General features: G+C 26.4%; 50 protein-coding genes, 3 riboswitches and 1 other annotated feature (2 of these 54 cut by a window edge). Of the genes, 36 read left to right on the top strand and 14 right to left on the bottom strand.

Annotated elements, in window-relative coordinates:
* From ACTG46_RS10575 to ACTG46_RS10565, 3 genes are all read left to right on the top strand, one after another.
* Positions 1-550, top strand: partial view of an SdpI family protein gene (locus tag ACTG46_RS10575; protein ID WP_407811702.1) — the 3' portion only. The gene continues 92 nt to the left of window position 1, outside the view; 550 of the gene's 642 nt are visible here — the last part of the coding sequence; its start codon lies off the left edge, out of view; it ends in the stop codon at positions 548-550.
* Positions 551-810: 260 nt separating this feature from the next.
* Entirely contained in the window at positions 811-1,143 is a 333-nt protein-coding gene (locus ACTG46_RS10570; protein WP_479922752.1) for a carboxymuconolactone decarboxylase family protein, read from the top strand.
* A gap of 535 nt (positions 1,144-1,678) precedes the next feature.
* Positions 1,679-1,843: a hypothetical protein gene (locus ACTG46_RS10565; protein WP_054270419.1), complete on the top strand. Its 165-nt coding sequence runs from the start codon at positions 1,679-1,681 to the stop codon at positions 1,841-1,843.
* A gap of 409 nt (positions 1,844-2,252) precedes the next feature.
* Here the strand turns inward: ACTG46_RS10565 and ACTG46_RS10560 are convergent, their stop codons facing one another.
* From ACTG46_RS10560 to ACTG46_RS10550, 3 genes are all read right to left on the bottom strand, one after another.
* The gene (locus ACTG46_RS10560) at positions 2,253-3,098 is read right to left on the bottom strand and encodes an NTF2-like N-terminal transpeptidase domain-containing protein (protein WP_479922751.1); all 846 of its coding nucleotides are present in this window, start codon (positions 3,096-3,098) and stop codon (positions 2,253-2,255) included.
* Between the two features lie 101 nt (positions 3,099-3,199).
* Positions 3,200-3,961: an ABC transporter ATP-binding protein gene (locus tag ACTG46_RS10555; protein WP_219673973.1), complete on the bottom strand. Its 762-nt coding sequence runs from the start codon at positions 3,959-3,961 to the stop codon at positions 3,200-3,202.
* A 10-nt stretch (positions 3,962-3,971) separates the two neighbouring features.
* Positions 3,972-6,302 carry an ABC transporter permease gene (locus ACTG46_RS10550; protein ID WP_479922750.1) on the bottom strand — a complete coding sequence of 777 codons (2,331 nt, stop codon included), beginning with the start codon at positions 6,300-6,302 and terminating at the stop codon, positions 3,972-3,974.
* 512 nt (positions 6,303-6,814) lie between these two features.
* A riboswitch (cyclic di-GMP riboswitch) is annotated at positions 6,815-6,908 on the top strand.
* Between the two features lie 84 nt (positions 6,909-6,992).
* On the opposite strand from ACTG46_RS10550, the gene ACTG46_RS10545 reads away from it, so the two are divergent.
* From ACTG46_RS10545 to ACTG46_RS10515, 7 genes are all read left to right on the top strand, one after another.
* Positions 6,993-7,481 (top strand): SH3 domain-containing protein, encoded by a 489-nt coding sequence (locus ACTG46_RS10545; protein ID WP_054270415.1) that lies wholly within the window; start codon positions 6,993-6,995, stop codon positions 7,479-7,481.
* Positions 7,482-7,832: 351 nt separating this feature from the next.
* Positions 7,833-8,231 carry a hypothetical protein gene (locus tag ACTG46_RS10540; RefSeq protein ID WP_223195916.1) on the top strand — a complete coding sequence of 133 codons (399 nt, stop codon included), beginning with the start codon at positions 7,833-7,835 and terminating at the stop codon, positions 8,229-8,231.
* A 248-nt stretch (positions 8,232-8,479) separates the two neighbouring features.
* Complete coding sequence (locus ACTG46_RS10535) at positions 8,480-9,082, top strand: TetR/AcrR family transcriptional regulator (protein ID WP_054270413.1); 603 nt, start codon at positions 8,480-8,482, stop codon at positions 9,080-9,082.
* Between the two features lie 112 nt (positions 9,083-9,194).
* Positions 9,195-9,458, top strand: a binding site (T-box leader).
* A gap of 149 nt (positions 9,459-9,607) precedes the next feature.
* Complete coding sequence (locus tag ACTG46_RS10530) at positions 9,608-10,159, top strand: tryptophan transporter (protein ID WP_054270412.1); 552 nt, start codon at positions 9,608-9,610, stop codon at positions 10,157-10,159.
* A gap of 848 nt (positions 10,160-11,007) precedes the next feature.
* Positions 11,008-12,447, top strand: a complete 1,440-nt coding sequence (locus ACTG46_RS10525) for a cell wall-binding repeat-containing protein (RefSeq protein WP_054270411.1) — start codon at positions 11,008-11,010, stop codon at positions 12,445-12,447.
* Between the two features lie 216 nt (positions 12,448-12,663).
* Positions 12,664-14,100: a tRNA (N6-isopentenyl adenosine(37)-C2)-methylthiotransferase MiaB gene (miaB, locus tag ACTG46_RS10520; protein ID WP_479922749.1), complete on the top strand. Its 1,437-nt coding sequence runs from the start codon at positions 12,664-12,666 to the stop codon at positions 14,098-14,100.
* 335 nt (positions 14,101-14,435) lie between these two features.
* On the top strand, positions 14,436-16,064 hold the full coding sequence (locus ACTG46_RS10515) for an IS1182 family transposase (protein WP_167641160.1): 1,629 nt from the start codon (positions 14,436-14,438) through the stop codon (positions 16,062-16,064).
* 189 nt (positions 16,065-16,253) lie between these two features.
* Here ACTG46_RS10515 and ACTG46_RS10510 read toward each other — a convergent pair whose 3' ends face one another.
* From ACTG46_RS10510 to ACTG46_RS10500, 3 genes are all read right to left on the bottom strand, one after another.
* Positions 16,254-16,592, bottom strand: coding sequence for a DUF3784 domain-containing protein (locus tag ACTG46_RS10510; protein WP_479922748.1), 339 nt, complete (start codon positions 16,590-16,592; stop codon positions 16,254-16,256).
* Positions 16,593-16,875: 283 nt separating this feature from the next.
* On the bottom strand, positions 16,876-17,487 hold the full coding sequence (locus ACTG46_RS10505) for an NUDIX hydrolase (RefSeq protein WP_021384775.1): 612 nt from the start codon (positions 17,485-17,487) through the stop codon (positions 16,876-16,878).
* A gap of 229 nt (positions 17,488-17,716) precedes the next feature.
* Positions 17,717-18,637 carry a PhzF family isomerase gene (locus ACTG46_RS10500; RefSeq protein WP_479922747.1) on the bottom strand — a complete coding sequence of 307 codons (921 nt, stop codon included), beginning with the start codon at positions 18,635-18,637 and terminating at the stop codon, positions 17,717-17,719.
* A 255-nt stretch (positions 18,638-18,892) separates the two neighbouring features.
* Between ACTG46_RS10500 and ACTG46_RS10495 the strand changes: the two genes are divergently transcribed.
* Positions 18,893-19,249 carry a winged helix-turn-helix transcriptional regulator gene (locus ACTG46_RS10495; RefSeq protein WP_003428797.1) on the top strand — a complete coding sequence of 119 codons (357 nt, stop codon included), beginning with the start codon at positions 18,893-18,895 and terminating at the stop codon, positions 19,247-19,249.
* 114 nt (positions 19,250-19,363) lie between these two features.
* Here the strand turns inward: ACTG46_RS10495 and ACTG46_RS10490 are convergent, their stop codons facing one another.
* A complete protein-coding gene (locus ACTG46_RS10490; protein ID WP_054270407.1) occupies positions 19,364-19,540 on the bottom strand; it encodes a hypothetical protein in 177 nt (58 codons plus the stop codon).
* A gap of 52 nt (positions 19,541-19,592) precedes the next feature.
* A riboswitch (cyclic di-GMP riboswitch) is annotated at positions 19,593-19,682 on the bottom strand.
* A 449-nt stretch (positions 19,683-20,131) separates the two neighbouring features.
* Positions 20,132-20,231: riboswitch (TPP riboswitch) on the top strand.
* Between the two features lie 128 nt (positions 20,232-20,359).
* Between ACTG46_RS10490 and ACTG46_RS10485 the strand changes: the two genes are divergently transcribed.
* From ACTG46_RS10485 to ACTG46_RS10405, 17 genes are all read left to right on the top strand, one after another.
* Positions 20,360-20,650 carry an MTH1187 family thiamine-binding protein gene (locus ACTG46_RS10485; RefSeq protein WP_003424145.1) on the top strand — a complete coding sequence of 97 codons (291 nt, stop codon included), beginning with the start codon at positions 20,360-20,362 and terminating at the stop codon, positions 20,648-20,650.
* The gene (locus tag ACTG46_RS10480; RefSeq protein ID WP_054270406.1) at positions 20,625-21,395 is read left to right on the top strand and encodes an ABC transporter permease; all 771 of its coding nucleotides are present in this window, start codon (positions 20,625-20,627) and stop codon (positions 21,393-21,395) included. The genes ACTG46_RS10485 and ACTG46_RS10480 overlap by 26 nt, the downstream gene beginning before the upstream one ends.
* A 21-nt stretch (positions 21,396-21,416) precedes the next feature.
* Positions 21,417-22,430 carry an ABC transporter substrate-binding protein gene (locus tag ACTG46_RS10475; RefSeq protein WP_479922746.1) on the top strand — a complete coding sequence of 338 codons (1,014 nt, stop codon included), beginning with the start codon at positions 21,417-21,419 and terminating at the stop codon, positions 22,428-22,430.
* Positions 22,399-23,133 (top strand): ABC transporter ATP-binding protein, encoded by a 735-nt coding sequence (locus tag ACTG46_RS10470; RefSeq protein ID WP_200908109.1) that lies wholly within the window; start codon positions 22,399-22,401, stop codon positions 23,131-23,133. The genes ACTG46_RS10475 and ACTG46_RS10470 overlap by 32 nt, the downstream gene beginning before the upstream one ends.
* Before the next feature lie 165 nt (positions 23,134-23,298).
* The gene (gene mutS, locus ACTG46_RS10465) at positions 23,299-26,142 is read left to right on the top strand and encodes a DNA mismatch repair protein MutS (RefSeq protein ID WP_167640342.1); all 2,844 of its coding nucleotides are present in this window, start codon (positions 23,299-23,301) and stop codon (positions 26,140-26,142) included.
* A 10-nt stretch (positions 26,143-26,152) separates the two neighbouring features.
* On the top strand, positions 26,153-28,117 hold the full coding sequence (gene mutL, locus ACTG46_RS10460; RefSeq protein WP_479922745.1) for a DNA mismatch repair endonuclease MutL: 1,965 nt from the start codon (positions 26,153-26,155) through the stop codon (positions 28,115-28,117).
* A gap of 37 nt (positions 28,118-28,154) precedes the next feature.
* The gene (gene miaA, locus ACTG46_RS10455; protein WP_479922744.1) at positions 28,155-29,090 is read left to right on the top strand and encodes a tRNA (adenosine(37)-N6)-dimethylallyltransferase MiaA; all 936 of its coding nucleotides are present in this window, start codon (positions 28,155-28,157) and stop codon (positions 29,088-29,090) included.
* 113 nt (positions 29,091-29,203) lie between these two features.
* Positions 29,204-29,464, top strand: coding sequence for an RNA chaperone Hfq (gene hfq / locus ACTG46_RS10450; RefSeq protein ID WP_003428780.1), 261 nt, complete (start codon positions 29,204-29,206; stop codon positions 29,462-29,464).
* A 126-nt stretch (positions 29,465-29,590) separates the two neighbouring features.
* Positions 29,591-30,871, top strand: a complete 1,281-nt coding sequence (locus ACTG46_RS10445; RefSeq protein WP_479922743.1) for a methionine gamma-lyase family protein — start codon at positions 29,591-29,593, stop codon at positions 30,869-30,871.
* Between the two features lie 68 nt (positions 30,872-30,939).
* A complete protein-coding gene (locus ACTG46_RS10440; RefSeq protein ID WP_054276771.1) occupies positions 30,940-32,286 on the top strand; it encodes a M20 family metallopeptidase in 1,347 nt (448 codons plus the stop codon).
* 134 nt (positions 32,287-32,420) lie between these two features.
* Entirely contained in the window at positions 32,421-33,503 is a 1,083-nt protein-coding gene (locus ACTG46_RS10435) for an SIR2 family protein (RefSeq protein WP_074178196.1), read from the top strand.
* A gap of 85 nt (positions 33,504-33,588) precedes the next feature.
* A complete protein-coding gene (locus tag ACTG46_RS10430) occupies positions 33,589-34,221 on the top strand; it encodes a cyclase family protein (RefSeq protein WP_054270398.1) in 633 nt (210 codons plus the stop codon).
* Between the two features lie 52 nt (positions 34,222-34,273).
* The gene (locus tag ACTG46_RS10425) at positions 34,274-34,813 is read left to right on the top strand and encodes a prolyl-tRNA synthetase associated domain-containing protein (RefSeq protein WP_479922742.1); all 540 of its coding nucleotides are present in this window, start codon (positions 34,274-34,276) and stop codon (positions 34,811-34,813) included.
* 49 nt (positions 34,814-34,862) lie between these two features.
* The gene (locus ACTG46_RS10420) at positions 34,863-35,549 is read left to right on the top strand and encodes a DUF554 domain-containing protein (RefSeq protein ID WP_479922741.1); all 687 of its coding nucleotides are present in this window, start codon (positions 34,863-34,865) and stop codon (positions 35,547-35,549) included.
* A 181-nt stretch (positions 35,550-35,730) separates the two neighbouring features.
* On the top strand, positions 35,731-36,606 hold the full coding sequence (locus ACTG46_RS10415; RefSeq protein WP_479922740.1) for a kinase: 876 nt from the start codon (positions 35,731-35,733) through the stop codon (positions 36,604-36,606).
* Between the two features lie 310 nt (positions 36,607-36,916).
* Positions 36,917-38,215 (top strand): acyl-CoA thioesterase/bile acid-CoA:amino acid N-acyltransferase family protein, encoded by a 1,299-nt coding sequence (locus ACTG46_RS10410; protein ID WP_479922739.1) that lies wholly within the window; start codon positions 36,917-36,919, stop codon positions 38,213-38,215.
* Between the two features lie 166 nt (positions 38,216-38,381).
* A complete protein-coding gene (locus ACTG46_RS10405) occupies positions 38,382-39,773 on the top strand; it encodes a benzoate/H(+) symporter BenE family transporter (protein WP_054270393.1) in 1,392 nt (463 codons plus the stop codon).
* A gap of 56 nt (positions 39,774-39,829) precedes the next feature.
* Here the strand turns inward: ACTG46_RS10405 and ACTG46_RS10400 are convergent, their stop codons facing one another.
* The 5 genes from ACTG46_RS10400 to ACTG46_RS10380 form a co-directional block, all read right to left on the bottom strand.
* Positions 39,830-42,247 carry an FtsX-like permease family protein gene (locus ACTG46_RS10400; RefSeq protein ID WP_479922738.1) on the bottom strand — a complete coding sequence of 806 codons (2,418 nt, stop codon included), beginning with the start codon at positions 42,245-42,247 and terminating at the stop codon, positions 39,830-39,832.
* Between the two features lie 12 nt (positions 42,248-42,259).
* Positions 42,260-42,925: an ABC transporter ATP-binding protein gene (locus ACTG46_RS10395; RefSeq protein ID WP_479922737.1), complete on the bottom strand. Its 666-nt coding sequence runs from the start codon at positions 42,923-42,925 to the stop codon at positions 42,260-42,262.
* Between the two features lie 81 nt (positions 42,926-43,006).
* Positions 43,007-44,038 carry a sensor histidine kinase gene (locus ACTG46_RS10390; protein WP_479922736.1) on the bottom strand — a complete coding sequence of 344 codons (1,032 nt, stop codon included), beginning with the start codon at positions 44,036-44,038 and terminating at the stop codon, positions 43,007-43,009.
* On the bottom strand, positions 44,028-44,714 hold the full coding sequence (locus tag ACTG46_RS10385; RefSeq protein WP_407811735.1) for a response regulator transcription factor: 687 nt from the start codon (positions 44,712-44,714) through the stop codon (positions 44,028-44,030). Before ACTG46_RS10385 ends, ACTG46_RS10390 begins: the two co-directional genes overlap by 11 nt.
* A 158-nt stretch (positions 44,715-44,872) precedes the next feature.
* Positions 44,873-45,937, bottom strand: a complete 1,065-nt coding sequence (locus tag ACTG46_RS10380) for a 4Fe-4S dicluster domain-containing protein (RefSeq protein ID WP_054270388.1) — start codon at positions 45,935-45,937, stop codon at positions 44,873-44,875.
* 292 nt (positions 45,938-46,229) lie between these two features.
* On the opposite strand from ACTG46_RS10380, the gene ACTG46_RS10375 reads away from it, so the two are divergent.
* The 5 genes from ACTG46_RS10375 (at position 46,230) to ACTG46_RS10355 (ending at position 51,898) form a co-directional block, all read left to right on the top strand.
* The gene (locus tag ACTG46_RS10375; RefSeq protein WP_479922735.1) at positions 46,230-46,877 is read left to right on the top strand and encodes a TetR/AcrR family transcriptional regulator; all 648 of its coding nucleotides are present in this window, start codon (positions 46,230-46,232) and stop codon (positions 46,875-46,877) included.
* Between the two features lie 123 nt (positions 46,878-47,000).
* On the top strand, positions 47,001-47,672 hold the full coding sequence (locus ACTG46_RS10370; RefSeq protein WP_407813984.1) for a response regulator transcription factor: 672 nt from the start codon (positions 47,001-47,003) through the stop codon (positions 47,670-47,672).
* A 1-nt stretch (position 47,673) separates the two neighbouring features.
* Positions 47,674-48,582, top strand: coding sequence for a sensor histidine kinase (locus tag ACTG46_RS10365; protein ID WP_479922734.1), 909 nt, complete (start codon positions 47,674-47,676; stop codon positions 48,580-48,582).
* Between the two features lie 77 nt (positions 48,583-48,659).
* A complete protein-coding gene (locus ACTG46_RS10360; RefSeq protein WP_054270384.1) occupies positions 48,660-49,346 on the top strand; it encodes an ABC transporter ATP-binding protein in 687 nt (228 codons plus the stop codon).
* Positions 49,343-51,898, top strand: a complete 2,556-nt coding sequence (locus ACTG46_RS10355) for an ABC transporter permease (protein ID WP_479922733.1) — start codon at positions 49,343-49,345, stop codon at positions 51,896-51,898. Before ACTG46_RS10360 ends, ACTG46_RS10355 begins: the two co-directional genes overlap by 4 nt.
* 173 nt (positions 51,899-52,071) lie before the next feature.
* Here ACTG46_RS10355 and ACTG46_RS10350 read toward each other — a convergent pair whose 3' ends face one another.
* Positions 52,072-53,271 (bottom strand): coenzyme F420-0:L-glutamate ligase, encoded by a 1,200-nt coding sequence (locus tag ACTG46_RS10350; RefSeq protein ID WP_054270382.1) that lies wholly within the window; start codon positions 53,269-53,271, stop codon positions 52,072-52,074.
* A 118-nt stretch (positions 53,272-53,389) separates the two neighbouring features.
* On the opposite strand from ACTG46_RS10350, the gene ACTG46_RS10345 reads away from it, so the two are divergent.
* Both ACTG46_RS10345 and ACTG46_RS10340 read left to right on the top strand, forming a co-directional pair.
* Entirely contained in the window at positions 53,390-54,277 is an 888-nt protein-coding gene (locus tag ACTG46_RS10345) for a LysR family transcriptional regulator (RefSeq protein WP_054270381.1), read from the top strand.
* Positions 54,278-54,466: 189 nt separating this feature from the next.
* The gene (locus ACTG46_RS10340) at positions 54,467-55,021 is read left to right on the top strand and encodes a GNAT family N-acetyltransferase (protein WP_407813979.1); all 555 of its coding nucleotides are present in this window, start codon (positions 54,467-54,469) and stop codon (positions 55,019-55,021) included.
* A gap of 121 nt (positions 55,022-55,142) precedes the next feature.
* Here ACTG46_RS10340 and ACTG46_RS10335 read toward each other — a convergent pair whose 3' ends face one another.
* Complete coding sequence (locus ACTG46_RS10335; protein ID WP_054270379.1) at positions 55,143-56,003, bottom strand: YitT family protein; 861 nt, start codon at positions 56,001-56,003, stop codon at positions 55,143-55,145.
* A 390-nt stretch (positions 56,004-56,393) separates the two neighbouring features.
* Here ACTG46_RS10335 and ACTG46_RS10330 point away from each other — a divergent pair, with 390 nt between their 5' ends.
* On the top strand, positions 56,394-57,671 hold the 5' portion of the coding sequence (locus ACTG46_RS10330) for a sensor histidine kinase (protein ID WP_479922732.1). 129 nt of this gene lie beyond the right edge of the window; 1,278 of the gene's 1,407 nt are visible here — the first part of the coding sequence; it begins with the start codon at positions 56,394-56,396; its stop codon lies beyond the right edge, outside the window.

Below are 57,671 nucleotides of genomic sequence, written 5' to 3'. Positions count from 1 at the left end.
AAATGAAGTTGCAATTCATTTTGATACTTATGGAAATCCAGATAATTATGCTCCAAAATTTATAGCAGCTTTTGGGGTACCATTACTAATGCTATGTGTTCATTTGTATACATGGTTTAGACTTGAAAATGAACCTAAAAAGGCTAATTTTTCAAATGTCATGCAAAATTTATCAAAATGGGGAGTCGCTATACTTGCAGTCATCTTACAAATAATGATGGTTTTGTATTCAACAGGAATTAGTTTGGAGTTTAATTTTTATACAGGGTTGATTTTGGGGATAGTAGTTATTTTATTTGGAAATTATCTGCCTAAATGTAAGAAAAATTATTCTATGGGAATAATTTCACCATGGACTCTTAATGATGAAGACAATTGGAATAAGACACATCGTTTAGCTGGATGGATTTGGATTATTGGTGGGATATTGTTAATTATTAATGCTTTTATTAACATACCTTTTTATAATATGTTTGTAATTTTTGTAATTGTAATACTACCATTTATATATTCTTATTTGATATACAGAGTTTCAATGAAAAATAACTAATACAATCAATAATCATCATAATATTTAAATGAATGCAATACTTTTCAGAGCTAAAATATATAATTTAAAATGTACTAAGATGTTTGTTTTAGCTCTGAAAAAATATTATTTAATGAAATTAATATGGTATATTGAAAATTTTAAGAACTTATATTAATTAATCTATTGAATATGATTTAAAAATTTGCATTTAATGTTGAAAGTATAAGTATAGTGTGTTACTATTATAAAAAATTATTTATAAATATAGGAGGTAGAACATGAATACTAAAGAAATGAAGGAATATAGAAAGTTTTACAATAAAAAATTAAGTGATACAGATGAATTTTTCAGAGTATTTGGAAGTCTTGATGATAAGGCTTATTCAGAAGGAGCTATAAGCAAAAAAAATAAAGAATTAATGGGATTAGCTATTTCTATTTTGAGTAGATGTGATGAATGTATTTGTTATCATATTGAGGGTTGTATTAATTCTGGTGCGAGTAATGATGAAATTATAGAAGCAATAAAAATAGGTGTAATTGGTGGTGGGTCTATTACATATCCAAACGCAAGATTCGCAATAAAGGTTCTAGAAGAGTTTAATGTATAATTTTAGTATCAATAATTTATTTATATTAGTAGCATTTAGTTGTTTAAAATTGTGCTAAATTTTATTCTTATAATTATATATTTTTATTGATTTTTTATAATTGTATACAAAAAGTTAAAAATGATTTTAAAATTTAGAGTATTTTTTTATTACAGATTATATTGAGAATTGTATAGTGTTGCTATTAAATATACTATACTTTTTATTGTTTTAAATAAATTGAATATTGGGATAATTATATTTACATATTTATGTTTCATATAGTAATATATTTTTTATAAGTCATATAAGTTTTAATAAAAAGTTTTTGAAAGTACAATAAATAAAATTTTGTTCATTGTATTTTATTATCAAATTTACTACAAATTAAATTGTCTATTTTTATTTATAGAGTAGAATAAACTGTTTTTGTTAGGAATTTTGAAAATAGAATCAGACTGAAAAAATAAAGGAACTAATTTGTCTAACGTTTATTGGTGAAAAATAAATATATAGAAGTTATAATAAGTATATAAAAGTGTATGAGAGGTGTTATATGTTTGGTAAACAAAAAGAAAGTGTTAGATTTCTAGATTTTAATGATGTAGCAGAAAAATTTGGAGAGAAAAAGGCTGTTGCAATTTTTGATGCTATAGCTGGAAAAAAATCTAAAGAACATATTATCAAAGATATAGAAAAATTAGTAAAAAATGAAGTTTAGACATTTATAAGGTATATTGAGCTTGAGGGTAGCTCTTTATACCTTCTTTTTTATTATTTGAGGTATTCTAATGTTTAATTTATTATAGAGATAATGTATTTAAATGCTTTTATATACATAACATAGAGCATTTAATAAACAGTGTTTAGATTTAGATGTGTGAATTTAGTTAATATCTTATTAAATAATATAATTGAAAATTTATTAAGATTTTTAGTTTGAATTTCTATAACTAAGTTTTAGCAATTTCATTTTCTATTTAAATAAAAAACTTATTGTTATAGATTAATATTTATATAGCAATAAGTCTTTGTAGTTTAAAATTGTAATTAATTTTAAAGAAATTATGCTTTAACCGTAAACAATATATAGAAATACTTTATATAGCATATAACTAAAAATTAAATACTTATTGTAGTTTATTTTTTAGTGTATCGAGATTGAGTTTAGGATCTTTATTATCTTTATTAAAGTATAACGCTTTATTTAAATATTGTTGAGCTTCATCAAATTTTTTATGAAACATGAGTATAACACCTTTTAAGTTATATACATTGCTTGCATTTTTTTTATAGTCAGCGTCCTTTTTATCTAGATACTTTAAAGATTTATTAATTGAATTCAAAGCATTGTATGTTGCATCTGGATAATCAGGATATCCATCGAAACGCATATAATTACAAGCTTGTGCATAATAAAGGTCTGAATCAGTAGGATTAATAGTAATAGCTTTTTTTAGTATGACTTCGACTTCTTTAAAGATTTTCAGCCCATGATCATCAAGTTTAAGTTGAGCAAAATCCATACTATTAATTCCAAATTCTTTTTTAAAATCTTCATATAACAAGAGTTTATACTTATTATTTTCAACTACAAAATATCTATTTACCTTTAAAGATTCATCTTTTTTATAAAGAAGATTTTTTATATTAAAAGTTTCTTCTAATTTAACAACATTTTTATACTCTTTTCCACCATAGTTATATGTTTTTATAGTTTTTTCTTTACCTATTTTATAGTTAATTATTCTTTTTGTTTCAATTAAAATATCTTGAAATTCTTCAAGATTTTCTATACTAATTTTTTTCTTGCTATCTTTACTTAATAAACTATATGCTGTTTCATAGTCACCAGAGTTCACTCTATCAATATATTGTTTTGCTACTTCACTAGCACTTTCTTTTGGGGAACATCCTACTACTGATATTACAATTGATAATGTTAAGAGTAAAGTTATGCCTTTAGTAATATTCATAATGCAATCACCTATAATTAAATTTTATTAATTATATTTTAGCATCAAACATTGAATAAGTCATTAGCTTTAAAGTACATAAAGTGAATAGTTTAGTAAAATTAAAAACCTAACTCTGATAGCCAACTCATCAGTTTATTTTCTCGGTATTTTGAATCATTATTATTAAATTTACCTAATTTAATTTCCCCAACAATCATACCATCAGACATAAATAGTACTCGTTCTGTTTTTATTGCTACTTTTACATCATGAGTTACAAGCATAATAGCTGTACCTAATTGATTAATATCTATAAGAATATCCATTATTTCATTTGTTAACTTGGAGTTAAGTGCACCTGTGGGCTCATCTCCAAATAAAATTTTCGGATTATTAATTAAAGCACGACATATAGAAGCTCTTTGAAGTTGACCTCCAGAGACTTGAGTAATATCTTTATCTTTTATTTCTAGAATGTTCATTTTTTCCATAAGTTTTGTTGCTTGTTCATTGATTATTTGACGATTTTTTTCTTTACTTAAGTAAGCAGAAATAATTATGTTATCAAATATATTTAAATTTTTAAGTAAATTACTTTGTTGAAATATAAATCCCATATTTTTTAATCGAAGTTTTGATAATGCTTCTTCTGACAGATTAGAAATCATTTCACCCGAAAATTTGACTGTACCAGAAGTTAATTTATCCATTCCACTTATGTTATGTAGTAGTGTTGATTTACCAGAGCCAGAAGAACCCATAATAGATATAAATTCACCATGTTGAATTGACAAATCTATTCCTTTCAAAACTTGTTGTACATTTCCTTTACCAATAGTATACTCTTTAATAATTTTTTTAGCTTCTATAATATTATTCATAACATACCCCTTATTCTATAATAGACATAATTTTTATTTTATTAATTGCTCTACTAATTACTATAATTGTAGTTAATACTGTGAGAATTAAAACTGATGGATAAAGCACATATACAATTAATGGATTTATTACAAACTGGAGATTTGAGATACCAGAAAGTAGTAATCCAGATATTTTTTGTCCAAGTGTATTTGCCATAATGACTCCTAAAACAGTTCCAATCATAAGTATCAATAAAGCTCTAGTAATGTATTGAATGCGTATATCTTTAGTAGAAAATCCTAAGCTAAACATAATTGCTGTTTGTGGCGTATCCTTAGCAATGAGCATTTTAAAGAACATCGCAGTAATTAGTGAAGAAATTGCAATAGATATAACAACAGCTAATTTTATAACAAGTCTTAATTGGCTGATAACAGAACCTAATGTTTGACTTGTATAATTATTCATAGCAGTAATCTTAGCAGGGTAATAATTTATGCTGTACTGCTTTAATTTATCTGCTACATTGACACCAGGCTTTAAATTCAAATTTACAATATGCCATAGTATATTATCTTCACTAGATGGTAGCATAGCTTTTGCAGTCTTACCACCATAGGTAATGTCTTGATATATTCCACTAACAGTTAAAATCAACTCTTTATCTTTTAAGAAAATTGATAAATTATCTCCAATGCTTTTTTCTAGTTCATTTGCATTTATGACAGACAATGCAATTTCATTTTCTTTCATTGGTGCAGAACCTTTTACATATGTCAGTGGGAAAGTTTTAAAGTTTCCATTTTCTATTTTAATATTTTCTATCTTGCCATCTTTATTTCTTATTTTATATGAACTTGTTGTAAAGGATTCATACTTTTTAACATCATTGTCAACATTAATTTTTTCTAGTATAGAATTAAAAAGATGCTTAGTTTGTTTTGTTTGAGGCAAATCAATACGAATATCACTCTTGCCAGCACCCATATAAGTGATAAATTCAGGTGATTTAATAGTATTTAAAAAATTAGTTGGTACAGTCATAATAAAAATACAAATCGTATATACAAAACAAAGCAATCCATAGACTGTAATTTTTTTAAACACTTCGTTTAATCCTAAAAGTATGTTAGTATTTGTTATTTTATTTTTGTGTATTTGAAAACTGAATCCATATTTTACAGAGTTAGTAGAACGGTTACCTCTTAATGCATTAATTACTGATATTTTTTTGAATTTTTTAAGTATAACTTTACAAAAGAATACAACACTTAAAAATACAAGAACTGAACCTATAAATGGAACGAGAATACTAAAAATGGTTTTGTCTATGGCTCCCATATAAATGTAAATATTTTTTGTAAAAAGAGGGCCTATAAATAATGAGAGTATGTAACCAAGAAAACTTGCAAAAGATGCAATTAACAAGTATTTTATTAAATATAAGTTTTGGATGTTACCATTTTTAATACCAATGGCCTTCATAACACCAATTTCTCGATAATCTTCTTCAATCGTTGTAATTAAAGTAAATCGTAAACATAAAATAGAAATTGTAATAAGAAGAATACTAATTAAGATGATAATAGTAATTACAATCCCATCAGACAAAGAATTTAGTAATTTGTAAATAGAATAAGTCACTGATGTACCTGTTTGAGGGAGCTTAGTTGATTGATATAACGTTTCAAACTCACTAATTTTATTTATATCATCTAATATAAATTCAATTAAATATTCGCTTTCTCCTATATTAGATTTTAACGTGTTCCAATCATTGTCACTGATTAAAAAACGCTTTGAAGTAACAAGTGAAGGGTTCATTTGTGAGTCACGTATAAAATCTTTTATTGTAAATTCCATAAAGAAATTACCATTAATAATTTTTATAGTATCTCCAATTTTCAAATTGGATTGTTTCATATAATATACAGGGACACCTATTTCTCCATCTTTTATTTGCATTATTTGATTGTCCATATCTAATAAAAAATCAAATTTATCGTTTTGTTTTGTAAAACTATTTTCTAGTACACTATTAGCTTGATTTTCTACTTTATTTCCTAGAAAAATATTAGCTCCATTTATATTTAGAAGTTCAGAAGTTTGCTGTTTTTTTATATATGGAGTTTTAGATGAGAACTTATCAATTTCTTTTTGTTGTAATTTCCCAGAATACATTTGGACATAATGTGGTGTATGAGATTTTTGAAACAAGGAAGTCATTGAATTAGTTAGCTCTATAATGATATTTATTGAACTAGATACTAGCATTGATGCAAGTAAAATAAAAATAAATAGAGTAATTGTTACTACTTTATTTCGTGTTAAATCTTTTAATAATATTCTTTTTAGCATAAATAATCCTCATTTCTTAAAAATTTTGTATTAAATATTTTAGAATTTTTTTAGTAGCTATATAAACATAAATATCAAACTGACCGTCGGTCTATAATGATAATATTATAATATCATTAGTTTGTCAAGTCATTTAAAAAGTAAAATATATACATCTTATGATAAAGTGCGTAGAGAGGATTTAGCATAGATAGAGTAGTAAAAATTTTAAAAAGAGAATAATTAATACAAATTATTTTTAGGTTTTTATTAATCATTAATTTTTTATATTAATTAAGGATGTAAAAAATTATCGATTATTTTTATATATTAATATTTATTGAAAAAGATTTGTTAAAAGTAGTGATATCATATATAAATTACTATTTTTTAGATGAATTATGAAGAAGAATAATTAAATTAATAAATATAAAGATATTTTTTGGTTATTATTAATTAAAAATTTAATTTATATTTAATTAATATAAAATTTGATGTAATATTATTTTTAAATTGTTTAAATTATGTTATTATTCAGATATAGGCAATATTAGATAAATCTAATGACGCAAAGCTATAGGGACTAAAATCTTTATATAATAAAGGTCATGTCAGCCAGTTGCCAAAAAGATAATAATTCTTTTTGTTGAAAGTATTTTTTAAAGTTATATATTTTTAATAACTTAATATTTGGCAAGAGGAGGGCTTAAGATGATATCTGAATTAATGTTGAAAAGTTTTGGCGAATCTAGCATCAATTTTAAGACTAAAATTAAATTAAATTTAAGAGAAAGACCAGACATAAATAGTATGAAGTTGAAAAGTATACCAGAAGGTAAAATTGTTAAGTTAAAATGTGTCGATGGAATATGGGCAGAGGTTGAAAGTAATTATGACAAAGGTTGGTTACTTTATAAATATTTAGAAAAATTAAGTAATGCTAAAAGCAATAGTAATGGTATAGTAAAAAATAGAAAAAAGAATTATGTAGGAAATATAAGAACGAATGGCTTAAGTCTAGAACTTAGAAATGATAGAACATTAGACTCTAGAATTATAACTACAATTCCTGATGGTTTTAAAGTTGAAGTATGTTATAGTGTTGGCAAATGGGCAAGGGTTAATATTGATAGAAATGGAAAAAAATATTCTGGATATGTATATAGTCAATATATAGAAGAATGTTTAAGTTTATCATAATTGGATACTAGTAAGCTTTAAATATACTAATAAATTTCAGAAAAAGAATCCTATTCATAGGATTCTTTTTCTTTTGTAAAAAAACTTATTATAATATTAAATATAATAAATTAACTAGGTCATTTTAATTGTAAATCGAAGATTTAATTGAAAATAGATTTAACTTATGATTTGTATTTTAGGTGCCATAAATTGATATTGATTTAGAAAATTTTAATAAAAAAGAAAGTTGATAGGATAAAAATAATATTAAAGATAAGAAAAGATATAAGAAATTTGAAAAATTTTGTAATTTTTAGTTTTATATATATTATAATAAACTAGATATAAGATTTTTATGAGGGGGAAAATATGAAAAAAAAGAAAACATTGATTGGAATAGCTATATCTTTTTTGCTTATAATTAGCACTATAAATCCATTGCAAGTTGAGGCTGAAGCTATTATTGATTCTAGTGTATACATTTCTTCAGCACAAGAAAATTATAAATCTAATAATACTAGATTTAAAACTATTAAATCTAAAAGTAAGCATAAACGTAGTAAATCTAGAAAAAGTAGAGTTAATTTGAAGAAAAGAACTATAAGAACTAAAAATTATGGACATAGAAATTTAGATAAACATAAAAGTCAAAGCATAGGAAGATATAATATTCTTTCAAAATTGATACTTTCAGTAATAGTTGTATTTATTGTTATAGCTTTAATTGGGATAATATTTATTAGAAGAAAGAAGAAGAAATTTTATTAAATACAAGAATAAAAATTACATAGTTGTATTATATGATTTTATTGTATTATATACAATATTGCTTTTCATCTTATTTTAAGTTTTTTTATGAATAACTATTTTATAGTTTAGTTGGAATTATATTGTTATGATTTTGTTCTTCATTAGATAGTAATTTAAAGAATAGCGTTTTGCTAATTATTGATGTTTATTTTATAGCATGATATAATTTAAGCAGAATGATATTCTGTTTAAAAGGAGATACAAAAATGGCACGAAAACGAATATTAAATGGTGGTAAACGAGATGAACTTATTGGGAATGCACTTAATTTGTTTTTAGAATATGGGTATGAAAATACTTCTATAAGAATGATTTTAGATAGTGTTGGTGGTGAAGTTGGTATGTTTTATCACTATTTTAAATCAAAAGATGAAATATTCAATGAAGTTATAAAATTATTTCTAGCTCAGTATGAAAAAAGTTTTTCTGATGTTTTGTATGATGATTGTATACCAAATAATCTTAAAATTGATGTGGTATTTGAGTTATTACAAAAAACTCTTTTAAAGTATAAGACATTTAAATTAGGTAAATTTCATTGGAGTATGCAAATTGCACTCAATCAATTAACTTTAAAAAGTTTAGTTCCTCATATAGCAAAATATATAAACTATATGCGTGATAAAGGTGAGATTGGGAGTTGTGCAATTGAAACGGATTTAGAGCTTGCAAATGCTGTTCTTTATTCATCATTTGCAATATTACATCAAGACTCACTAACTGAATTAACAGAGAAAGAATTAGAGCAAAAAAAACAGATTATCAAAGGAATTATTCACAGGATTTTGGATATAAAAAGAAATACATAATCTTATTTTACTATTTTTTAGGAAAAATATATTTTGAAATTTATAAAAACATATTGACATTTTTTAGAAAAAATAATATTATTATTTCAACGACAAAATTTAATAAAGTAAATTAAATCCTATGAAAAGGAAGAGTAGTTAAATTTAGGTTCATTATAGAGAGCTGAGGATGGTGGAATCTTAGCAAGAAAAAATTTAATGAATGGCCCTTAGAGGAGTAAATTGAAATCATAGTTTTGAGAGTAGACTTTATCGTCAGTCGCACGTTATAGCGAATAAGGTATGTAAGTACCTGATAATGAGATATATAAAAATTAAATTTTGTATTAGTTTTTATATAATTTAGGTGGCAACGCGGATAATCTCCGTCCTATTAGTTTAGGACGGAGTTTTTTATTTTACTGAAAAATTTAAATATAGAAGGTGGTGAAAAAGATGTTATGAATTTCCAGCGTTAAAGATGATGATATAATAAATTGGCAAAAAAATAAATTGAAAATTAAAAAAATAGGAGGAAATACAAAAATGAAAACAAATACAAAAAAATTAACTTTAAATGCAATACTTTTAGCGATGGGATTATTGATACATCAAATTACACCAGCTATAGGACTACCAATGAAACCAGATATACCACTAGCAATGTTATTTGTAATATTAGTTTTAAATAGAGATGATTATAAAACTTGTTTAATAGCAGGTATAGTAACAGGAATATTTACAGCTCTTACATCAAGTTTTCCAGGAGGTCAAATTCCTAATGTAATAGATAAAACTCTTACAGCAAATGTAGTATTTTTATTAATGAACATTAGTTATAAAATGCCTTTTATAAAAAGATTAGCTAAAAAGGCGCAAGATACTATAGTAGTTACAATCATAATGCCAATAGGAACACTTGTAAGTGGAACAATTTTCTTATTAGCAGCTCAAGCTATAGTTGGTCTTCCAGGTGCTTCATTTACAGCTTTATTTTTAGCAGTAGTATTACCAGCTGTTTTAATAAATTTAGTTGCAGGACTATTTTTATTCAAGATTGTTAGCCTATCAATAAGAAGAGTTAGTTATCAAGCTTAAATATGAAATAATACTTTACTTTATAAACTATTATAATAATCAAGCAATATAAGAATAGAGTAGTTATATCTACTCTATTCTTATATTATTTAAAGATTTAGCATTATATTTTTTTGTTTTTAATAAAATATTTATATAATAGTAATATATCTTCAACCTAACAGATAAATTATCATACCTATGTTAATCTTCTTATATGTATCTCATTTGTAGTTATTAAATATAAAATTTATTTTAATTTGTTTTTTCAAGATAAATTTGTATATTAATCTTCTCTGATTTATCAGCTATTTAAATATACTAAAATTTCTACTTAATTTAATCTGTATATATTTCCATTTATAAATTTCTAAAAAATATAATAAAAGCATATTTTTTGTGAAAAACTTATTTAAATTTGATTAGGAAAAAAATATATAGTTCGTAATATAAAATGAAATTTAGTTAAAACTTATAAAACTATACCTGTAAAATATGTTTTTAATATAAAATAGAAAATTCTAAATTTAAATAATACTTTAGCCAAATAAAATATGTGTAACTATAATAGAAATAGAATATTTTGAGAAATATATCTATATACTTAAAAAAGAAAAATAAATCTATTAAAATAACATAATAAAAAAAATATTAAGAATAAAAATAAAATTATAAGTATTTATATAAATCTAGTTGATTTTTAATATAAATGTAAATACAATTATATTTATATGAATAATTGCATTGGTGATTATTAGTAATACAATCTAATGTAGTTTACGATTTTACATAAGTTTGTTAAGTACATAACCTAATTAAGAGAATGTATTCATATATTAAAAATTTATTATGAGGGGGATAATTTTATTATGAAATTCTGTAAAAGAATGTTAACATTGACTTTGAGTATTTCTTTTGCATTTGCAAATATTCAACTAGTAAATGCAATATCATCTGTAGAGAAGATACAAGGAAATAATAAGTATGAAATTGCAGGTAATGTAGCAGATGAAAATGCATATAAGACTGCTATACTAATTAATACTAATAATTCTATAGCAGATGGTCTAAGTGCAAGTGGATTAGCAGGAGCTTTAAATGCACCTATATTATTAACTGAAAAAAATACTATACCAACTGAGACATCTGCAAGATTAAAAAATGTATCAAAAGTTTATATAATTGGAGGAACATATTCTATAAGTACAGCTGTAGAAAATTCATTAAAAGCTAAAAATATAAAAGTTGTAAGAATTCAGGGAAGTGACAGAATAAAAACAAGTTATAATGTTGCAAAAGAAATAAACTCAATAAAAAAAGTTGACACTGTAATGTTAACAAATGCATATAAAGGAGAAGCTGATGCTATAAGTATTGCATCTGTAGCTGCAAGAGATAGTACACCAATAATTCTTACTAATGGGCGAAGTATACCTTTTTCAACGAGTGGCTTAAAATCTTATGTAATAGGTGGAACATCTTCAATGAGTACTACTTTAGTAAACAAGACTAAATCTACTAGATTGGGAGGAAGTACTCGTTTTGAAACTAATAAAGCAATAATAGATAAATTTTACAAAGATGCTAAAGATTTTTATATAGCTGGAGCATATGAATTAACAAATGCTCTTGTAGGTTCATCTTTATCAAAAAATAGTCCAATGGTATTAGTTGATAATGGCAGTAATAAAAGCGTCTTAAAGAATGCTAAAAAGATAACTTCTATAGGGTATATAAATTCAACTATAATTCAACAATGTCTAAATGTAACAAATGGACTTGGAGATATTAATACTGGAATTATAAAAGATGATGCTAAGCCAACTACAAAGACTATAAAAGCTGGTATGTATAAGGTTGGAAAAGATATATCAGCAGGGGAATACTTAATAACTTCAAATTCAGGAAGTTATGCTTCTTATTATGAAGTTACAAGTGATAGTACAGGAAATGCTGATAGTATACTTTCAAATGATATTTTTAGTGGAACTAGATACATAACTTTAGAGAATGGGCAGTATATTAAAATTGAGGATTCAACAATGATATTAGCCAAGTATGCTAAAGTTCAAAAGGCCAAGAATGGTAAGTTTGGAAATGGTATGTACAAAATTGGACTAGAAATTCCTGCTGGAGAATATACTATAGTTTCAAATTCTTCTGATGCATATTATGAAGTTAGAGATGATAGCTTGGGTGATGTGGATGGAATAGTTACTAATGATGTTTTCTCAGGAAACAGATATATAACAGTTGAGGAAGGACAATATTTAATACTAAATAATTGTTATTTGATTGAGAATAAATAGGTTTAATTATAATTCAGTAGGAAATAGGTCATTTTAATATAAGAAAGATGTTTTAAATTAAAATTTAAAACATCTTTTTTTATTTTTTAGCAATATACTATATCTAAATTATTATCAAAACACACATATAAAAATAATAATATCTTTAAAAGATTTTTCTTATTTGATATAATTAAGGTTATGTGTAATATAAGAAATTAACTAGGAGGAATAGAAGTGAGCAAAAGAAAACAAGTAACAATACCTATAGAGAAAATACAAGAACAAGATAAATATATAGAACAAATACACAGACAAAATGAAGAATACTTCAACAGAACTGGAAAGAGAAAACTCGTGTTTACTCAAACCTTTGGATGCCAAATGAATGAACATGATTCAGAAAAATTATGTTCAATGCTAGAAGAAATGGGATACAAAATGTCAATGATGGTTGAAGAAAGTGATTTAATAATATATAACACATGTGCAGTTAGAGAAAATGCAGAACTAAAAGTATATGGCAACTTAGGACAATTAAAGCATTTAAAAGGAAAAAATCCAAATATGAAAATAGCTGTATGTGGGTGTATGATGCAACAACCACATGTTGTAGAAGAACTAAGAAAAAAATACAAACATGTAGACCTTATATTTGGAACACATAATCTATATAAATTTCCACAATTACTTACAGAGTCAATGGATTCTGACAAAATGTTGGTAGATGTTTGGGATGTAGATGGAGAGGTAATAGAAGGGCTTAGAAGTAATAGAAAATTTGAATTAAAAGCATTTGTAAATATAATGTATGGATGCAATAATTTCTGCACATACTGTATAGTTCCATATACAAGAGGCAGAGAAAGAAGTAGAACACCTGAAGATATAACTGATGAGATAAAAGAACTTGTAGCAAATGGAACAAAAGAAATAACTTTACTTGGACAAAATGTTGACTCTTATGGTAAGACACTTGAAAATCCAGTTACATTTGCAGAACTTCTAAGAAAAGTAAATGATATAGAAGGAATTGAAAGGGTTAGATTTATGACATCTCATCCCAAAGATATATCTGATGAAGTAATATATGCAATTAGAGACTGTGATAAGGTATGTGAATTTTTACACTTACCAATACAATGTGGAAGTAGTAGTCTTTTGAAAAAAATGAATAGACATTATACAAAAGAATATTATTTAGAAATAATAAAAAAGGCTAAAAAAGAAGTACCAGACATTGCTTTTTCAACAGATTTAATGATAGGTTTTCCAGGAGAAACAGAAGAAGATTTATTAGATACTTTAGATGTAATTGAAAAAGTAAAATATGATTCAGCTTTTACGTTTATTTATTCCAAAAGACAGGGAACACCTGCTGCCAAAATGGAAAATCAAATACCAGAAGAAATAAAACATGAGAGATTTAATAGAGTGTTAGAAGCTGTAAATAGGATTTCAGCAGATATAAATAATGGATATAAAAATAGAATAGTTGAAGTTTTAGTTGAAGGAAGAAGTAAAAATAATGAAAATAAACTTGCTGGTAGAACTAGACAAAATAAACTTGTAAATTTCGAAGGCGGAAATGATGATTTAATTGGGAAATTAGTTATGGTTAGAATTACTGAACCTAGAACTTTTTCATTAAATGGAGTACTAATAAATGATTAATATTGTACAATATAATAAAATTATGTAAACTTATCGAAATAGATGTACTATAAAACAAAATATATCAAATTTTAAAAACATACATTACATATGTTATGTTAATTTCAGTTTTTATTATAAATAAATTTGATATAAAATGTAAATTGATAGTACATCTATTTTTATTTTATCAAGTTTTACCTAACTATATATTAATCTTTCCTTATTATATACTAATATATTATAGAATAAACATAAAAGGGGCTGTCGCACTATAAAATAGTGCTACGCCCTTTTTTGTATAAAAAAATAAATCCCAAGTTCAAAAGAGCTTGGGATTCCTGTATAATAATTGTATGCTAAAACAAAATACTATACAAACTGATTATACTACTTATGGTGATAATTATCAATTTAAGTTACCACTAAATATTGATTACATGATTCCAAAAGATGATTCTGTAAGGTTATTAAGTCAAATTATTGAGGAGATGAATTTAGAAAAATTATATAAGACTTATTCTCGAGTTAGAGTAAATAAAGTAACCCCTAGACAACTTTTGAAAATTATAATATATGCAAACATGAACTGTATTTATTCTTCAAGAGAAATAGAGAAAGCATGCAAAAGAGATATTAACTTTATGTATCTTCTAGGCGGAGCCTCACCTCCAGACCATTCAACAATTGCAAGATTCCGTAGTATTCATTTTTCACCAATAAGCAAAACTTTGATTGCACAGTTTACAAACTTTCTTGGAGATAGTAAGGAGATTTCAATGGACACTCTATTTATTGATGGCACAAAAATAGAGTCATCTGCAAATAGATATACTTTTGTTTGGAAAAAAGCTATAAATAAAAATATAGCTAAAATGATGAGTAATATATCTGACTTCATATTAAAATGTGAAACTGATTTTGGTATTAAAGTAATTTATAAAGATAAAATAAAAATCTACCATTTGAAGAAACTTTTAAAGAAACTAAAAAAAATATCAAAAGAATTAAATATAACATTTGTTCATGGAAAAGGAAAGAAAAAATCTATGGTTCAAAAATCTATAGAGCAATTAAATAATTATATTGATAGATTGAAAAAGTATACTAAAGACCTTCATATAATGGGTGAACGGAATAGTTATTCTAAAACAGATAATGACGCAACTTTCATGAGAATGAAAGAAGACCATATGAAAAATGGACAATTGAAACCAGCATATAATATACAATTTGGTGTAGATTCAGAATATATAGTTTGGGTAAGTTCAGGACATCAACCTACTGATACGACAACATTAATACCGTTTTTAAAATCGATTGAGGACTATGCAAAATTCAAATATCCTAAAATAGTTGCTGATTCTGGGTATGAAAGTGAGGAAAACTATACATTTTTAGAGTGTAATAATCAATTATCTTTCATAAAACCTGCAAATTATGAAATTAGTAAAACTAGAAAATATAAAAATAATATTGGACATATTGATAACATGGATTATGATGAAAAAAATGATTATTATATTTGTAAAAACAATAAAAAACTACTTGCTAATAAAATAATAAATAGAAAGTCAAAAACAGGTTATAAAAGCGAAATAACTTGTTACACTTGTGAAGAATGTCATGATTGTCAATATAAAAGTAGTTGCATTAAGAGAAGTAATAGTAAGATTTCTCTTGAAAATAGGACTAAAAACTTACAAGTATCTAAGTTGTTTCATGAAAAAAGGAAAGAAAACTTAAATAGAATTATGAGCCCGGAGGGGTGTGAACTTAGAGTGAATAGAAGTATACAAGCAGAAGGAGCTTTCGCTCAAGTAAAACAAAATATGAAATTTAGAAGATTTTTAAGCCGAGGTAAAGAAAATGTTCTATCAGAGTGTATTATTGTAGCGATAGCTCATAACATTTCTAGGCTACACAATAAAATAGTAAAAAATAAATGTGGAATATATCTTCATACTTTAAAAAAAGCATTCTAAATTTATTATTTATAATCAAATATTATCTGAAAAAATGGTATTTTTATACCTTATATTTGTCATGCATAATTTTACTTAGAAAATAAACTATATATAAAATAATTAAAAATATACCTATTAAGATAAGTAAAAAGAGCTCTCACAGAACAAATTTAATTTGCCCATGCGACAGCCCCAGCTTACTAAATATTATTTTTTACATTTCTTATTAGAATAATAGATATTGAAAAACACACTAGTGAGTATAACGATTATAAATATCACAGCAAATGGAAGCATTTCTTTTTCACCCATTTGTCCACTCTCTACTCTATAACCAAGAAATGCCATAATAAACAACATTATAGATACAATAAAAATAACAATGCTAGAACTTCTACATAATTTTTTTTTATCATATCTAGCTTTCTCTTTATCACTCATAGTATTATACCCTGCTAATAGCATACTTGCTTTTCCATTAAATAACAATATACTTAAAATGAAAAGGGCAATTGCGGATATAACAATAAATCCTACTGCAAACATTATAAGCACCTCCATATACTTTGATTTACAGTTTACTAACCTGTTATATTTTACCATAAAGATACATTAAAATCATTTATTTCATATCTTAACCTTATTAGATATATTATTATGCTATAATTTATCTATAGTATGATAATAACACTTAGTATTTACCTTGAAATTGTATTGGTAATTATGTAATAATAACTGAATAATAATTAAATAAAAAAATTATAAAACATAATTTCTTATATTTTTTAGAATTATTACATTTAAAATTTTGAATGTTCACTTACAAGTATTATTCTGATAAGAAGTTTAAAAAGTTTTCTAGTATTTTTGCTGTCATACCCCATATTACATAATCTTTATATTTATAGAATAGAATAGGGTAACTTCCACTTTCAAACTTGTAATCTTTTTGGTTTGGAATTGATCCATAGGGTAGATTTTCATCAGGAAAAACTTTTACAGTATTATTATAAGTATTTGGAGGATTTTCTAAAAGATATTTTATAGGCACCAAAAAAGTATGGTCAACTTCATCTTTATTTATATTTAAATTGTTAATGTTTTTTATATATCCTAAATAAGGATGTATTATAAATTTTACAGGTGTTATAAGTAGGTCTAGACTAGATATGATTTCTATATTGTCACTAAAAGTGCCTAGTTCTTCACAAGTTTCTCTGATAGCAGCATTATATGGAGTTTCATTGGATTCTATTTTGCCACCAGGAAAAGAAATCTCATTAGGTTGATGCTTTAAATTCTTTGAGCGAACTTCAAATAATATATGATGTATGTTATTTATTTCTACTATTGGAATTAAAACAGATGCTCTTTTCATATTTTTATATCCATTTATATATGGTTTGTAATCTTTGAACTTATTTTTAATATCGTTTATCATTTTTTCCTCCTAAAATAATATTATTAAAAATTATATAATTGAGTTTTGACAATAATATATAATTATGATTTATCTAATTTAAGATATAGTAACTATCTATATTATTATATAATATAATGATAAATATATATTAACAAATAATAAAAAAATTAATTTGTATATAAATTAGTTTGTTATTAAATTAGTATTAATTAGAATTAAAAAGTTCAAAATTTTACTTAGATGTATTCTATAATTCAATTTCTATGTTTGTTGAGAATGCAATTATAGCTTTTCCAATTATTTTTACTTCAACGGGCTTATTATCTGAAATAATTACTTTTACTAACATCTTTCCTTTGCGTTTTATTGCTTCTCCTTGAACTGCTTCAAATATAAACTGTGTGTTAGGTGTAGGTATTACTTTATAATGTACAATATACGCACCTAAAGGCCCATTAGCATTTCCTGTAACAGGGTCTTCTGAAATACCAATTGCAGGAGCAAACATCCTTCCATGAACCTGTAGCATTTCTTTATTATTTAATGTAAAAATATAATATCCATTACATTTTATTTCTTGACTTATTTTCGATAATTCATATAAATTTGGAGATAAATTATTTAATGTTGATAATCTCTTTATTCCAATCATAACCTTTGAATGTCCTGTAGATGCTATGGCAATAGGACAATCTGTATGAATATCTTCCTTTAAAATACCAAATGCATTAAGTAATCTTTCTTGATATGTTTGTTTTAATGGTGGAGATACTTCAATTTTTCCTTGTGTCATAATTATTTCATAATCATTATCTTTTTTTATAATATCAACTGGCAATATTCCAGCACCAGTTTTTTGAAATACTGTTGTGCTATTGAGTTGGTTTTCTACTGCTCTAGCATAATGGGCAGCAATAGTAGCATGACCACATATAGGAACCTCATTAGTTGGTGTAAAAAATCTGATATGTACATCATAATTTTCTTGATGATTTTTAATAAATTTATTGAAAATAAAAGCAGTTTCTGAATTATTTAATTCTCTTGCTATTTTTTGCATTTGTGATTCAGATAAGCCATCAGCATTTGTAATTACACTAGCTGGATTACCTGTAAATTTTTCTTTTGTAAATGAGTCAACTTGATAAAGACGAAATGTTTTATTCATATTATATAATCCTTTCTAAATATTAGAGTAGTTTGTGTACATAGAAAACTTTAGATAAGTTATTACTTATTATTATCTATTTAAATAAAATTAATAAAACAGTATATGTCTATATTAAAATTTAAACATATACATCTAAAAAAGTAGTATTATGTAAGGCTCTATGCTACAATCAAGATTATATTACGAATTAGTATGCTAAACAAGAATGCACTTTTTAGTTAGATACTTACTATTTTGAAAGAGAGGATTGGGATGGATATAGATAATAATTTTGAAGAATTTCCAAATATTGAAGAAAGACAAAAAGATTTTAATTGTTCAATTGGTTTTACCATGACTGTGATAGGAAGTAAATGGAGGGCAATTATTTTATGGCATATTTTAAAACAAGAGCCAATACGTTACAGTCAATTAAAAAAAGAAGTTGTTCATATAAGTCATAAGATACTGTCACAAGAATTAAAGTATCTTGAAAGAGATGGACTTATTAAGAGGATTTCTTATCCGACTATTCCTCCAAAAGTTGAATATTTGTCTACTAAACGTGGTAAATCATTGGAATCGATATTATTAGAATTATGTAATTGGGGTAAACAGTATATGAGATAAACTCAACTGTTTACTTCATGAAAAATAGATAATGAAGCTTATTTTAATTAGTTCTTTAATGTATTATAAAACGTAGATAAAACTAAAAAGGGTTTTCTAGAAAATAAAATTTCTTTAATTATATCTGCTTACCAATACCATCACTTGATGCAAACAAGATTCTACCACGTTCTCTCCATATTCTAGTATAAAGTCATTTAATTGTGTATCTATAAAATTGCAGTAATCGTATGAACTGCATATATATGCAGTTAGTATATGCGTACATCTATCCATTTTATCTATAAACATATATCATTTATCCCCCTAAAAAACTTTCATAAAAACAAAAAGAAAATATCTTTTTGGCAACTGGCTGACATAACTCGTTTCATAAGTCTTAGTCCCTATAGCTTTGCGTCACTAAATTTCTCTAGTTTTGCCTATTTAGTTTTATTCTACAATTACAATCATATAGGAAAACGTTTGATTTTTCAAGGTACATATTAAAAAATTTAAAAATTAAAAAAAATAATTTATTTTTCAAAAATAAATTAGGTAAAATAATTACATTATATAGTTTATATATACAAATCAGAATAAGAGGTTTTTATTATTAACCTAAATTGAACTAATTTGAGGCAGTAGAATAAAGCTAAATAAAGTCAAATGGTTAATAAAATAAAGAAAAATCATTATAATAGTATATTTTTATAAATAAGCTTTAAAATTTAATCAAACTCTAATAAATTATGATGAGTAGGTATTATGGCAATATACTTTTTTAAAAATACTAAAAAATACTATTTTGGTATTATATATTTTAAAATAGATAAAATATATAATATGAATAAAAAATTTGTTAAAATATGATAAGTGTAGTATAATCAAGTAGAAAAGATATAATATATTTCGGGGAGCTAATGTGCTGAGAGGAGATTTTATCTCGACCCTTTGAACCTGTTTGGATAATGCCAGTGTAGGGAGACCAGTAAAGATGAAAATAAGTCTTATCCTATTGTGGATAAGACTTTTATTTTATTTAAATATATTATCTTTTAGAAGTAAAATTTTTAATAAAAAGCAAAATATACCTAGTAGGTATTAATTATTTTTAAAGGAGTGATTTAAATGGTAATCGCAGACATAGCAGTAATGCCACTAAGACCTTACAAAGGTGAAGAAGAAATGTATAAAGTAGTAGATGCTTGTATTGCTGAAATTGAAAAAAGTGGTCTTAAATGTGAAATAGGTGCAATGAGTACGACTGTTGAAGGTGATTTTGATGAAGTTTTTGAATTATTGAAGAAAGTACATAAAATCCCTTTTAACCTTGGATGTGAAAGAGTTATAACAGTAGCTAGAGTAGATGAAAAAGCTGGGGGTTTGACTATAGATGAAAAACTTAGAAATCATAGATAAAGTTAAAGATAGTATATATCCAATAGCAACATTTTTGTTTATACTTATTCTTTGGCAATCTGTGGTAGAAGTTTTAAAAGTCCCACAGTATATACTACCCACGCCAGTAGATATACTTAATGTATTTTTTAAAGACTCTCAAAATTTATCCATGCATGCTGTAGTTACTATAGGAGAAGCAATACTTGGTTTTATAGTTGCAATCATAATATCATTAATAATTGGTGTATTGATGGATTTTGTGTCGATAATAAAAAAGTGTCTTTATCCTATTATGTTGGTCACTCAAATGATACCTACAATAATTATAGCTCCACTTTTTATGATATGGTTTGGCTTTGGGACAATGCCAAAAATATTGATGGTAACGCTTACTTGTTTTTTTCCTATATTAATAAGTTTTGTAGATGGAATCGAGAATATTGATAAAGATTATTTAAATTTATTTAAGACTATGAATTCAAATAAAATTAATACATTTATTCATCTTAAATTTCCTATGGCAATGGATAAATTTTTTTCTGGGCTTAAAATATCTGCGACTTATGCTGTAATGGCAGCGACTGTTGCAGAGTGGTTAGGTGGAACCAAAGGTCTTGGTGTTTATATGCTAAGGTCAAAAAGTGCATATGCTCTTGATAAAGTATTTGCATCTACTATATTGGTAGTTATATTTAGTTTAATATTTGTAGGAGTTGTACAAGTAGTAAAAAAAATTGTTATAAGACATAGATTAGCAGATTAATTGTATTTGAGGGAGGAAATTATGAATTTCAAAAAATTAGGAATATTAGGTTTAGTAAGTGTTTTTACATTAGCGACAATAACTGGATGTTCTTCAAATAATGATAAGGATAAAAATAGTACTAAAGATGATTCTTCTAAAAAAGTGACTATGGTGCTTGATTGGACACCAAATACAAATCATACTGGATTATTTGTAGCACTTGATAAAGGTTATTATAAAGAAGAAGGTCTAGATGTTGAAATAGTGCAACCACCCGAAAGTGGAGCTGAGACTTTAGTTGCAACAGGCAAAGCGGACTTTGGTATAAGTTATCAAGAACAAGTTACCTATGCAAAGACTAGTGAAGACCCACTTCCAATAAAAGCTGTAGCAGCTGTTATACAACATAATACTTCTGGGTTTGCATCACCAAAAGAAAAAAATATAACCACAGCTAAGGATTTTGAGGGAAAAACTTATGGCGGTTGGGGTTCTCCATCAGAAGAAGCTGTTTTTAAAGCAGTTATGAAGAAAAATGGAGCCGACTTTAACAAATTAAAAATAGTTAATACTGGTCAAGATGATTTCTTTGCAGCTATGAAAACTGTAGATTTTGCATGGATATTTGAAGGTTGGGATGCAGTTAAGGCAAGTTTAATTGACTATGATTTGAACTTTATACCAGTAAAAGATTTAGATGAAAGATTAGATTATTATACACCACTTATAATTTCTAATGAAACTGTACTAAAAGATAATCCAGAACTAGCTAAGAAATTCTTAAAGGCTACAACAAAAGGTTACAAATATGCAATTAAAAATCCAGAAGATGCAGCAAAAATATTAGTAAAACATGCACCTGAGGTAGATGAAAAATTAGCATTAAAGAGTCAAGAATATCTAGCAAGTAAATATAAAGACGATGCACCTAGATGGGGAGAAATGAAAGATAGTGTATGGAATAACTACACATCATTCTTAAAAGAATATAAATTAATAGATAAGGATATGAAGGCAAGTGATGCTTACACAAATGAATTCTTACCACAATAAAAAAATAAAAGTATCTATAGAAAATGTATCAAAAACATATAAAGAAGTTGAAGTTTTAAAAGATATAAGTATTGATGTATATGAAGGCGAATTTGTTTCTATATTAGGACCAAGTGGATGTGGTAAAAGTACTATCTTTAATATTATAACTAAACTTACAGATTATAATAGTGGTAAAGTAGATATAAATGGAAAATACAGTTACATGTACCAAAAAGACTTACTTTTACCATATAAAACTATAATAGATAATGTGTCACTACCACTGGTCTTAAAAAAAGAAAAAAAGAGTAAAGCAAGGGAAATGGTAAAACATTATTTTGAGGTTTTTGGTTTAAATGGATATGAAAATAAATATCCATCTGAACTTTCTGGAGGAATGAGACAGAGAGCAAATTTCCTGAGAACCTTTGTAAATTCTAATGACATAATGCTTTTAGATGAGCCTTTTGGAGCACTCGACTCGTTGACTAAGACATCTATGCAAAAATGGCTTTTAGATGTTAAGAAAAAGGTAAATTCAACAATACTTCTTATAACCCATGATATTGATGAAGCTATAATGCTGTCAAATAGAATTTATGTCATTTCAAAAAAGCCATCAATAATAAAAAAAGAATTTATTATTGATAGTAAAAAACTGAATGAAGATAACCTTGAAAATGTCATTAAACTTAAGAAAGAAATAATATCTTTGTTGTAAAAATTATATATATGCTTTATTCAAAGAGTACTAAACCTAGCAATCCAAAATGTAATTATACATTTTGGATTGTTTTTTAGTTATACGTCAAAATTTTATATATTATGTTAATAATAATCATCTACTATGATATAATATTTAATTAGAAAAGAAGGAGGTTTGATAATGCAAATAGATATGAATAAATTGACTCCTATGATGAAGCAGTACCTTGAAGTAAAAAACCGATATAAAGATTGTATACTGTTTTTTAGATTGGGAGATTTTTATGAAATGTTTTTTGAAGATGCATTAGTAGCTTCAAAAGCTCTTGAAATAGCATTAACAGGAAAAGCTTGTGGTTTAGAAGAACGTGCTCCTATGTGTGGTGTGCCTTTCCACTCAGCCAATTCATATATATCAAAATTAGTTGAAAATGGATATAAAGTAGCAATAGGTGAACAAATGGAAGACCCATCTACTGCAAAAGGAATTGTTAGAAGAGAGGTTATAAGAGTCATCACTCCTGGAACTGTTTTAGATGGAAATTTACTTGAAAATAAAAAAAATAATTATTTGTTGTCTTTATATAAGGATGGTTCTAATATAGGGCTAACTTATGTTGATATAAGTACTGGAGAAACTAATGCAACTTGTTTAAATGAAGATAAAGTAATTGAAGAGATTGCAAAAATCCATCCTACAGAAATAATTATAAATGATTTAGACTTTATAGAAAAGCTTAGAGATATAGCTACTGTAAGTAATATATACATAAATGAAAGTTTTAGCGATAACTATTTGGATATAAACATATTAAGAGAATATTTTCCAGAGGTTTATCTACAAAAACTAAAGTTTGATGATAAAGGTCTTATAAAGTCAAGCTTATCAATTCTTCTGAATTATATATATAATACTCAAAAACAAATAACATCTAATATAAATAATATAAATATATACAATTCATCAGAATACATGGTTTTAGATATGTTTACTAGAACTAACTTAGAGCTTACTCAAACTATAAGAGGCAATAAGAAGAAAGGTTCATTATTGCATGTTCTTGATAAAACTTCTACAGCAATGGGAGGTAGACTTTTAAGAAAATATGTTGAAGAACCTTTGATAAATAAATCTAAAATTGAAAATAGATTAGATGTAATAGAAGAGATAAAAGATGATTTTATATTAAGAGAAGATTTAAATGATATACTTAAAAATATATACGATATAGAAAGAATATGTGGAAAGATAGCATTTGAAAGGGTTACACCAAAAGAATTAGTTCACTTAAAAAATTCAATAGAAAAATTACCAAATTTAAAAGACACAATAGATTTATCAAATGCAACAATATTAAAAGAGTATGTTTCAGAAATGGATAAATTGGATGATATATACAATTTAATAGATGAAGCTATTTTAGAAGAACCTACAATAACTATAAAAGATGGAAATATAATTAAGTCTGATTTTAGTGATGAGCTTAAAGAATTAAGAGATATTTCTAAAAATGGAGCTTTTCTTGTAAAAGAAATAGAAAATAGAGAAAGAGAAAAGACAGGAGTTAAATCATTAAAAATAGGTTTTAATAAAGTTTTTGGTTACTATATAGAAATAACAAAAGCCAACTTTAAACAGGCAAAACTAGATGAGACATATATAAGAAAGCAGACACTTAGTAATGCAGAAAGATATATAACTCCAGAATTAAAGGAAATAGAAGAAAAGATATTACATGCTGAAGAAAAAATTAAGTCTCTAGAATACGAGATATTTGTAGGTATAAGAGATACTATATACAAAAATATAGATAGAATACAAAAAGTAGCTAAAACTATAGCTAATATAGATGTTTTTGTATCTCTAGCAACAGTTGCACACATAAATAATTATGTAAAGCCAGCAATAAATGAAAATAATAAACTTGATATAAGAAATGGTAGGCATCCAGTTGTTGAAAATATAGTAGGTGAGGAAAATTTCGTTCCAAATGATACATATCTAAACCGTGGAGAAAACATTATTAACATAATAACTGGTCCTAATATGTCTGGGAAATCAACCTATATGAGACAAACTGCTATAATAGCACTTATGGCACATATAGGTTCATTTGTACCAGCAGAATATGCTGATATTCCAATCTTAGATAGAATATTTACTAGAGTTGGAGCTAGTGATGACTTATCTCAAGGGCAGTCTACTTTTATGGTGGAAATGAATGAAGTATCTCTTATACTAAAAAATGCTACAGAGAGAAGTCTAGTTATATTAGATGAAATAGGTCGTGGAACCAGCACTTATGATGGTATAAGTTTAGCATGGTCAATAGTGGAATATATTCAGAAGAATATTAGATGCAAAACATTATTTGCAACACATTATCATGAACTTACTGATTTAGAAGAGGAGTTTAAAGAGGTTAAGAATTATTCAATAGCAGTCAAAGAAGATGGAGAAGGAATAATCTTTTTAAGAAAAATAATTCCTCAAGGGGCAGATAAGAGTTATGGAATATATGTTGCTAAATTAGCTAAACTACCAGATGAAGTCATAGAAAGAGCAAAATATATACTTAAAGACTTGGAAAAAAATCATGTCTATAACAGTGTAGCGATAAATGGTGATAAAGAAAAAACTAATGCGACTAGCATTAATTTAGATGAAGAATTGCTTAAGGTAAATCAAAGTAATTTTAAGAATAAATATGAATCTCTAAAAATAGAACATGAACTTATAGTAAAAGACTATAAGCATATAAAAAAGGATTATGATAAATTAAATTCTAAATTTAAGTTACTAAATGATGAAGTTGCTTTAATAAAGGAAAATGATGATATGGAGAAAACCAATAAAGAAGATTCTGTAAAAGAAGTAGCATTAACTCAAATATCTTTTGACAGTGTAAAGAGAGACATACTATCAGAAGAAATTTTAAATCTAGATATCCTAAATATGACTCCATTGGATGCGATAAATTCTCTTTATAATCTTCAAAAAAAAGCAAAAGAAATAAAATCTTAGAGGTGTGCAAATGAAAAATATAATTAACATCCTAGATGATTTAACTATAAATAAGATAGCAGCAGGTGAAGTTGTAGAAAGACCTTCTTCTGTAGTGAAAGAACTTATTGAAAACTCTATCGATGCAGGTGCAAGCAAAATTTCTATAGATATAGTTGATGGAGGCAAGAGTTTAATTAAGATTACAGATAATGGAATAGGGATACCTTCAAGTGAAGTTGAGAAATCATTTTTAAGACATGCTACTAGTAAAATTAAAGAAATTGATGATTTGTACGACTTATATTCTCTTGGTTTTAGAGGGGAGGCATTAGCATCTATTTCAGCTGTATCCAAATTAGATATGACTACTAAAACAAAGGATGAGATTATAGGAACTAAAATATACGTTGAGGGTGGAAAAATAATATCAAAAGAACCAATTGGTTCTACTAATGGGACTACAATCATTATAAAAGATATTTTCTTTAATACACCAGCAAGACAGAAGTTTTTAAAATCTACTCATGCAGAAACTATAAATATAAGTGATTTAATAAATAAACTTGCAATAGGTAATCCAAGTGTTCAATTTAAATATACAAATAATAACAAACAAATGCTAAATACTCCAGGAGATGGTAAACTCGTAAATACCATTAGAAGCATATATGGAAAAGAAATAACAGAAAATATAATAGATGTGGAGTTTAAATGTAATCACTTTAAAATGAATGGATATATAGGTAATAACAATATATATCGTTCCAATAAAAATTTACAACATATCTATATAAATAAAAGATTTGTAAAAAGCAAAATAATCATAGATGCAATAACAGAAAGTTATAAGTCTATAATTCCAATAGGTAAACATGCAGTTTGTTTCTTAAATATAGAAGTGGAACCATCATGTATCGATGTAAATATACATCCTAATAAACTCGAAATTAAATTTGAAAAAGAACAAGAAGTCTATATAGAACTTAGAGATTTTCTAAAGGTTAAACTGATACATTCAAATCTTATTGGAAAGTATGCTACTTATTCAGATAAAAAAACGCAACCTAGAATTGCTATTAATAATAGAGAAAAAAGTACAGGTTTTGAATTGAAAAATAATAATTTATTAGAAGATGATTCTAAAAATAACAATATTACTAAAGAAAAAGATGAAGCTATTGAAGTTATAACCTTATCGAGTGAAAGACCAATAAATGAATTTCAATCGGTAAGTGAAGTATTAAATGAAAGTGTAGAAGATGAATTAAAAAACACTAAGTATCTAAGTGAAGATACTGTAAATGACAATATACAAGAAGAATTTCAAGTTGATGGTTCAAGAAGTGATAGTAACTGTTATATTGATAGCATTAGAGAGTGCGAAGAAGAGTATTTATATAGTTCAAAACGTAAATTTTCTCTATATGGATATTCTGTAATTGGTGTTGTGTTTAATACTTATATAATTTTAAGCAAAGATGATTCTATGTATTTGTTGGACCAACATGCTGCACATGAAAGAATATTATATGAGAGATATATGGAAAAGTTTTATAGACAAGATATCAATATGCAAATACTTTTAGACCCAGTGGTAATTGAAGTATCAAATGTAGATATGCTTCAAATTGAAAATAATTTAGATTTATTTATGAAATTTGGTTTTGAATTAGAAGTATTTGGTAATAATCATATAATGATAAGATGTGTGCCAACTATATTTGGAGTTCCTGAAACTGAAAAGTTCATTCTTCAGATAGTTGATAATATAGAAGAGATTACAAGTAATTATGATTTAAAGGGAGAAAGATTTGCATCTATGGCATGTAGGTCTGCTATAAAAGCAAATGATAAAATATATGATATTGAAATAAAAAGTCTGTTAAAACAATTAGAAGATTGTGAGAATCCATTTACATGTCCTCATGGAAGACCTATAATGGTCGAAATATCTAAGACAGAAATAGAAAAAATGTTTAAAAGAATCATGTAAAATATTTGGATAGTTAAAATATATGGAAAGGAATATTATGAAAAAAATACCACTTATAATACTTACAGGTCCAACTGCTGTTGGAAAGACAGATTTGTCAATAAAATTAGCAAAAGACATAAATGCAGAGATAATTTCAGCAGATTCTATGCAAATATATAAATATATGGATATTGGAAGTGCAAAAGTTACAGAAGAAGAGATGCAGGGAGTAAAGCACTATCTTATAGATGAAGTTAAGCCTGACTATCCATTTTCAGTCTCAGAGTTTCAACAAAGGGCAAAAAAGTATATATATGAAATAAATCAAAAAGGAAAATCTGTATTAGTAACTGGAGGCACAGGGCTTTATTTAAATTCTTTAATATATAATATGGATTTTGCAAAATCTGATGCCAATAATGAATTGAGAGATGAACTTCAAAATCAGCTTGCTGAAAAGGGAATAGATTACATGCATGATAGATTGAAATCACTCGATGAAGAAGCTGCTAATAGAATTCATAAGAACAATACTAAAAGAGTTATAAGGGCACTTGAAGTTTGTCTAAGCGGTAAGAAAATGAATGACTTTTCAAGTGATTTAAAATTTAATGAAGAGTATGAACCAATAATAATTGTATTAAATAGAAATAGAGAACACTTATATGAAAGAATAAATATGAGAGTTGACATCATGCTTGAAAATGGGTTGGTTGAAGAAGTCAAAAAACTTTTAAGTATGGGATTTAAAAAAGACATGATATCCATGCAAGGTATAGGCTATAAAGAGATATTAAAGTATCTAGATGGAGAATATACATACGAAGAAGCTATCGAAATAATCAAAAGAGATTCTAGAAGGTATGCAAAGCGTCAGATAACTTGGTTTAAAAGATATGAAATAGCAAAATGGTTTGATTTAGATAAATATGAAAGCATAGATACATTAAAAAATGAAATAATCTTATATATTAAAGATTCTATAAAATAATATATAATTTTTTAAGTATACAACTTAATATTGAAAATTTATCATAACTTATATAGAATATAAGGTAGGAATATTTTAGAAGTTCAATTTAATCTTGGGAGGGTACAAATCTAATGAAAAATACAGTTTTAAATTTACAAGATTTGTTTTTAAATAATGCTAGGAAAGAAAGGATACCTGTTACTATATATTTAGTTAATGGAGTACAAGTTAAAGGGCTTGTAAAAGGATTTGATAGTTATATAATATTAATAGAAGGAGATAATAGACAGCAAAACATGATTTATAAACATGCTGTTTCAACTATACAACCTGGAAAGTATATTAATCTAACAAATCAAAATCAAAACAATAACAATAATAACAACAGATAGATAATAATTTAATTTAAGATGATTGAGAGGAGACTTATACTAACCTATAAACTATGATTTATTTGTTTTAGTAAAATAGTCTCCTTTGGCATGTTTAAATAAAATAATAAAGAGACAGGTGATAAAATGCTTAATGAGACAAAAGAATTATTAAAAGATTACTATGGGATAGATGATGATACTTTTAAACTATCGCAAGAAGTAATGGAAGAAATAAAGGACAAGTTTGAAGAAATAAAGGAAATAAGAGAATATAATCAATATAAAGTTTTAAAAGCTATGCAAGAGTCTAAACTAAGTGATATGCACTTTAACTGGACTACAGGATATGGATATAATGATATTGGGCGTGAAAAAATAGAAGAAATTTATTCTAAAGTTTTTAATACAGAAGATGCTCTTGTAAGACCAATAATTGTAAATGGAACACATGCACTTACTTTGTGCATACAAGGTATAGTTAGACCAGGAGATGAAATTTTGTCTGTTACTGGTAGACCATATGATACTTTAGAAGGTGTTATAGGGATAAGAGAAGAAAAAGGTTCATTAAAAGAGTATGGTGTTACATATGATGATGTAGATTTTTTAGAAAATGGGAATTTAGATTTAGAAGGAATTAGAAATAAAATAAATGATAGAACTAAACTTGTTATGATACAAAGGTCAAAAGGATATTCTTGGAGAAAGTCGCTTTCAATTAGTGATATAAAAGAAGCTATTGATGTAATAAAGTCTGTTAAACCAGAAGTTATTGTAATGGTTGATAATTGTTATGGTGAGTTTTTAGATACTAAAGAGCCTACTGATGTTGGAGCAGATGTTATGGCTGGTTCTCTAATAAAAAATCCTGGTGGTGGTCTTGCATTAACAGGTGGATATATTGCTGGTAAAAAAGATTTAATTGAACTTATATCTTATAGAATGACTTCTCCTGGAATAGGAAAAGAATGTGGTCTTACTTTTGGAACTACTAGAAATGTACTTCAAGGATTCTTCTTGGCACCTTATATAGTGTCTCAGGCTGTAATGGGAGCCATATTTTGTTCAAGAGCTTTTGAAAAGTTAGGTTATAATGTATTGCCAAAATACGATGATTTAAGAAGTGATATTATTCAATGTATTAGACTTAATGATGCTGATGAGGTAATAAGTTTTTGTGAAGGGATACAAGAAGCTGCACCAGTTGATTCTTATGTAAAACCTGTTCCTTGGGACATGCCTGGATATGAAAGTGAAGTCATAATGGCAGCAGGAGCTTTTATCCAAGGTTCTTCTATAGAGTTAAGTGCAGATGCTCCAATAAGACCTCCTTATAACGTCTATTTCCAAGGTGGACTTACATTTGACCATTCTAAAATGGGGTCTTTAAAAGCGATTGAATTTATAAAAAAACTGAAAAAATAAGCATATTTTTTTTTAAAAAGGTCAAAATATTTATTAGTATATTATGATGAAAATTGAAGGGTGATAATATGAAAGAGCAAATTAAAGAAAAAGTAAATTCTCTACAAGATGAAATGATTTCTTCTATACAAGAAAGTGTAAAAATACCTAGTGTTATATCTGACGCAACTGAAAACTGTCCATTTGGTGAAAATGTAGATAAGGCTTTAAGAGGTATATTAGACTTATGTAAATCTCTAGGATTTAAGACAGTATATAAGGATGGATATTATGGATATGCTGAAATTGGACAAGGCGAAAAGATGATAGGTATACTTGGTCATGTTGATGTAGTTCCAGAAGGTGATTTGGAAAGTTGGAATCATCCTCCATTTGAAGCTGTCCTAGAAAATGGTAATTTATATGGAAGAGGAACACAAGATGATAAAGGTCCTACAATATCAGCAATTTATGCAGTAAAAGCTCTTATGGATTTAAAGGTAGACTTTAATAAGAGAATAAGATTTATTTTTGGAGCTGATGAAGAAAATCTTTGGAGATGTATAAATAAATATAAAGAAAATAATGAAGAAATACCAAATTACGGATTTACTCCAGATTCTAGATTTCCAATAACAAATGCAGAAAAAGGTCTTTTACAAGTTCACTTAACTTGTGATAGTAAAAGTGATATAGAATTGTCAGTTGGAAAAGCCTTAAATGCGGTTCCGGGAAAAGCGATTTATATTGGAAAATATTCTGATAAATTAAAAAAAGAACTTGATAAGTTAAATTTTGAATATACTGTTGAAGGAAATAAAATATGTATAATAGGAAAAAGTGTCCATTCAGCAGCAAGTGATACTGGTATAAATGCAGTAGCTAGACTTTGTATAGCTCTTAATAATATAGGTATAGATTCTAATATAATTAAGTTCTTAGCAGAAGTCATTGGAGAGGATGCTAATGGTAATAATATAATTCCTAATTGTAAGGATGATGTATCTGGCAAGCTAACAGTAAATATAGGTAGAGTAACTATTGATAGTGAAAAAGAATTTGCTGGAATAGATATAAGAATTCCAGTAACATACAAAAAAGATGACTTTGTAAAAGAATTAAAGAAAATGACAGATAAGTACAATTTAACTTATAAGGAGTATGATTTCTTAGATTCAATCTATGTTCCAGAAGATACACTTCTTGTAAAAACACTTAGAAAAGTATACGAAGAAGAAACTGGTCTTGATGGAACACCACTTTCATCTGGAGGAGCAACTTATGCAAGAGCTTTAGATAATTGTGTTGCATTTGGAGCTATTTTCCCAGGAAAACCAGAAACAGAACATCAAGCTAATGAATATTTAATAGTAGAGGATATTGTAAAGGCTACTCAAATATATGCTCTTTCTATTTATGAATTATTAAAGATTTAATATAAATATAAGGCTGTCTTGTAATAGGATTTTTTCTAGGAAGAGACAGCTTTATTGTTGTATTATTAAAGATATGATATGAATATTTAATAGATATAAAAAACAGTAGTAGTATTTATATTAGGAGGAATCATATGAAAATAGCTATATTTTTAGGAGCAGGAGCTTCAGCAGCGGAAAATCTACCTATTCAAAATGAACTTTTTAGTGAATATTTTAAAAAACTAAATCCTAAAAACTATAATACCAATATGAATAGAGAATTATACAATTTTTTTAAACAGATGTTCAACATTGATATAGTAAAAGATAATTTAGATAATGCAAACTTTCCTACATTTGAGGAAGTTCTAGGTCTTTTGGATTTAGCAGAACAAAGAAGAGAGGCCTTTAGAAACTTTGGTCTAGAAAATCTAAATAATAGAAGTGATAGTATACGTTTTTTGAGACAATACTTAATATTATTAATGGCTGAAGCAATTCATAATACACCTAGAACAGATAATAAATATCATAAACTTTTAGTTGAAAACCTTTTAGAAAATGATTTACTTCTTGATACCACTTTTATTAGTGCAAATTATGATATACATATAGACAATACAGTCACTGGTTTAAGGGACAAAAATGATTCTCCAATTATGCTTGATTATGGTGTGGAATTTACTAATTTTAAGGAAGAAATAAATTGGAGAAAACCAAAAGAACCATTAATAAAATTATATAAGGTACATGGGTCATTAAATTGGCTTTATTGCCCTATTTGTAATAGTGTAACTCTTACCCCACATGAAGGTGGTGTCATGAAACTTATTGAAAATAGTTCAGAAACAAAATGTCTAGAATGTGGTGAATTGACAGAACCTATTATAGTCCCACCAACATATTTTAAGAATATGTCAAATATATTTTTAAGTAATGTTTGGAATGAAACAGAAAAAACGTTAAGAGATACTGACCTTTTAATATTTTGCGGATATTCGTTTCCTGAAGCTGATATGCATATAAAATACATGTTAAAAAGAGTTCAGACAAATAGAAAAAAAGCTCCACTTAAAATAATGGTTTTTAACAATCATTCACAGAAACAAAGAATTACATTGAAAAAAGAGGAAGGAAGATACAAACGTTTTTTAGGCGAAGATGTTATATTTACTGATAATTCTTTTCAAGATTTTTCTGTAAATCCCTTGAAATTTATAAAAACTATATATTAGTATGGTATATAATGGAATAAAAACTGATAGAAATAAAGTGAATTTAGGTATATAATAGAAAATAAAACATAGGGGGTATATAAAAATGAAGGTTTTTGATTTAACTCATGTGACACATAACGACATGCCTGTATATGCAGAGCCTAACAGACCAGATATCAAAAAAGTAGCAATTATTGAAGAAAATGGTTATCAAGAAACACTTATTAGTGTATTTTCTCATAATGGAACTCATATGGATTCACCAAGACATATGTATACTAAAGGTGAGACCCTAGACAAATTGGATATAGAAAATTTTGTTGGAAAAGCTTATGTATTGGAACTTGAAAAAGGAAATAAGAATATAGAGCTAGAATATCTAAAAAAATATGAAGATGAAATAAAACGTAGTGATTTTATAATATTTAAATCAGGTTGGTCAAAGTTTTGGGATAAAAAGCAGTACTATGTAGGTTATCCTACATTAACAGAAGAAGCTGCAAATTATATAGCTGATACTAATATAAAAGGTATAGGCATAGACATGCTATCAGTTGATAGATATGATACATCAGTTTTTAAAGTGCATCATATTCTATTTGAAAAAGGTAAAATAATAATAGAAAATCTTACAAATCTAGAAAATGTTCCAGAAAAATTTCTATTTATAGCAGCTCCATTTAAGTATAATGACGCTGATGGTGCTCCAGTAAGAGCAATAGCTATTGTAGAGTAATATCTTAAAGAGGGTATAGAAATAACAAAGTGTTTAAGGAGAAAAGAGAAATATGAATGATTTGAAAGATAAAGTTATGAAAGAAGAAGACGAAAATGAAGTGAGAATTAATGAAACTAAAATATATAGTATCTTGGACAAATTAAATATTGAATATGATGTAGTAGAGCATGAAGCTGTATATACAGCAGAACAACTAGTAATTTTGGATGAAATAACAAAAGGATGTCAATGTAAAAATTTATTTTTAAGAAATGCTAAAGGAAATAAGTATTACCTTATTGTAGTTAAAGGAGAAAAGCAGGTTGATTTAAACTCACTTAAAGATAAGATAGGAAGTTCTAGGTTATCATTTGCTTCGCCTGAAAGATTATACAATGTACTTAAACTTCTTCCAGGAAGTGTAAATCCTTTTTCATTGATAAATGACACAGAAAGAAAAGTGGAGCTTTACATAGACAAGGATGTAATTAAAGAAGATTTCTTAAATTTTCATCCAAATATAAATACTAAAACTGTAAATATATCTAGAAAAGGATTTGAAGAATTTTTGGAATATTTAAAATATCCACTACAAACTATTGATGTTTAAGTTTTGATAATATGAGTAAATTTTAATTAGCTAATCGAGGGGAGAAAAAATGTTTGGAGTAATAGCAAATAGTCTAGCAATTGCAGGTGGATGTATAGTAGGTCTTATAATTAAAGGAGGACTACCTCAAAGAGTAAGTGATACTATAATGAATGGAATTGCTTTATGTGTATTGTATATCGGTATATCAGGAGTTTTAGAGGGGAAAAATACGTTAGTAACAATAACATCTATAGCTATAGGTGCTTTAATAGGAGAGTTAATAGATATAGATAAATGGGTAAACAAACTAGGAGTTTTTTTACAAAGTAAATTCTCTAAAGGAAATAAAAAAGATTCTATTGCGGAAGGTTTTATATCATCTAGTTTATTATTTTGTATAGGAGCTATGGCAGTAGTTGGAGCACTAGAAAGTGGACTTACAGGAAGTCATGATACATTATTTGTAAAATCTGTAATAGATGGAATAGCTTCTATTATATTCACTGCTTCTTTAGGTATAGGTGTAATGTTTTCTGCAATATCCGTATTTTTATATGAAGGTATTATATGTTTAGGTGCATCGTTTTTAAATGGATTCTTAAGTGACCCTGTAGTTACAGAGATGACAGCAGCTGGAAGCTTACTGATTATAGGTCTCGGTTTAAATGTACTTAAACTAACAAATATAAAAGTAGCAAATTTGTTGCCAGCTATATTTATACCAATATTATTTGGAGTATTTGGAATAATTTAAAGAATAATAGTCTAAGATTTGTCTAATTTTTTTAAAAACTTTAGACAAATTTTTTATTTAGAAGGAAAATAGCTTTTATCATCAAATTAATAATTATAGTATAAATAAGTTTAATATTATGATTATAAAGTTTATATTAAATTTATTTTATTGATGAAACTAATGGGGAGGTTAAAACTCAATGATTACTTTTGATGTAAATGGAGCTATTATCAGATTTGATGATACGAAAAATAATTATAATAAGATAAGGAAAATCTTTAAACTATACGCTTTAGAAATTTCTAAAAACTTTGAAAGAGATTGTTTAAATAATTTTCAAAATTTAAAACAAATATCAGATAGAGGTTTAAATTTAGGAGAAAAATATATAGAGGAATCTTTTAAGAAAGGCATTGAGACTATAGTAAGTTTTGGAATTATAACTATAGATATCGATACCTTTAAAAGTGTTTATTGCGAAAAATACTTGGATTTTAAGAGACTTTTTAATAATTTGAATAAAACTTTTATTATTCCAAATAAAAATAAAAAAAATGGTCATCCTAGTTTTTTAGAAATAGAATCAACAGTAAAAAAAATGAGTAATTATTTATATAATGATTGTTTTAAAATTCATTATGCTGTAGTGGATGCTCTTATAGAAAATAGGGTAACTGAGGTACATTCTTATATTGATGAAGAATCTATAAAAAAATCTAATGCATTATTTAATAATTATAAAGATGGCTTTATTGGAAAAGCTGATGAATGTAAGGTTGTAAAACAAATAATAACCTTAAATCCATATAGAGAAGATGTATACGAATTTTTGGTAAAAGAAGATGGAGATTTCAATAAGGAAATTGAGAGATTAACTGAATTTTTAGGTTATGATATAAAAGATTATAAAGCTTCATTAATGGATATTTATATAAATGAGTTAATGGAGAGTGATGAAAGTGATGTTGAAAATGCAAAAGAAAAGATAGAGAAATATGCTAAATATATTGGATGTAGCGATGAAAATTTATATATAGCAAGAATTAATGCCATATATACTTTTGCAAATGCATGATATAATTAGATATTAAATAAAAAATATCTAATTATATAAATTTAAATTAAAAGAGAAACTTGTCAATATAAAATAACATTTATCAAAAACCATTCTTTAGAAAGAGTGGTTTTTATTTATGATGATATTAAATAGAGAGAGTATATTAGTGATAATTTAAAATGAATAAAAAGACATCATATTGACAAAGAGTTGATGAGTTGATACAATAAAATAGTCAATATGATGTCTTAATTTAGAGGATTCATATTACATTGGATAAAGTTATTTTAAATATATAAATCACTAATATTATAAGGAGAAATGGATTATGAAAGTAAATGTATACAATTTAGAATCGTTTGTAGATGAAAGACTTAAAATTATAGTTTCAGATTTAACTCCAAATACTAAACTTAAAGTAAGCATGAAAATGGAATTTCCATGGTGTAAGGGAGAAGAATTCTCTTCTTATGGAGTATTTTCTTCAAATGAAAAGGGAGAAGTAGATTTAGATTCAGTTGAACCTATAGAAGGTACTTATAAAAATCCTGACTGTATGGGATTAATTTATTCGCTGGAAAAATCTAAAACTGAAGGTAATAATTTTGCAGAAAATATATCTATAGATAAGCCAATAATCATGAATATGATATTTGAATCTTCTAATGAAAGAAAAGAAGTTAAACTGAAAAGACTATTTAAATCACATGATATTACTACAAAATACATATCTGATGAATTTATAGGAAAATTATTTTATAAACAAAATTCTAATAATAAAACAATTCTAATGTTGGGTGGTTCTGATGGGAGTTTAGATGCTCTAGACCTTTTAGCAGCTCCACTTGCATCTAGGGGATTCAATGTACTAACAGTTGCTTATTTTGCCTTAGAGGGTCTACCAGATAAATTAGAAGAAGTTCCATTAGAATATTTTGAAAAAGTATTTAAATGGATTAGTGAAAATGAAATTACTAATACTAAAGAAATCTTTATTCATGGAACATCAAAGGGTGGAGAGTTAGCACTTTTACTTGCCTCAAAATATGAACAGATTAAAAAAGTTGTAGTATCAGCTCCACATACTTATTGTTTCCAAGCTCTTAATGGATTGGAGAATGGAAAAGATACTTCATCATGGTCGTATAAAGGGGAACCATTTTCATATATCCACTTAGATGATGATATCTTTCTTGAAGAACAAAAGAAAGATATCTCAAAAGGAATTCCATTTGGATTTGCCAATTCTTATAAAAAAAATCTTGAAAGAGCGAATAATAGAAATGAAGCTAGAATAAGAATAGAAAATTCCAAAGCAGACATACTTATGATTGCTGGGAAAAAAGATAATATATGGAATAGTTATGATGCTTGTTTAGAGGCATTAAAAATACTTAAAGAAAACAATTATCCATGTAAAGTAGAATTATTAACATATAATAATATGGGGCATCCATTACCAATTCCATATGTTATACCTTTAAAAGAGACCTTATGTATGAATGTAGGTGGAGGTATCTTTTCTTCAGGAGGAACGATAGAAGGAAATACACAAGGGCAATTTGAATCATGGAAAAGAACCATTGAGTTTTATAAAGAGCCTTTATCAAGTGATATAAACAAATAAAAATGAAGATGTCTTTCCATATATGCACAAAATCTATCAATTTTATAAATTTAATTTATTGTTTATGCAATTTGCATGTTATATACTAGTTTTAACGACATTGATAATTTATAAACAATTATAAGGTTGTAAATTTATAAGAGTTATCGAAAGGTGGAGTGAAATTATGGAAAGACTCACTAGAATAGAGCAACCTCATATAAAATTTGGATTGTTCAAGATACGAATTCCATTTATACATTACAGGTTTGAGAAACCAGAAGCTATTCAAGGAATAATATCAAGTATGACAAGTTTAGGAACTATTGGTCTTAGTACACAAATTTTGGGATTACCTTATGAAGTAGCATGGAGTATGGCTATAATCAACTCCATATTATACTGCTTACATGTTTTTATGGGAGACCCAGTTGTACCTGGTTGGATTACGGCTTCTATAACTCTTACAACTGCATATTTGTTAAAGTTTAGCATGGGCATTGAAAGAATACAAGCATTAACAGCTTTACAAATAGATTTAGGAATCATATTTATTTTGATGGGAATAACTGGAGTAGCTGGAAAGTTAGTTAGTAAAATACCAAATTCTATTAAAGGTGGGATATTAATGGGTGTTGGTATCTCTACTGTAATATCAGAATTTAGTCCTAAAGGTAGATTTGATTCTTATCCAATAGCTATAACAGTAGGAATTTTGGTTGCCTGTTTTGTAATGTTTTCTGAAAGATTTGACACTTTAAAAGTTAAAAATAAATTTCTATTTCATTTAGGAGAATATGGAGTAGTATCAGCTATTTTAGTGAGTTTAATTGTAGGTATATTTAGCAAAGAAATAGGAATTCCTAGTTTGAGTTTTGATAAAATAATTTACATAGTAGACTTAAAAAATTTAATAAATACAGTATCTCCTCTTGGAATAGGTTTTCCAAACATGATGTTATTTATACAAGGGTTACCAATGGCTTTTATGATATATATAATTGCATTTGGTGATTTTATAACAGGTGAAAATTTAGTACTTTCTGAAAGTGAAAACAGAAAAGATGAATATATAGATTTCAATTCAAATAGGTCTAATATTATAAGTGGTATAAGAAATATTGTTATGGCAGTTATTTCTCCATATATACCAATGTGTGGTCCATTAGCTGCGACACTTACTGGAAGTGTTGCTCAAAGATATAAGGTTGGAAAGGAAGCAATGCAGTCCATTTTTAGTGGTATGGGTACATTAGTGTGGGTTTCAGCTATTTTTATATGTTTTTATCCAGTTGCTCAGATTGCTACTCCTCTTATACCATTAGCACTTTCAGTGACACTCTTAGTTCAAGGTTATTTATGTACAAAGTTGTCAATGGAACTATGTAATACTGGTGTAGAGAAGGGATTAATTGGGCTTATGGGAGGTGTGATTGCTGCTAAAGGTGGAACATGGGGACTTGTTGTAGGATTTATACTGTATTTTGTTTTAATCGATTCTAAAAAGAGAAGAGAAAAAGATATTAACTCAACAGAAGATTGTGTATATGAAATATTAGAAAAAAAGAAAAGTATTTAAAGTTAAAATAGGAGTTGCAACTATCTACTGATAGATTAATTGTAACTCCTATTTTTTTATTGAGAGCGCAAGCGTTCTGTAAGTGATTTTTTTTCTATATTTCTTACAAGTAATTCAGTTGTTAAAACTTGTATTCCAATTAATACAAAAGAAAAAATTAAAATAGTAAATATAGAAAAGTTAAAATTAATAAAATCTACTCTAACTACATCTTTTATAAAAGTACAAAGTAAACTTGAACCCAAATAACCTAATAAACTTGAAATACATACAGCTTTAATACTTATATTTAAACCTTCTCTGTAAAGCATATTTCGAAGTTGCTTTTTTGTCATTCCAACAGCTTGAAGTAAAGCAAATTCTCTTTTTCTGATTAAAACACTATTTATTAGAATATTGGTCATATTTAGTATACCAAAACAAGAAATTAAACCAACAAAAATGTATGAAGTTACAACTATATACTTAAATGCTCTAGTAATCATTTTATAATCATCCTCATATGAATAAAGCATTAAACTAGAATGTTCCTGAATGATACTTAGCAACTTTTCTTCAACTTCTTTAGAATATTTTTTATCTACCAAAATAGAAAAATCTAAGCTTGTATTATATGGAGTTAGAGATTCTAAGGTTTTATCCAAAGTAAAAAACATACTACCTGTATTAGAATTATCAATAATTCCTTTAATTTTCATTTGTTTTTTAATAATATTATTTCCACTAAAAATATCAAATGTAACTGTATCTCCAAGTTTTAAATCTAATCCATAGGATTTTGCTCTATACTTATTTACAATTAAATCATCTGAGTTAAGTTTTTTATAATCTGATTTTCCACTTACAATATATTCTTCAAATGATTTTAAAAGTTCAGGTGTAAGACCTTTAATTAAAGTAGTAAATTGTTTTTCATCTTTATCTTTGATAGAAGGTTCTATAAGACTACCTTTAATTGATTTAGATTCAATTACTTTTTTTACTCCATGAATAGATTCAATCTCATTTTTAAGGGAATCTGTTAATGGGTTGTTTTGTTGAATTTGTGTAATGCGTTCATATAAATTATCACTCTTAATGCTAACAAGGTAATTTTCGTTATATACAAATTGTTGTGACAACTGTTTCTTAAAATTTATCGAATTAGCAAGATTAGCAATTGAAATAAATAAAATTCCACTAATACTTAGTGAGATTAATGCAATTAAGTTCTTCTTTTTATTTGACTCAATATTTTTTAAGGCTAAATTTTTAATATTTATATAATTAAAGTTTTTTATTTTTTTTCTAAATTTAATTTCTGTGTATTGCATACCTTCAATAGCAGATATTTTGGAAATAATTCTAGCAGGTTTATGTAGAGAAATTCTAACAGTTAAGTACATTACTAGTGATAAAATTAAGATTATAAATGAATCATCTATTATCTGCCATGCTAATGGTTGAATTACGTAAGCAATTATACACGATATAATGATACCTAATGGAATAAAAACAATCGATAAAAAATTTCCTTGTAGAGAAATAATCTTTTTCAACTGAAAAGAAGTCATTCCTAAAGATTTCAACTTAGCATACATATAAACCGAATTAACAACTGAAACATAAAAAATACTGTATATAACAAAAATACTAGAAAAAAGAATAACTATTCCAACTGCCAAAACTGTAATAACCTGTTCACTATCGATTAAATTTGATTCAATATATTTATCATTTAAGTATATATTATGTTTTTTAATCCCTAAAGAAAAGCCAATATCTTTTAATTGTGCCTTAATTGAAGCTGAATCTTTCTTTGTATTTTCTTCTGACAATTTTACTAATACATCTACATCGTTAGGTCTTGTATCATCAAAATTGCTACTTTTGTTTTGTAAAGATGTAGAAATTGTGTTCTTAAAATAGTCATTTGAAACAACTGTATAATATTGTTTAGCATTATCTTGATAATAATTTTCTAAAAGGCCAACAATAACAAAATCTCTTTGTATTTCTTTATTCGTCATATTATCACGATAAGTTAATTTAATACTGTCTCCAATGTCTTTATTTAAAGAAAGTTGCTGTAAGTATTTTTCTGAAATAGCAATCTCATTTTTATTTGTAGGCATAGTACCTTTCATTGGTTGAAAATTCATAAGTTTGATTGCTATATTATCTGCATAAATAGTTGACATCATATAATCTGTCTTCTTGTTACTGCCAATTAACTTGTATGTTCCTACATCACTAAAATTTTTATCTCGATATAATATGTTTTTTGATTTTTCATTTACAGACTTATATATAGCATGATATGGAGATGAATTAGCTAAATCTACAGAACCATTATATGAAACTAAAGATACTGTTAACAGTAAACATGTAGAAATCATTATAATAATACCTGAAAGAGATGTTTTGAGTTTATTAATTTTCAAATCATTTAAAGCTATTTTTCTTATAAAAGCACAATTGTTATTTTTAAACATATATTACACCTCCTAATTATCAATTTTTCCATCTTCAATGCGAATAATTCTATCAGTTAGTTGAGCAATTTCATTATTGTGAGTAATCATTACAATTGTTTGATTGAATTTTTCACTTGTCATTTTCAGTAAAGCTAACACATCTGTACTCGTTTTACTATCAAGATTACCTGTTGGTTCGTCTGCTAGTATAATAGCAGGTTTTGTTACAAGTGCCCTAGCTATAGCAACACGTTGTTGTTGTCCTCCAGAAAGATTGCTTGGTATATCATATAGTTTTTCTTCTAGAGAAAGCATGCTTATAATTTCATGTATAAAATCTTTATCTATCGTCTCTCCATCTAATCCTATTGGTAAAATAATATTCTCATATACATTAAGCAAAGGAACAAGATTATAATTTTGAAATATAAAACCTATGTTTCTACGTCTAAAAATTGTAAGTTGTTCGTCAGCCATATTTGATAATTCTTTACCTCTTATAACAACCTTTCCAGATGTAGGATTATCTAATCCTCCCATCATATTTAATAATGTTGATTTACCACTTCCAGATGTACCTACAATAGAGATAAACTCACCTTTCTCAATAGATAAACTTACACCATCGAGAGCTTTTGTAATATTTGAATTTTCACCATAATATTTCTTCAAATCAATTACTTGTAAAATACTCATCATAAAACCTCCTTAATATATTATAAGAACAGTATAAAATCAAAATGTTGCAGAATTATCACAAATAAAATATTTAAAGAGCTATTTATTTGGTAAGAATATAGAAAATGTAGCCCCTTTTCCAGTATCTGATGTAACTTTAATATATCCACCTTGAAGAGATATAATTTTTCTTGAAAGATATAGACCTATTCCAATACCATCTATATCATGTACATCTTCCTCACGATAGAATCTTTTAAATATTTCTGCTTGATGACTTTCTGATATTCCTTTTCCATTATCAGTGATATCTATTTTGGTGTACATAACCCAACATTCTGTAGATACATGTATTTTCCCATTAGCATTCGTGTATTTTACTGCATTATCCAATATATTAAAAATAGCTTCAGAAGTCCATTTTTTATCATGAACTATATATAAATTAGGGTCACAATCGACTGTAACTTCAATGTTCTTTTTTTCAGCATCAAATAAAATTCCACTAAGTGCTATAGCAATTGTTTCATAAATTAAATTTTTCTTTTTAGATAGTGTAATTATACCTGTTTCTAATCTAGATGTTTTCACCATAGACTGCATCAAAAAATCTAATTTATCTAATTGACCTTCCATATCCATCAAAAACTCATTTTGAATTTCTGTTTTAAATTTTTGATTGAGTAGAGTAGTATTAATCATCTTTAAATTTGCAATAGGAGTTTTAATTTGGTGAGATATATCAGAAACTAATTCTTGTAAGTTAGCTTTTTCCATAGCAACATTATGACGATTTTCTTGAATAACTTCATACATTCTAACTAATCTATGATTGATACGTGATAAAATAGTTTCTTCTTCTAATACAATTTCAATATTGTCTTCACTATTCATCATACTATCTAAAGTATGACATATTTCAGAACAAAACATAGTTATTTTTTTATGAAGTAAAAATACTATTAGGGCCATAAATCCACAAAGTATTATTGTATATATTAATAATAATACAACTAGTTTTATATCATCAGTTATTACATAAATTACTATACTAAATAGAATGGCTGTAAAAATTAGACCAATGGCAATTGTTAAATAAATAGAGCTAAAAGAAAATTTTTTAAATTTCATTTCTTTCACCCAACCACATATACCCCATACCATATACTGTTTTAATATATTGAAAATTATCCTTTTCAATCTTACTTCTAATTCTACTTATAACAGATGTTAAAGTATGTTCATCTACAAAGTTAGCATCTATATCCCAGAGTTTTTCTAAAAGTATTTTTCTTGTTAATATGTTTTTAGGATTTTCAGTAAATAGCTTCAATGTACGAAATTCTAATGGAGTAAATATAATTTGATTTCCATTTATGTTGGCTGATAGCTCAGAAAAGTTAATTTCAAGATATCCATCATCATAGCAATCTTGTTTTGTTTTTATTGTAATATGATTTAAAAGAGCTTTTACTTTCTGCTTAAATACATTTATATTAAAGGGTTTTGTTATATAATCTAAAGCTCCAAGCTCATAACCTTTAATCATATCGTATTCCATATCATTAGCTGTTAAAAAAATTATTGGTATATCACAATTCATCTTAATTTCTTTACATAATTCAAATCCACTCTTATCTGGTAAATTAACATCTAAAATGATTAAGTCGAATTTATACTCCATAATAGACTTTAATGCAGAAATAGCTGTAAATTTTGAAGTAATCAAATATCCATCTTCTGTTAGGTTATATGACAGAGTTTTATTTAATATAGTATCATCTTCCACAATCAATATCTTTTCCATATATATACTCCTTTTATGTTTGACATTTTATAAGGTCAATTATAAATTTAAAATATTGCTGAATTGTTATAATCAAGAAAAAATCCTTTATAATCTATGTATTTAATAAAAAATCTGTCCTATAATTCATCATAGGACAGACTCTTGACTAAGTAGAACTATTTTAACCAAGAAGGGTTGCCAGGTACAAATATTCTTTTACCAAATTTTGAAGTATACTCATCTAAAGCTTTTTCAATAAGTTCATTATTACCCTTAAAAGAAGTGGTATTTTTTATAGTTTCAAGATTTTGGCTGAATGGGCAAGCAGATATACACATACCACAATCTGTACCTAAATATCTCCATTTAATATAACATGTTTCATGTTCAATTACCCAATTATACTTTCCATCATCACTAATCTTAATATCATTAGAAAGTGAGTGAGAAGGACAGTTAAAAGAACATTTTTTACAGACCTTGCAAAAATCTTCTAATCCAAAATCAACATATTCATCTTCTAAAAGTGGAATATCTGTAGTAACAACACCTAATCTAAGTCTAGAACCATAATCTTTATTTGTAAGAATAGCATTTCTTCCTATATCGCCCAGACCAGCATCACGAGCTATAAAAACAGGCATTACTAAATAGTTAGCATCCATATGATTTCTGGCATCATATCCTAAGTTTCTTATGTAGTAACTTAAAATCATTCCAACAATAGAAGCATCTACATAACACTTTGATGTTTCTATAACTTCACATATCATTGGTGCTCTATTTATCATTTCTTTATCCATTTCACATCCAAATACAATAGCATACTTGTGAGTCAGATTAACTTCTTCTCCATAATTTTCTTCATGTCTTCCCCTATTTGTATAAATATGATAGTCTTTTAATTTAGTTATACCAACTACAGAAGCACCATATTGCTTTGCAAAACCTTTTATTTTTTTTGTCATTGATTTTGCATCTACGTCTACTTTTGTGTCAGAAACATTTCCTTCACATAAGGATTTTATATCAGATAAAAAATCAAATGCACTACTTGCCATTGGAGAGTTTACTTTGTTGTAAGTCATTGTTCCTTCGCTACATAAGTTTGGTCTGCTTCTTATACTATCATCAATTTCTTTTTTCTCAGGATTTTGCTTATAATAGTCATTATAAGCAGTACTATCCTTTTTATAATTTGCCCTTGCAAACATAGTATTTCTTTCATCAACCCTTTTCATCTCTATTCCCCCTAGTAAAAATATACTTAAAAAATATATCATTATTGTTGTATAATTTAATTATATAAGAACAACGTTGTATTTTCAATTTAAGTGTAGTTAAATTGAGAAATGTATAACTACATAATTAATTATAATATTTTTATAAGGAAATTATATTAATATTAAAAAAATTAGGAGTAAATACGTTTTGTTGTCTTTAAATGGAGTGTGTTGACATATTGTAAAGAATCTTATTATAATTAATGTACTAATGATTAGTATAAACTAATAAAGAAAGAAGTGAATTTATATGTCAAGAAATAAATACTCTAATAAAATAAAAACTCAGATACTAGAAGTCGCATGGAAAATATTTGAAGAGCAAGATTATGATGATGTAACTATGCAACAAATCGTTGATACTCTTGATATATCTAAAGAGGCTGTGTATTATCATTTTAAAGACAAGGAAATGCTATTTGAAGAGATAGTATTAAATAGTTTAAGAGTAGAAGTTGAAAATCTAAAGTCATTATTAAACAATCCTAAGTTAACTGTTAGAGAAAAAGTGTCTGAATTTATTTTATATATATCTAGTTCAGAAATAAGAAAAAAATTGATTGATTATATGTGCAGTCAAAAAAAACCAACTTTTTTTATAAAGAATATACGAGCATCTACCATTGAAATAACTCCTTTATTATCTTGTCTAATAAAGCAAGGCGTAGAAGAAGGTATTTTTAAAACAGATTATCCAGATGAAGTATCTGAAGTATTCATAATTTTAATTAATATTTGGCTAGACCCAATATTATTTAGAGATAGTACAGAAAAATATTTCAAGCGTATTGAATTTTTAGCTGAGTTTTTAAGTGCAAGTGGTGTACCTATTATAACTGATGATAATTTAGATTCAATCAAAATGTTTTATGAGGCATATTCTAAGAATGAAGAGTAAGTACAAGATATAAGACTGTAACTAGATTTGAAAAACAAATTTAATTACAGTCTTTTTAGTGAAATAAATGTATATTAAAACTATAACAAGACAAAAATAATTGAAATTTAAAGGAGTGTAAAATTGAACTTATTAATTATTGAGGATGATATAAACTTAAACGAAGGCCTTTTTTATGCGTTTAAAAGTGATGGATTTAATGTATTTAAGGCTTACACAGTACAAGAAGGATTGCATGTATTTAATAATAAAAATATAGACCTTATAATTTTGGACTGTAATCTCCCAGATGGAAATGGATTTGATGTGTGTAAGTTAATAAGAGAAAAGTCAGATACACCAATTATAATGCTTACTGCAAGAGACTCAGAAATTGACGAGGTAAAAGGATTAGAAATAGGACTTGATGATTACATTACAAAACCATTCTCTTTATCTGTATTAAAGGCAAGGGTTAAAGTAGCAATAAGAAAAAAATTAAATAATAAAGTAATATATTCTAATGGAATAAAATTGGACCAAAACTTACTTAGAGTATATAAAAATGAAGAATGTTTAGAACTTAGCTCTGTAGAATATAAGCTTCTAAGTTACCTAATTGAAAATAAAGGTCAGATATTATTAAAGGAACAAATTTTGCATCATATTTGGGATAGTGAAGAAAATTATGTTGATGAGAATATTGTATCTGTAAATATAAGAAGACTTAGAATAAAAGTAGAAGATAATCCCTCTAATCCAAAATATATAAAAACAGCTTATGGAATGGGGTATCTATGGAACGAGGTAGAATAAGATGTTAGTATTAGCTTTTATGATATGTATAGTAGCTATATGTATCATAATCACTAAAAAAAATCAAAATAGATATGATGAATTGAGCTTAATGTTAAATCAAATATTGGAAGGTAAAGAAGTTACTTATTCAGATACTAAAGATACAAGATTATCAAAAATTTCTCACCAAGTAAAAAAAGTTAAAGATATGATAGAAATAGAAGTAGAACAGTCAAAATTAGAAAAAGAAGCAATTAAAAGCTTAATCTCAAATATGTCACATCAATTAAAAACTCCACTTTCAAATATAACTATTTATTGCGAGCTTCTGGAGAATATGAATATTTCTACATCACAGAAAAAGGAGTTTTTACAAAAGATGAAAAATGAAACCTTTAAGATTGATTGGTTATTACAATCTCTATTTAAGATGACTAAATTAGAAGATGGAGTCATTAATTTTGAGGTAGATGAACTATTAATAAAAGATACTATTCTGCAAAGTATTAGTACCGTTTTTAATAAAGCAGAAGCTAAAAATATAAGGATAAGTCTAGAACCATTTTCAGATGTAAAGCTAGTCCATAATAAAAAGTGGACTATAGAAGCAATTGTAAATGTATTAGAAAATGCAATAAAATACTCACCATCAAATAGTGTAATTACTGTCTCTATAATAAAAATGGAATTGTATACTAAAATCATTATTAAAGATGAAGGAATAGGCATTGATAGTAAAGAGTTAAATGATATTTTTAAAAGGTTTTATAGAAGCAAGAATGTAGAAAATCAAAATGGAACAGGGATTGGTCTATATCTTGCAAGGTTAATTTTAGAAAAAGAAAATGGGAATATTATAGTAGAATCTAAGTTAGGAAATGGAAGTTGTTTTAGTATCTTCTTACAAAACTGTAAGAGTTTAAATTAACTTTGTAGGATGAGTGTAATTATCGTCATTTACAATATCTTATAAGAACATATATCTGTACTGAAAGGAGAAATTAAATGAGTATATTAATGACGAATAATTTAGTAAAACACTATGGAAAAGATGAGACTAAAGTCAAAGCTTTAAATGGAGTAAGCATAGAAATTGAACGAGCTACGTTTACTGCTATAGTTGGAACTTCTGGTTCTGGTAAAAGCACATTATTAAACATTATAGGTGGATTAGATAATCCAACATCAGGTGATGTAATAATTAAAGGAAAGAATATATCTAAAATAGGAAAAAAAGATTTAACAGTATTTAGAAGAAGAAATATAGGGTTTATATTTCAAAACTACAGTTTAATACCAGTACTGAACACTTATGATAATATAACTCTTCCTGTTACATTAGATAGAGGAAATAATGTAGACCATGAATATATTGAAATGTTGATGAATACATTGGGGATTTGGGATAAGCGTCTAAAGTTTCCAAATGAGCTTTCTGGTGGACAGCAACAAAGAGTAGCAATTGCTAGGGCTTTAGCAAATAAACCTGCACTTATATTAGCAGATGAACCAACTGGAAATCTTGATAGTAAAACCACAATGGAAGTAGTATGTTTATTAAAAGAAAGTAGTGCAAAATTTCATCAAACGATACTGATGGTAACACATAATGAAAATATAGCACAAGTATGTGATTCAATTATACATATTGAAGATGGAATTGTAGTAAATAATGGTGGTGGAGTACTATGATGTCTTTGATAAAGTTTGCAATTCAATATATTAAACATTATAAAAAACAATCTAGATCTATATTTTTAAGCATAGTATTATCAGTAGCACTCTTAACAGGAATTGGTTCTCTAGTTCATAGTGCAAATAAAAGTGCAATCGAAAAAATAAGGGAAGATAGTGGAAATTATCATTTTTACTATAAAGTAAACGAGAAACAACTAAAAAAAATTAAAGAAAATAAAAAATCAAAAAAATACACTATAGATAAACTTGGAGTTACAAATGCTAAATCTCATATAGATGAACCTTTTATTATAGAATTTTTAAATGCAGATTCATCATACCTAGATATGACAGGTAGAAAATTATTGCAAGGAAGTCTTCCTAGTAAAGATGGAGAGATAGCTTTTGACACATATTCACTAAATAATTTAAATGTAAAAAAAGAGATTGGAACGACAATTAAATTAGATGGTAAAACTTATAAATTATGTGGTATTTTATCAAATCTTACAAATCCCAAAACTGATATGCAAGGATTTGTAAATGATTATTCACAACCTAAAGAAAATAATTCTTATTTAGTTTATGTAAAGTATGATGAAAATAAAAATATAAATAAGCAAAACTCTAAATTTATAAAAAAATTCAATATATCAAAAGAAAACGCTCGTGTAAATTGGCACTTATCAATTGAATTTGGAGTAAAGCCTCCAAAAGGCATAGAAAAATATAATATATTTGAGTTCTTAAAAAATCTAGAGCTAAATACAAATGCAATTATCTTACTTGTTGGAGTATTTGGCGCAGCAGCAGTATATAGTATTTTCCACGTTTCAATACTTCAGAGAATATCACAATATGGAGTTTTAGAAGTATTAGGTGCCAATAATAAACAACTCTTATTCTTACTATTTTTAGAGTTATTTTTACTTTTTATTATTGGATTTCCTATAGGTTGTATATTGGGTATTGGAGTAGCATCTACAATATATGAACGATTTCCACATATATTTTTGAGCAGTGATATTACTCCAGGAGCATTTTTTATAAGCGAAAAATCTATTTATTTGGGATTCTTATTTATTTTATTACTGTTAATTATAATTACTGTGCGTGTTGTACATCAATTAAATAAATATTCTAGTATAGAATCCATGAAAAATTTTAAGGTCACTAATAAGCAAAAAAGGACTTTAGAAAGTGTAAGACATTCTAATATGACAAAGGTACTATCTCATAAATACATGACTCAAAAAAAAGGAATGTTTGTGGGTATTTTATTTTCATTGTCACTTGGTGGGATTATTTTCCTATGTTCCAGTTACTCTATACAGCTTACTAAAAATAATAATGAACTCACAATGAAAGCTGATGATGGTTTAAATTCTGACTACCAAGTAACTATGCAAACAACAGATTTTGATATAGGTATACCTAAAGGTAAAATTTCAAGACTCAATGAGGTTGAGGGAGTATCACGAGTTTATCCAGTAAAGTATTTGTTTGGAGCTATACAAATTAAAGAAAAACAATTATTTTGGAAAAACTTCTTTAAACCTCTTGAGAAAGATTATAGAATAAAGAATTTTTTTAATGGTATTTGTACAAAACAAAGCGAAGGTGGATACCTTTTAAAAACCAATATATATGGATATAACAATGGAATGTTAGAAGGGCTAAATTCTTATGTCATAGATGGAAAAGTTAATCATGACGATATGGTCAAAAATAATAAAGTTATAGTTAGATTACCTATGGATGGGACTGGTATGTATGATGCAGTGGATATAAAACCAGGAAATACAATAAAGGTTAAAGTACCAAAAACAATGAAACCAACAGGTGAAATTGTTAAATTTAAAGAAGAAAATAAGGATGATTATGTAACAAAAGAATTTGTAGTTGCTGCTACTGTAAAACGTGTAATGGCTAATAACATATATTTTATTGGCGACTATGGTATGGATATAGTTATGACAAATGAACAAATGAAGAATAACTTTAATATTGAAAATTACAATTCAGTAAGTATAAAAAAGACAAAAGAAAGTAATAGCGTAGAGTTGTCTGAAAATATAAAAAGTGTTGTAAATAATATAAAGAGATGTATAGTAACAGACTATACCATAGCTATTGAAAAAAATAATACCTATTTAAATCAAAAACTTTTATTTATATATGGTATTGTATTTGTACTTCTAGCAATAAGTCTGTTTCATATTATCAATACAGTAAGTTACTTAGTTTTTTCAAGAAGACATGAATTTGGGATTTTAAGAGCTATGGGTATTACGGATAATAGGTTTTTACTTATGATGATGAGAGAAGGTTTCTTATATGGATTATATGCAAGTATTATAATGATAATTGGAAGTATTATTGGACAATTTATGATTTATTTTATGGTAAAACGCATATATTTATATATAAATCCAATCTTTGAAGTAAATGCACCTCTCTATATAGGCATGATTGTTTTAAATATTATTATCAGCATCGTTGCAGTTATTATTCCAGTAAAGCAAATTTTAAAAAATGATATTATATCAGAAATAAGCAAGAGCTAGAATTGTATAAATCTAAATAAGAATGTTTATATAATCTAAAAATGCCTTAGAGTTAGTCATTTCTAGAGCCATTAAATAAACCTCTTAATTGATACATAGAAAAATGTATCAATTAAGAGGTTTTAATAAATTTTAAATTTAATATAGAGAAATAAAATCCTCTTTTAAAAAAATTATTTTGTATAATTGTCAAAGTATCCTTGTATGTAAATAATAGGAGTACCTTTATCTCCACTTCCAGATGTTAAATCTGCTAAAGAACCTATAAGGTCTGTTAATCTTCTTGGAGTAGTACCTTGAGAAACCATATTTCCTGTTAAATCATCAGATTTATTATCTTTTTCAACTATGTATTTAGAAATAGCTTCTTTTAATTCATCACCAGATAAGTCAGCAAAATCATTATCTGCTAAATATTTTAATTTCACTTCATTTGGAGTTCCTTCTAAACCTTTTGTATAAGCAGGAGATACTACTGGGTCAGCTAACTCCCATATTTTCCCTACAGGGTCTTTAAAAGCTCCATCTCCATAAACCATTACTTCTACATTTTTACCTGTGATTTCTTTTATGTCACCTTGAATTTTGTTTACAACCTCATCACAATTTATAGGGAATAATTTTACTGTTTCTTCTGTAGCTTTGTTTGAACCTAAAAGTCCGTATTGGTCATTATACCCACTACCATCTACACTTGATGTCATTATATCATCAAGAGAATACACTTTTTTAGCACCATTTTGCTTTAAAATTCTCTTTGTTCTTTGTCTTGTATGTATATCACAAGTTAAAATACTTGTTGTATAGTCAAGAATAGTTTTTGGATTATTGGCAAATATAATTTCTACTTCTGCACCACAATCTTTAATTAAATTCTTATAATAATCAACATAATCTACGCCAGTAAATGTATGTTTGTTATATCCAAATAACTCTCTATATTTTTCCTCTGTTAAAACATCTGACCAAGGGTTTATTCCTTTATCATCAAGTTCATCAATACTTATTAAATGGTTTCCAACTTCATCAGAAGGGTAGCTTAACATTAATACAACTTTTCTACATCCTTTTGCAATTCCTTTTAAACATATTGCAAAACGGTTTCTACTTAAAATTGGGAATATAACACCAACAGTATCATCTCCAAATTTATCTTTTACATCTGTCGCAATATTATCAACATGAGCATAATTTCCTTGTGCTCTAGCTACAACAGCTTCTGTAACTGCAATTACATCTTTGTCTCTAACTTCAAAGTTTTCACTTTTTGACGCATTTAAAACAGAATCAACAACTATTTTGACTAAGTCATCTCCTTGTCTTATAATAGGCGCTCTAACCCCTCTTGAAACAGTCCCAACTAATCTATTCATTATTCAAAATCCTCCTAAAGAATTAATATTGTCATATTAGTACCATGTATATTATAATTCAAATATGATTATAAGTAAAATAAATAATACTAATATTTGACATAAGGAGTAATTATATATGAATATAAAACTTGAACTATATAGGATTTTTAATGCAGTTGCAAGTAATAAGAGTTTTTCTCTTGCTGCCAAAGAATTATTTATGTCACAGCCAGCTGTAAGCCAGTCAATAAAACAATTAGAAGAACAATTGGACACTATACTGTTTTATAGAAATAATAAAGGTGTAAAATTAACACCAGAGGGAAAGATTTTAAGTGAACATGTAACTACTGCATTAAAGCTAATAGCATCTGGAGAAGATAGAATAAATAAATTTAAAAAATTAGAATATGGTTCTTTAAAAATAGGAGTAGGAGATACTGCTGCACGTTTTTTCTTATTAAAGTATTTAGAAATCTTTCATAAGAAGTATCCACATATACATGTATCTACAATAAATAGAACAAGTAGAGAACTTATATCTCTACTTAAAGATGGAAATATAGATATAGCAATTATAAATATGCCAATAGAAGATGATTCACTAAATATTGTTGAGTGTATTGAAATACATGATATATTTGTATGTGCAGATGATTACATAGAATATAAAGGTAAAAAAATATCATTAGAAGAATTAAATACATTGCCTTTGATAATGTTGGAAAATAAAGCAAATTCAAGGTTGTATGTAAATGAATATTTTTTATCAAAAGGTATAAAACTAAACCCAGATATAGAATTGGGTTCTCATGAATTACTTTTAGAATTTGCGTACATAAATCTTGGCGTATCTTGTGTTATAGAAGAATTCAGTATAGATTATTTGGAAAGCGAAAAATTATTTAAATTGGATATAAAAGAGCCAATACCTAAGAGAAGTATAGGGTACTGTCATTTAAAGGATATCTCCTTGTCTTTGGCAACGAAAGAATTTTTAAGTATGATTTCAAATAATATGTAATTTAGAATGTATATAACAAGTGTGTTGATATACAAAGTAGATACAAGTTTGTACGTTTGAAAGATTCATATAATAAGCTAGTTTTTATTAAAAATAGAAATAAGGTTAATTTGAGAACATTTATATAATTAATATCGTATTTTAAATATGAACAGTATATTTAGATTAATGTATAAAGGGGGATTAGAAATGTCTGATTCTGGATATCCTCAAATGAAAACCTTAGAAACTAGAAACTGTATACTAAGACCTGCATCCTTAGAGGATGTTGAAGATTTTTTTGATTGTTATAAAAATAAAGTAGTAGTAAAGCATTTACCATTTAGTGAACACAAATCTTTAGAAGACACAAGAAAGTTTATAAAATCTTTTTTTCTAAATCCGTATAAAAAAGGAAAGATTGGTCATTTTGCTATAGTATATAAAAAAGACAATAAAGTTATTGGAAATATGGGGTTTAATAATATAAATCCCAAAGCATTAGAAGCAGAAATAGGTATATGTATCAACCCAAACTATTGGGGGCATGATTTTGCTACTGAGATAACTAAAAGAGTAATACAGTATGGGTTTAGAGAACTAAACTTAAAAAAAATCATTGCTATAACATATGAAGAAAATCAGAATTCTACAAAATCATTAGATTTGCTAGGATTTAAATGTATGGGAAAACATATTAAGAAAATTCATGTTGGTAGCATTGTAAAAAATGTTCCTTGTTATCAATATGAACTGAGAAAATAATAGATATAAGTATTTAATATACTAATAAAGTTTAAACAAAAAGGGCATGAGACTTTCAGACTCATGCCCTTTTATATAAAATTCTTATTAAGCAAAATTAATTAAAGTATTAACTTTATAATTAATTTTCTAATTTTTTAAATCCTTCTCCAAGAACTTCATGTACATCTGTAACTATAACAAATGCAGTAGGGTCAGTTCTTTTAACCAATCTCTTTAGATAAAGCTCTTGTTTTTTAGAAACTACAACTAATAAGACCTCTTTATTTTCTCTAGTATATCCACCCTTACCATCTAGAATAGTAAGACCTCTATCAAGTTCTTCAGTTATAGCTTTTCTTAAATTTTCTGGCTCATCAGAAATAATAAAAAATGCTTTTGAATGGTCAAATCCTTCTATTATCATGTCTGCTATTTTTATTAATATACAAAGTGCTATACCAGAGTAAAGAGCAGTTTCTAAACTACGATTTACTATACCAGAAGATATAACAACCATTCCATCTAAACACGACATGAATTTTGTAGCTTTTATTCCTGGGAATTTTTTACTAAGTATGAGTGCAATTAAATCTGTCCCCCCAGTAGAAGCATCTGACTTAAACATTATTCCTAAACCAATACCAACTAATATTCCACCTGCAATAGCAGATAATAGTAAGTCATCAGTAAATCTTAATTTTGATAATGGGTCTGTTAATTGGACTATAGCAGAAAACACGATTGTACCAAATAACGTTTTTAATGAATTTTTTGTTCCCATAATTCTAAAAGCAAGTATTACTAATGGTATACCTATAATTAACATGATGGCTGATACTGGAAGTCCTGTAACTTTGTTTAATACTAATGATAGACCACTAAGCCCCCCTGGAGCAATTGTATGTGGTTTTAAAAACATATTTATACCAATACTCATTGATATACAACCAAAAAATAGACCAAACATCTCAAGTAAAATTGGCGACTTTTGTTTTTTCATATAAACACCTCCATGAACTTGTCACAATTTAATATTATAACATATTTGACCAATTTATATTATATAAATTTTTCTTGATATAAGTAATTTCAAGTGTTTCATTATTCTTAATATTTGTGAATTTTATATAGTGTTTTAATATTTTTACTAATATTGTTATTTATCTATGAAAGTTTTATATGTTATAATTTTTTAGTTCTTTTATAAAGTATCCCCTATAAAGACAGTTATATGAAGAATTTCTTTATATTGTTTAATATGCTGAGATACTTTTATTTAAATTTATTGAAGACAATAACTATCTTGATAACATAAAGTAATATAAATATAATTTATATAGATAGTTATATTTTTAAATCAAAATACAAGCTTAAGAAAAGAGTTGATTAAATGCGTAAACCTAGTTACAAGACAATATTCCATTCATACCTTATTTTTTTCGTAATTTTTCTTTGTCTAATTTTTATTGTAATAGGCATTTTCTTATCCCTCATTACTATTCAACAGCCAAATGGGAAGTATGTACATAGTGATTGGGCTAAAAAATTTACAGAAGATTTTAATGAACAAATAATGTTTATAGATAATAAACCACAAATAAAAGAATATGGTTTAGAAAAACTTCAAGAAAACAAATTGTGGTTGCAAATTTTAGATTCTAATGGAAATATAGTTTATGGATTTTCGGAACCCAAAGACCATAAAAATTACTATTCCAATTCTGAATTACTAGCATTAGTTGAGCAAAATAATTCTAGTGATGGCACTACATACTTTAATACTATTACAAATAACAAAAATGATTTTATTTATATTATACATTTTCCATTAAATATATCTAAAGTAAATATGTTTTTTGATGGTAATAAATTTATAGGTGGAAAGTCAATTATATTTTCAATTATAGTAATTATATTTTTAATAATTTTGATTTCTGGAGTCATTTATAGTTACTGGGTAACAAAGTGTATTTCCAATATTACAATTGCTGTTAGTGATGTTTCAAAAAGAAGCTATCTACCAATTAAGATTAAAGGAGTTTTTGCTGATGTTTATAATAGTTTAAATCTTCTGAGTGAAGAAATTCATAAAAGTGACGAGATACAAAAGAAAACTGATATTATGCGAGAAGAATGGATTTCAAATATAACCCATGATTTAAAAACTCCACTTTCACCAATAAAAGGATACGCAGAACTCCTTGCAGATAACAGTATTACTCATTCATCCGAAAAGATACATAAATACGCTTCAATCATGTTAAAAAATATAGAATATACAAATAAACTTATAAGCGATTTAAAGTTAACCTATCAATTACAAAATGGAACTATTCCTTTAAATAAGAAAAATGATGATTTAGTAAGGTTTTTGAAGGAATTGGCCATTGATATTTTAAACTACCCAGAGTATGAGTTAAATATAATTGAATTTAAAAATGATACAGACATTATTAACTTTAGTTTTGATTATATACTATTAAAACGTGCTTTTAGTAATCTTATCATTAATGCTTTTACATATGGAAATAAGGATACCAAAGTTGTTGTGAATATAGCGTTGAATGAACAAATTGAAATTACTATTTCAGATAATGGAAAAGGGATTACAAGAGAAGAAGTGTCAAATTTATTTAATCGTTATTATAGAGGAACCACGCAAAAGCAA

The organism is Clostridioides sp. LIBA-7678, assembly GCF_056716065.1.
The sequence above is the reverse complement of the archived record's forward strand: the minus strand, read 5'-3'. Positions and strand labels throughout refer to the sequence as shown.

Bases quoted from the DNA above. Each gene is read 5' to 3' on its own strand.
- ACTG46_RS10515 (WP_167641160.1), top strand. From the start codon at position 14,436: ATGCTAAAACAAAATACTATACAAACTGATTATACTACTTATGGTGAT.
- ACTG46_RS10415 (WP_479922740.1), top strand. From the start codon at position 35,731: ATGATTACTTTTGATGTAAATGGAGCTATTATCAGATTTGATGATACG.
- ACTG46_RS10395 (WP_479922737.1), bottom strand. From the start codon at position 42,925: ATGAGTATTTTACAAGTAATTGATTTGAAGAAATATTATGGTGAAAAT.
- ACTG46_RS10535 (WP_054270413.1), top strand. From the start codon at position 8,480: ATGGCACGAAAACGAATATTAAATGGTGGTAAACGAGATGAACTTATT.
- ACTG46_RS10425 (WP_479922742.1), top strand. From the start codon at position 34,274: ATGAATGATTTGAAAGATAAAGTTATGAAAGAAGAAGACGAAAATGAA.
- ACTG46_RS10510 (WP_479922748.1), bottom strand. From the start codon at position 16,592: ATGTTTGCAGTAGGATTTATTGTTATATCCGCAATTGCCCTTTTCATT.
- ACTG46_RS10525 (WP_054270411.1), top strand. From the start codon at position 11,008: ATGAAATTCTGTAAAAGAATGTTAACATTGACTTTGAGTATTTCTTTT.
- ACTG46_RS10530 (WP_054270412.1), top strand. From the start codon at position 9,608: ATGAAAACAAATACAAAAAAATTAACTTTAAATGCAATACTTTTAGCG.
- ACTG46_RS10565 (WP_054270419.1), top strand. From the start codon at position 1,679: ATGTTTGGTAAACAAAAAGAAAGTGTTAGATTTCTAGATTTTAATGAT.
- ACTG46_RS10550 (WP_479922750.1), bottom strand. From the start codon at position 6,302: ATGCTAAAAAGAATATTATTAAAAGATTTAACACGAAATAAAGTAGTA.
- ACTG46_RS10470 (WP_200908109.1), top strand. From the start codon at position 22,399: ATGCTTACACAAATGAATTCTTACCACAATAAAAAAATAAAAGTATCT.
- ACTG46_RS10355 (WP_479922733.1), top strand. From the start codon at position 49,343: ATGATGTCTTTGATAAAGTTTGCAATTCAATATATTAAACATTATAAA.
- ACTG46_RS10410 (WP_479922739.1), top strand. From the start codon at position 36,917: ATGAAAGTAAATGTATACAATTTAGAATCGTTTGTAGATGAAAGACTT.
- miaA (WP_479922744.1), top strand. From the start codon at position 28,155: ATGAAAAAAATACCACTTATAATACTTACAGGTCCAACTGCTGTTGGA.
- ACTG46_RS10335 (WP_054270379.1), bottom strand. From the start codon at position 56,003: ATGAAAAAACAAAAGTCGCCAATTTTACTTGAGATGTTTGGTCTATTT.
- ACTG46_RS10505 (WP_021384775.1), bottom strand. From the start codon at position 17,487: ATGATAAACGATATTAAAAATAAGTTCAAAGATTACAAACCATATATA.
- ACTG46_RS10545 (WP_054270415.1), top strand. From the start codon at position 6,993: ATGATATCTGAATTAATGTTGAAAAGTTTTGGCGAATCTAGCATCAAT.
- ACTG46_RS10385 (WP_407811735.1), bottom strand. From the start codon at position 44,714: ATGGAAAAGATATTGATTGTGGAAGATGATACTATATTAAATAAAACT.
- ACTG46_RS10390 (WP_479922736.1), bottom strand. From the start codon at position 44,038: ATGAAATTTAAAAAATTTTCTTTTAGCTCTATTTATTTAACAATTGCC.
- ACTG46_RS10490 (WP_054270407.1), bottom strand. From the start codon at position 19,540: ATGTTTATAGATAAAATGGATAGATGTACGCATATACTAACTGCATAT.
- ACTG46_RS10400 (WP_479922738.1), bottom strand. From the start codon at position 42,247: ATGTTTAAAAATAACAATTGTGCTTTTATAAGAAAAATAGCTTTAAAT.
- ACTG46_RS10570 (WP_479922752.1), top strand. From the start codon at position 811: ATGAATACTAAAGAAATGAAGGAATATAGAAAGTTTTACAATAAAAAA.
- ACTG46_RS10445 (WP_479922743.1), top strand. From the start codon at position 29,591: ATGCTTAATGAGACAAAAGAATTATTAAAAGATTACTATGGGATAGAT.
- ACTG46_RS10405 (WP_054270393.1), top strand. From the start codon at position 38,382: ATGGAAAGACTCACTAGAATAGAGCAACCTCATATAAAATTTGGATTG.
- ACTG46_RS10350 (WP_054270382.1), bottom strand. From the start codon at position 53,271: ATGAATAGATTAGTTGGGACTGTTTCAAGAGGGGTTAGAGCGCCTATT.
- ACTG46_RS10440 (WP_054276771.1), top strand. From the start codon at position 30,940: ATGAAAGAGCAAATTAAAGAAAAAGTAAATTCTCTACAAGATGAAATG.
- ACTG46_RS10485 (WP_003424145.1), top strand. From the start codon at position 20,360: ATGGTAATCGCAGACATAGCAGTAATGCCACTAAGACCTTACAAAGGT.
- ACTG46_RS10480 (WP_054270406.1), top strand. From the start codon at position 20,625: ATGAAAAACTTAGAAATCATAGATAAAGTTAAAGATAGTATATATCCA.
- mutL (WP_479922745.1), top strand. From the start codon at position 26,153: ATGAAAAATATAATTAACATCCTAGATGATTTAACTATAAATAAGATA.
- ACTG46_RS10560 (WP_479922751.1), bottom strand. From the start codon at position 3,098: ATGAATATTACTAAAGGCATAACTTTACTCTTAACATTATCAATTGTA.
- ACTG46_RS10340 (WP_407813979.1), top strand. From the start codon at position 54,467: ATGTCTGATTCTGGATATCCTCAAATGAAAACCTTAGAAACTAGAAAC.
- ACTG46_RS10380 (WP_054270388.1), bottom strand. From the start codon at position 45,937: ATGAAAAGGGTTGATGAAAGAAATACTATGTTTGCAAGGGCAAATTAT.
- ACTG46_RS10345 (WP_054270381.1), top strand. From the start codon at position 53,390: ATGAATATAAAACTTGAACTATATAGGATTTTTAATGCAGTTGCAAGT.
- hfq (WP_003428780.1), top strand. From the start codon at position 29,204: ATGAAAAATACAGTTTTAAATTTACAAGATTTGTTTTTAAATAATGCT.
- ACTG46_RS10495 (WP_003428797.1), top strand. From the start codon at position 18,893: ATGGATATAGATAATAATTTTGAAGAATTTCCAAATATTGAAGAAAGA.
- ACTG46_RS10430 (WP_054270398.1), top strand. From the start codon at position 33,589: ATGAAGGTTTTTGATTTAACTCATGTGACACATAACGACATGCCTGTA.
- ACTG46_RS10360 (WP_054270384.1), top strand. From the start codon at position 48,660: ATGAGTATATTAATGACGAATAATTTAGTAAAACACTATGGAAAAGAT.
- ACTG46_RS10500 (WP_479922747.1), bottom strand. From the start codon at position 18,637: ATGAATAAAACATTTCGTCTTTATCAAGTTGACTCATTTACAAAAGAA.
- ACTG46_RS10420 (WP_479922741.1), top strand. From the start codon at position 34,863: ATGTTTGGAGTAATAGCAAATAGTCTAGCAATTGCAGGTGGATGTATA.
- ACTG46_RS10555 (WP_219673973.1), bottom strand. From the start codon at position 3,961: ATGAATAATATTATAGAAGCTAAAAAAATTATTAAAGAGTATACTATT.
- ACTG46_RS10540 (WP_223195916.1), top strand. From the start codon at position 7,833: ATGAAAAAAAAGAAAACATTGATTGGAATAGCTATATCTTTTTTGCTT.
- ACTG46_RS10365 (WP_479922734.1), top strand. From the start codon at position 47,674: ATGTTAGTATTAGCTTTTATGATATGTATAGTAGCTATATGTATCATA.
- ACTG46_RS10475 (WP_479922746.1), top strand. From the start codon at position 21,417: ATGAATTTCAAAAAATTAGGAATATTAGGTTTAGTAAGTGTTTTTACA.
- ACTG46_RS10435 (WP_074178196.1), top strand. From the start codon at position 32,421: ATGAAAATAGCTATATTTTTAGGAGCAGGAGCTTCAGCAGCGGAAAAT.
- ACTG46_RS10375 (WP_479922735.1), top strand. From the start codon at position 46,230: ATGTCAAGAAATAAATACTCTAATAAAATAAAAACTCAGATACTAGAA.
- mutS (WP_167640342.1), top strand. From the start codon at position 23,299: ATGCAAATAGATATGAATAAATTGACTCCTATGATGAAGCAGTACCTT.